55 protein-coding genes and 1 tRNA gene (1 of these 56 only partly in view) are annotated in these 54717 nt (G+C 66.5%); 26 read left to right on the top strand and 30 right to left on the bottom strand.

Annotated elements, in window-relative coordinates; genetic code table 11:
- The 10 genes from ACE3P6_RS15900 to ACE3P6_RS15855 form a co-directional block, all read right to left on the bottom strand.
- On the bottom strand, window positions 1-471 hold the 5' portion of the coding sequence (locus ACE3P6_RS15900) for a type II secretion system F family protein (RefSeq protein ID WP_374396904.1). 513 nt of this gene lie to the left of the window's left edge; 471 of the gene's 984 nt are visible here — the first part of the coding sequence; it begins with the start codon at window positions 469-471; its stop codon lies off the left edge, out of view.
- An 8-nt stretch (window positions 472-479) separates the two neighbouring features.
- A complete protein-coding gene (locus ACE3P6_RS15895) occupies window positions 480-1448 on the bottom strand; it encodes a type II secretion system F family protein (protein WP_374396902.1) in 969 nt (322 codons plus the stop codon).
- A 5-nt stretch (window positions 1449-1453) separates the two neighbouring features.
- On the bottom strand, window positions 1454-2893 hold the full coding sequence (locus ACE3P6_RS15890) for a CpaF family protein (protein WP_374396899.1): 1440 nt from the start codon (window positions 2891-2893) through the stop codon (window positions 1454-1456).
- A 16-nt stretch (window positions 2894-2909) separates the two neighbouring features.
- Entirely contained in the window at window positions 2910-4169 is a 1260-nt protein-coding gene (locus ACE3P6_RS15885; protein ID WP_374396897.1) for a CpaE family protein, read from the bottom strand.
- 243 nt (window positions 4170-4412) lie between these two features.
- Window positions 4413-5060: an OmpA family protein gene (locus tag ACE3P6_RS15880; RefSeq protein WP_374396894.1), complete on the bottom strand. Its 648-nt coding sequence runs from the start codon at window positions 5058-5060 to the stop codon at window positions 4413-4415.
- Window positions 5061-5064: 4 nt separating this feature from the next.
- A complete protein-coding gene (locus tag ACE3P6_RS15875) occupies window positions 5065-6462 on the bottom strand; it encodes a type II and III secretion system protein family protein (RefSeq protein WP_374396892.1) in 1398 nt (465 codons plus the stop codon).
- Between the two features lie 209 nt (window positions 6463-6671).
- Window positions 6672-7532 carry a Flp pilus assembly protein CpaB gene (gene cpaB, locus ACE3P6_RS15870; RefSeq protein WP_374396889.1) on the bottom strand — a complete coding sequence of 287 codons (861 nt, stop codon included), beginning with the start codon at window positions 7530-7532 and terminating at the stop codon, window positions 6672-6674.
- 129 nt (window positions 7533-7661) lie between these two features.
- Window positions 7662-7850, bottom strand: coding sequence for a hypothetical protein (locus ACE3P6_RS15865; protein WP_374396887.1), 189 nt, complete (start codon window positions 7848-7850; stop codon window positions 7662-7664).
- Between the two features lie 198 nt (window positions 7851-8048).
- The gene (locus ACE3P6_RS15860; protein ID WP_374396884.1) at window positions 8049-8249 is read right to left on the bottom strand and encodes a hypothetical protein; all 201 of its coding nucleotides are present in this window, start codon (window positions 8247-8249) and stop codon (window positions 8049-8051) included.
- Between the two features lie 455 nt (window positions 8250-8704).
- Window positions 8705-8905: a hypothetical protein gene (locus tag ACE3P6_RS15855; RefSeq protein WP_374396882.1), complete on the bottom strand. Its 201-nt coding sequence runs from the start codon at window positions 8903-8905 to the stop codon at window positions 8705-8707.
- Window positions 8906-9253: 348 nt separating this feature from the next.
- Here ACE3P6_RS15855 and ACE3P6_RS15850 point away from each other — a divergent pair, with 348 nt between their 5' ends.
- On the top strand, window positions 9254-10108 hold the full coding sequence (locus ACE3P6_RS15850; protein WP_374396879.1) for a lytic transglycosylase domain-containing protein: 855 nt from the start codon (window positions 9254-9256) through the stop codon (window positions 10106-10108).
- Here the strand turns inward: ACE3P6_RS15850 and ACE3P6_RS15845 are convergent.
- Genes ACE3P6_RS15845 through ACE3P6_RS15835 form a run of 3 tightly spaced genes read right to left on the bottom strand, consistent with a single transcriptional unit; the run spans window position 10105 to window position 11730 of the window.
- A complete protein-coding gene (locus tag ACE3P6_RS15845) occupies window positions 10105-10392 on the bottom strand; it encodes a GNAT family N-acetyltransferase (RefSeq protein WP_374396877.1) in 288 nt (95 codons plus the stop codon). The two genes, ACE3P6_RS15850 and ACE3P6_RS15845, sit on opposite strands and share 4 nt — an antisense overlap.
- Window positions 10385-11026, bottom strand: a complete 642-nt coding sequence (locus ACE3P6_RS15840) for a 3-oxoacid CoA-transferase subunit B (protein ID WP_374396939.1) — start codon at window positions 11024-11026, stop codon at window positions 10385-10387. The genes ACE3P6_RS15845 and ACE3P6_RS15840 overlap by 8 nt, the downstream gene beginning before the upstream one ends.
- The gene (locus tag ACE3P6_RS15835; protein ID WP_374396874.1) at window positions 11026-11730 is read right to left on the bottom strand and encodes a CoA transferase subunit A; all 705 of its coding nucleotides are present in this window, start codon (window positions 11728-11730) and stop codon (window positions 11026-11028) included. Before ACE3P6_RS15835 ends, ACE3P6_RS15840 begins: the two co-directional genes overlap by 1 nt.
- A 118-nt stretch (window positions 11731-11848) precedes the next feature.
- Here ACE3P6_RS15835 and ACE3P6_RS15830 point away from each other — a divergent pair, with 118 nt between their 5' ends.
- Window positions 11849-12394, top strand: coding sequence for a LuxR C-terminal-related transcriptional regulator (locus tag ACE3P6_RS15830; RefSeq protein ID WP_374396871.1), 546 nt, complete (start codon window positions 11849-11851; stop codon window positions 12392-12394).
- 12 nt (window positions 12395-12406) lie between these two features.
- Here ACE3P6_RS15830 and ACE3P6_RS15825 read toward each other — a convergent pair whose 3' ends face one another.
- On the bottom strand, window positions 12407-13444 hold the full coding sequence (locus ACE3P6_RS15825; protein ID WP_374396870.1) for a hypothetical protein: 1038 nt from the start codon (window positions 13442-13444) through the stop codon (window positions 12407-12409).
- Between the two features lie 121 nt (window positions 13445-13565).
- On the opposite strand from ACE3P6_RS15825, the gene ACE3P6_RS15820 reads away from it, so the two are divergent.
- Window positions 13566-13651: transfer RNA gene (locus ACE3P6_RS15820), tRNA-Leu, on the top strand.
- Between the two features lie 39 nt (window positions 13652-13690).
- Here ACE3P6_RS15820 and ACE3P6_RS15815 read toward each other — a convergent pair.
- Both ACE3P6_RS15815 and menC read right to left on the bottom strand, forming a co-directional pair.
- A complete protein-coding gene (locus ACE3P6_RS15815; RefSeq protein ID WP_374396868.1) occupies window positions 13691-14401 on the bottom strand; it encodes a GNAT family N-acetyltransferase in 711 nt (236 codons plus the stop codon).
- Window positions 14398-15531: an o-succinylbenzoate synthase gene (menC, locus tag ACE3P6_RS15810; protein WP_374396865.1), complete on the bottom strand. Its 1134-nt coding sequence runs from the start codon at window positions 15529-15531 to the stop codon at window positions 14398-14400. Before menC ends, ACE3P6_RS15815 begins: the two co-directional genes overlap by 4 nt.
- A 98-nt stretch (window positions 15532-15629) precedes the next feature.
- Here menC and ACE3P6_RS15805 point away from each other — a divergent pair, with 98 nt between their 5' ends.
- From ACE3P6_RS15805 to ACE3P6_RS15775, 7 genes are read left to right on the top strand one after another with little or no spacing between them, the layout of a single operon-like run.
- Window positions 15630-16556 carry a MurR/RpiR family transcriptional regulator gene (locus tag ACE3P6_RS15805; RefSeq protein ID WP_374396863.1) on the top strand — a complete coding sequence of 309 codons (927 nt, stop codon included), beginning with the start codon at window positions 15630-15632 and terminating at the stop codon, window positions 16554-16556.
- A gap of 24 nt (window positions 16557-16580) precedes the next feature.
- Window positions 16581-18161: an ABC transporter substrate-binding protein gene (locus ACE3P6_RS15800; RefSeq protein WP_374396860.1), complete on the top strand. Its 1581-nt coding sequence runs from the start codon at window positions 16581-16583 to the stop codon at window positions 18159-18161.
- 27 nt (window positions 18162-18188) lie between these two features.
- Window positions 18189-19115, top strand: a complete 927-nt coding sequence (locus ACE3P6_RS15795; protein ID WP_374396858.1) for an ABC transporter permease — start codon at window positions 18189-18191, stop codon at window positions 19113-19115.
- Window positions 19112-19951 (top strand): ABC transporter permease, encoded by an 840-nt coding sequence (locus ACE3P6_RS15790; protein WP_374396856.1) that lies wholly within the window; start codon window positions 19112-19114, stop codon window positions 19949-19951. Before ACE3P6_RS15795 ends, ACE3P6_RS15790 begins: the two co-directional genes overlap by 4 nt.
- Window positions 19948-20907: an ABC transporter ATP-binding protein gene (locus tag ACE3P6_RS15785; protein ID WP_374396855.1), complete on the top strand. Its 960-nt coding sequence runs from the start codon at window positions 19948-19950 to the stop codon at window positions 20905-20907. Before ACE3P6_RS15790 ends, ACE3P6_RS15785 begins: the two co-directional genes overlap by 4 nt.
- Window positions 20904-21851 (top strand): ABC transporter ATP-binding protein, encoded by a 948-nt coding sequence (locus ACE3P6_RS15780; RefSeq protein ID WP_374396853.1) that lies wholly within the window; start codon window positions 20904-20906, stop codon window positions 21849-21851. Before ACE3P6_RS15785 ends, ACE3P6_RS15780 begins: the two co-directional genes overlap by 4 nt.
- A gap of 12 nt (window positions 21852-21863) precedes the next feature.
- Window positions 21864-23363 (top strand): M81 family metallopeptidase, encoded by a 1500-nt coding sequence (locus ACE3P6_RS15775; protein WP_374396851.1) that lies wholly within the window; start codon window positions 21864-21866, stop codon window positions 23361-23363.
- A gap of 3 nt (window positions 23364-23366) precedes the next feature.
- On the opposite strand, the gene ACE3P6_RS15770 is transcribed toward ACE3P6_RS15775, so the two are convergent.
- Genes ACE3P6_RS15770 through ACE3P6_RS15755 form a run of 4 tightly spaced genes read right to left on the bottom strand, consistent with a single transcriptional unit; the run spans window position 23367 to window position 27025 of the window.
- Entirely contained in the window at window positions 23367-24515 is a 1149-nt protein-coding gene (locus tag ACE3P6_RS15770) for an ABC transporter permease (RefSeq protein WP_374396849.1), read from the bottom strand.
- Window positions 24512-25432, bottom strand: coding sequence for an ATP-binding cassette domain-containing protein (locus ACE3P6_RS15765; protein WP_374396846.1), 921 nt, complete (start codon window positions 25430-25432; stop codon window positions 24512-24514). The genes ACE3P6_RS15770 and ACE3P6_RS15765 overlap by 4 nt, the downstream gene beginning before the upstream one ends.
- Window positions 25429-26319, bottom strand: a complete 891-nt coding sequence (locus ACE3P6_RS15760; RefSeq protein ID WP_374396843.1) for an HlyD family secretion protein — start codon at window positions 26317-26319, stop codon at window positions 25429-25431. The genes ACE3P6_RS15765 and ACE3P6_RS15760 overlap by 4 nt, the downstream gene beginning before the upstream one ends.
- Before the next feature lie 58 nt (window positions 26320-26377).
- Complete coding sequence (locus tag ACE3P6_RS15755) at window positions 26378-27025, bottom strand: CerR family C-terminal domain-containing protein (protein WP_374396841.1); 648 nt, start codon at window positions 27023-27025, stop codon at window positions 26378-26380.
- 144 nt (window positions 27026-27169) lie between these two features.
- On the opposite strand from ACE3P6_RS15755, the gene ACE3P6_RS15750 reads away from it, so the two are divergent.
- From ACE3P6_RS15750 to ACE3P6_RS15710, 9 genes are all read left to right on the top strand, one after another.
- Window positions 27170-29605, top strand: coding sequence for a heavy metal translocating P-type ATPase (locus tag ACE3P6_RS15750; protein ID WP_374396838.1), 2436 nt, complete (start codon window positions 27170-27172; stop codon window positions 29603-29605).
- Window positions 29602-30027 carry a Cu(I)-responsive transcriptional regulator gene (gene cueR / locus ACE3P6_RS15745; RefSeq protein ID WP_374396835.1) on the top strand — a complete coding sequence of 142 codons (426 nt, stop codon included), beginning with the start codon at window positions 29602-29604 and terminating at the stop codon, window positions 30025-30027. The genes ACE3P6_RS15750 and cueR overlap by 4 nt, the downstream gene beginning before the upstream one ends.
- Before the next feature lie 109 nt (window positions 30028-30136).
- Window positions 30137-31186 (top strand): peptidase M29, encoded by a 1050-nt coding sequence (locus ACE3P6_RS15740; protein WP_374396833.1) that lies wholly within the window; start codon window positions 30137-30139, stop codon window positions 31184-31186.
- Complete coding sequence (locus ACE3P6_RS15735; RefSeq protein WP_374396831.1) at window positions 31186-32529, top strand: acyl-CoA dehydrogenase family protein; 1344 nt, start codon at window positions 31186-31188, stop codon at window positions 32527-32529. The genes ACE3P6_RS15740 and ACE3P6_RS15735 overlap by 1 nt, the downstream gene beginning before the upstream one ends.
- On the top strand, window positions 32529-33980 hold the full coding sequence (locus ACE3P6_RS15730) for an alpha/beta fold hydrolase (protein ID WP_374396829.1): 1452 nt from the start codon (window positions 32529-32531) through the stop codon (window positions 33978-33980). Before ACE3P6_RS15735 ends, ACE3P6_RS15730 begins: the two co-directional genes overlap by 1 nt.
- Window positions 33977-34642 (top strand): TetR/AcrR family transcriptional regulator, encoded by a 666-nt coding sequence (locus ACE3P6_RS15725; protein WP_374396826.1) that lies wholly within the window; start codon window positions 33977-33979, stop codon window positions 34640-34642. The genes ACE3P6_RS15730 and ACE3P6_RS15725 overlap by 4 nt, the downstream gene beginning before the upstream one ends.
- Before the next feature lie 4 nt (window positions 34643-34646).
- Window positions 34647-35990, top strand: a complete 1344-nt coding sequence (locus ACE3P6_RS15720) for a glutamine synthetase family protein (protein WP_374396824.1) — start codon at window positions 34647-34649, stop codon at window positions 35988-35990.
- 4 nt (window positions 35991-35994) lie between these two features.
- Entirely contained in the window at window positions 35995-36513 is a 519-nt protein-coding gene (locus ACE3P6_RS15715) for a flavin reductase family protein (RefSeq protein WP_374396822.1), read from the top strand.
- Between the two features lie 83 nt (window positions 36514-36596).
- A complete protein-coding gene (locus ACE3P6_RS15710) occupies window positions 36597-38045 on the top strand; it encodes an APC family permease (RefSeq protein ID WP_374396820.1) in 1449 nt (482 codons plus the stop codon).
- Between the two features lie 53 nt (window positions 38046-38098).
- Here the strand turns inward: ACE3P6_RS15710 and ACE3P6_RS15705 are convergent, their stop codons facing one another.
- Window positions 38099-38695, bottom strand: coding sequence for a GNAT family N-acetyltransferase (locus ACE3P6_RS15705; RefSeq protein WP_374396818.1), 597 nt, complete (start codon window positions 38693-38695; stop codon window positions 38099-38101).
- The gene (locus tag ACE3P6_RS15700; RefSeq protein ID WP_374396815.1) at window positions 38692-39102 is read right to left on the bottom strand and encodes a ketosteroid isomerase-related protein; all 411 of its coding nucleotides are present in this window, start codon (window positions 39100-39102) and stop codon (window positions 38692-38694) included. Before ACE3P6_RS15700 ends, ACE3P6_RS15705 begins: the two co-directional genes overlap by 4 nt.
- Window positions 39103-39326: 224 nt before the next feature.
- On the opposite strand from ACE3P6_RS15700, the gene ACE3P6_RS15695 reads away from it, so the two are divergent.
- The gene (locus ACE3P6_RS15695) at window positions 39327-39734 is read left to right on the top strand and encodes a hypothetical protein (protein ID WP_374396813.1); all 408 of its coding nucleotides are present in this window, start codon (window positions 39327-39329) and stop codon (window positions 39732-39734) included.
- Between the two features lie 167 nt (window positions 39735-39901).
- Here the strand turns inward: ACE3P6_RS15695 and ACE3P6_RS15690 are convergent, their stop codons facing one another.
- From ACE3P6_RS15690 to ACE3P6_RS15675, 4 genes are all read right to left on the bottom strand, one after another.
- Window positions 39902-40237 (bottom strand): hypothetical protein, encoded by a 336-nt coding sequence (locus tag ACE3P6_RS15690; protein WP_374396810.1) that lies wholly within the window; start codon window positions 40235-40237, stop codon window positions 39902-39904.
- Window positions 40238-40239: 2 nt separating this feature from the next.
- Entirely contained in the window at window positions 40240-41166 is a 927-nt protein-coding gene (locus ACE3P6_RS15685; protein ID WP_374396807.1) for a DnaJ C-terminal domain-containing protein, read from the bottom strand.
- Window positions 41167-41264: 98 nt separating this feature from the next.
- Entirely contained in the window at window positions 41265-44594 is a 3330-nt protein-coding gene (carB, locus tag ACE3P6_RS15680) for a carbamoyl-phosphate synthase large subunit (RefSeq protein ID WP_374396804.1), read from the bottom strand.
- A gap of 139 nt (window positions 44595-44733) precedes the next feature.
- Window positions 44734-46296: an amino acid permease gene (locus ACE3P6_RS15675; protein WP_374396801.1), complete on the bottom strand. Its 1563-nt coding sequence runs from the start codon at window positions 46294-46296 to the stop codon at window positions 44734-44736.
- Between the two features lie 257 nt (window positions 46297-46553).
- Here ACE3P6_RS15675 and ACE3P6_RS15670 point away from each other — a divergent pair, with 257 nt between their 5' ends.
- The 4 genes from ACE3P6_RS15670 (at window position 46554) to ACE3P6_RS15655 (ending at window position 50674) form a co-directional block, all read left to right on the top strand.
- Window positions 46554-47693, top strand: coding sequence for an aminodeoxychorismate synthase component I (locus tag ACE3P6_RS15670; protein ID WP_374396798.1), 1140 nt, complete (start codon window positions 46554-46556; stop codon window positions 47691-47693).
- Window positions 47651-48262 (top strand): aminotransferase class IV family protein, encoded by a 612-nt coding sequence (locus ACE3P6_RS15665; RefSeq protein WP_374396795.1) that lies wholly within the window; start codon window positions 47651-47653, stop codon window positions 48260-48262. Before ACE3P6_RS15670 ends, ACE3P6_RS15665 begins: the two co-directional genes overlap by 43 nt.
- Before the next feature lie 148 nt (window positions 48263-48410).
- Window positions 48411-50207: an aspartate--tRNA ligase gene (gene aspS / locus ACE3P6_RS15660; protein ID WP_374396936.1), complete on the top strand. Its 1797-nt coding sequence runs from the start codon at window positions 48411-48413 to the stop codon at window positions 50205-50207.
- Window positions 50207-50674, top strand: a complete 468-nt coding sequence (locus ACE3P6_RS15655; RefSeq protein WP_374396792.1) for a DUF1993 family protein — start codon at window positions 50207-50209, stop codon at window positions 50672-50674. Before aspS ends, ACE3P6_RS15655 begins: the two co-directional genes overlap by 1 nt.
- A 12-nt stretch (window positions 50675-50686) precedes the next feature.
- Here the strand turns inward: ACE3P6_RS15655 and ACE3P6_RS15650 are convergent, their stop codons facing one another.
- Window positions 50687-51367 (bottom strand): response regulator, encoded by a 681-nt coding sequence (locus ACE3P6_RS15650; RefSeq protein ID WP_374396790.1) that lies wholly within the window; start codon window positions 51365-51367, stop codon window positions 50687-50689.
- Window positions 51368-51503: 136 nt separating this feature from the next.
- Here ACE3P6_RS15650 and mce point away from each other — a divergent pair, with 136 nt between their 5' ends.
- Both mce and ACE3P6_RS15640 read left to right on the top strand, forming a co-directional pair.
- A complete protein-coding gene (mce, locus tag ACE3P6_RS15645) occupies window positions 51504-51908 on the top strand; it encodes a methylmalonyl-CoA epimerase (RefSeq protein WP_374396788.1) in 405 nt (134 codons plus the stop codon).
- A complete protein-coding gene (locus ACE3P6_RS15640) occupies window positions 51905-52174 on the top strand; it encodes a DUF1467 family protein (protein ID WP_374396786.1) in 270 nt (89 codons plus the stop codon). Before mce ends, ACE3P6_RS15640 begins: the two co-directional genes overlap by 4 nt.
- Before the next feature lie 8 nt (window positions 52175-52182).
- Here ACE3P6_RS15640 and ACE3P6_RS15635 read toward each other — a convergent pair whose 3' ends face one another.
- The 3 genes from ACE3P6_RS15635 to ACE3P6_RS15625 form a co-directional block, all read right to left on the bottom strand.
- A complete protein-coding gene (locus tag ACE3P6_RS15635; RefSeq protein WP_374396932.1) occupies window positions 52183-52875 on the bottom strand; it encodes an EI24 domain-containing protein in 693 nt (230 codons plus the stop codon).
- Entirely contained in the window at window positions 52875-53453 is a 579-nt protein-coding gene (locus ACE3P6_RS15630) for a nitroreductase family protein (RefSeq protein WP_374396785.1), read from the bottom strand. Before ACE3P6_RS15630 ends, ACE3P6_RS15635 begins: the two co-directional genes overlap by 1 nt.
- Window positions 53454-53535: 82 nt before the next feature.
- Window positions 53536-54639, bottom strand: a complete 1104-nt coding sequence (locus ACE3P6_RS15625; protein WP_374396783.1) for a class II histone deacetylase — start codon at window positions 54637-54639, stop codon at window positions 53536-53538.
- Between the last annotated feature and the right edge of the window lie 78 nt (window positions 54640-54717).

The raw sequence follows: 54717 nt of genomic DNA, 5'->3' as shown, positions 1-54717 counted from the left end.
AATGTAGTAGCCGATGGCGCAGGGCAGCAGGCTGTGCAGGAGAAGCGAGGTCATCGTCATCTCTTGCGAGAAGGACTTGACCAGCGCGATGATCAGCCCGCCGATGAGGAACAGGATCGCCAGCAGGAACTGGATGGCGTGGAACATCCTGACCGAGTTCTTGCCGCTGTAGCCGGCCCGCAGCATCTGCAGCTTGGCGGCCGAAAGCTCTTCCTTCTTCTGGGGCTCTAGGAAGTGGGCGAACTTTTCAAGCTTGTCGACCTTTTCGGTCTTGCGCAGCGCCCGCTTCTTTTCCTGGCTGGTCTTCGGAACCTGGTCCTTCAGCTCGCGGAAGCGGTCGCGCTGGCGCTTCATCACCACCGGCAGCGCCAGGAGGATCAGCAGCATCCCGAGGAGGCCGATGCCGAGGAGGGGGGCCATCGGACCGAAACGTTCGGTCATGCCGTTGAGAAAATCGGAGAGAAAGCTCATGGATCGACCTACACTTTTATGTTGGTCATCACCTTCATGTAGATGATGTTGATGATCAGGAAGGTGACGACGAAAAGCGCCGCCGGGACATAGGCTGCGGTTTCCTTGACCTCGTCATAGTAGTCGGGCTTGATCACGTTGATCAGGACCAGCGCAAGGATCGGGAAGCCCGAGAGGAACATGCCCGACCACTTGGCTTCCGCGGTGATGGCGCGGACGCGGCGGAAGAGCTTGAAGCGGGCCCGCACGACCTTGGACAGGCCCTCAAGGATCTCGGCGAGGTTGCCGCCGGACTGCTGCTGGATCGAGACGGCGACGGCAAGGAAGCGAAGGTCCTGGCTGTCCATCCGTTCGGCGAAGGCCTTGAGCGATTCCGCCACGTCGCGGCCATAGGCGGCCTCGTCGGCGATCACGCCGAATTCCGATCCCAGCGGATCGGGGATTTCCTTGGCAACGATGCCGATCGCGGTCGAGAACGGGTGGCCGACGCGCAGCGAGCGGACCATCAGTTCGATGGAATCGGGGAGCTGCTCTTCCAAGAGGCTCATCCGCTGCTTGGCAGTGCGGTTCACCCAAACGAAGACCCCGCCGACGCCCATGAGAATACCGAGGATCGCCCGCAGGCCCAGCTCGGCCGAGGTGAAGACCGACAGCATCAGGAAGGCGAAGACCGACAGAAGTGCCATGATCCCGATCAGGGCCTGGGGCGAGAAGGCGATGTTCGCCCGCTGCGCCTTCTTGGCCAGCATCGAATAGAGCGGGATGTTCTTCGCGTTCAGGTGCTGGTTCATCTCCTTGCGGAGTTGTTCCAGCACCTGTTCGCGGTTGGCGTTCTTTTCCAACAGCGTCAGCCGACGGCTGACCTTCGAGTTCAGGCTGATGGATTTTCCGAAGACGATCAGATAGATGCCGTTGACGATCACGACGACCGCAACGAAGATCATGAGGTAGATGAGGGGGGCGGTGCTGATCTGCATGGCGGTCAGATGATCGGTTCGTAGATCGAGGCGGGGAGGTCGAAGCCCCACTGGCGGAAGCGGTCGGAGTAGGCGGAGCGGATGCCCGTCGCGTTGAAGCGACCGATGATCTTGCCCGAAGGCTCGACCCCCATGCGTTCGAAGCGGAAGACCTCCTGCATCGAGATGACCTCGCCCTCCATGCCGGTGATTTCGGTCACGCTGGTCATGCGGCGGGTCCCGTCCTGCAGGCGGCTGGCCTGGACCATCAGGTTCACGGCCGAAGCGATCTGGCTGCGGACGGCCTTCAAGGGCATCTCGATCCCGGCCATCGCGACCATGTTTTCCAGACGGCTGATCGCATCGCGCGGGTTGTTGGCGTGGATCGTGGTCATCGAGCCGTCGTGGCCGGTATTCATGGCCTGCAGCATGTCGATGACTTCCTCACCCCGGGTTTCCCCCACGATGATGCGGTCAGGGCGCATACGAAGCGCGTTGCGCAAGCAGTCGCGTTGCGTCACGGCGCCTTTGCCCTCGACGTTCGCAGGGCGGCTTTCCATCCGGCCGACGTGGACCTGCTGGAGCTGAAGTTCGGCGGTGTCTTCGATGGTCAGCACGCGCTCGTGGTTGTCGATGAAGGACGACAGGGCGTTGAGCGTGGTCGTCTTGCCCGAGCCGGTACCGCCGGACACGATGATGTTCAGGCGGCAGCTAACGGCGGCCTGGAGATAGGCGGCCATTTCCTCGGTGAAGGCGCCGAAGCGGACGAGGTCTTCGATCCTGAGCTTGTCCTTCTTGAATTTCCGGATCGAGACGAGCGAGCCATCCACCGCGATCGGCGGGATCATGCAGTTGAAACGGCTGCCGTCCTGCAGGCGGGCGTCGCAGTAGGGGTTGGATTCATCGACGCGACGGCCCACGGCGGAGACGATCTTGTCGATGATGCGCAACAGGTGGCGTTCATCGCGGAAGGTCACGTCGGAGAGTTCCAGCTTGCCCGCGCGTTCGATGAAGATGCGCTTCGGGCCGTTGACCAGGATGTCGTTGATCGTCTCGTCCTTCAGAAGCGGCTCCAGCGGACCAAGGCCCATGACCTCGTCATAAAGCTCCTGGGTCAGCGCGAGGCGGTCTTCCTTGTTCAGCGCGACGGACATTTCGTCCAGCGCCTCGGTCGCGAGGGCGGCGATTTCGCCGCGCAGGGACTGCTCGGTGGCGGATTCGATGGCCGACAGGTTCAGGTCTTCGAGAAGGCGCTTGTGGATCTCGACCTTGAGTTCGGTCAGCCGTTCCTTGCGCTTCTTTTCCTTGTCGGCGGCAATCGCCTCGGCGGCGGCGCGCTGCGGGACGGCGGCCTGGGCCTGGGCGCGGGCGGCAAAGGCCGCCTTGTCGGCCGGAGCCGCGGCAGGCGCGGGAGCGCCGGGTGCGGGGCGGGCGCCGGGAGTGTCTTTCTTGAATCGGCTAAACACTGGTCATTCCCCTTGTTCAGGCTTTGGCGGATTCCGCCGACTTGTTGATTTCATACAATGACTTGGCGAGTTTCTGCAGTTCCTTGCGCAGCGGGTTCTTGCCCGCGCTTTCCGCGATGGGCAGCCCGTGGTCGTTGGCTTGCGTCACCTGTTCGCCGCCATCGGGCAGCTGAACCTCGATGTCGATGTCCAGGCTTTCCGCCATGCGCTTGACCCGGGCCTTGGCCGAGAGGTCGGTGAACTTGGGCGCGCGGTTCAGAACATAGCGCACCTTGTCATGCGGCAGTGCCTCGGCCTTCAACGCGCGGACGAAGCGCAGGATGTTCTGGGCCGAGCGCAGGTCAAGCTCGAGCAGGGCGAAATAGACATGGGCGCGGGTCAGGACGGCCTCGGTCCAGGCGACGACTGTTGACGGCATGTCGACGATCACGAAGTCGAAGTTCGCCTGGGCGGTATCGAGGATGCGACCGACATCCTCGGGCGAGACCATTTCCAGCGGCAGCATGTCGGCCGGAGCGGTGAAGACATGCAGCTTGTCGTTGAAGGTCAGCATCGACTTGATCAGCGAATCCGCGTCGATCGAGGCGGTGTCGGTCAGAATTTCCAGCACCGCTTCCTTGCGCGGCAGGTCGAGGTAGGTGGCGATCGAGCCGAATTGCAGGTCGAGGTCGATCACGCAGACGCGCATCCCGTCGGTATCCGGCGTCAGCGCCAGTTCCCAGGCGAGGTTGGCGGCGAAGGTGGTGGCGCCGACGCCGCCCGCCATGCCGTGCACGGGAAGGATGACGCCGTTGCGGTCACCCTTCGGCTTGAAGACCGGATTGAAGGCGCCGGTTTCCGGGTCGTAGCCTTCCGGCATGACCGGCGCGGGCTTGCGCAGACGCTCGATCGCGTCATGCAGCGCGCCTTCGGGCAGCGGGTAGGGGACGAAATCGTCGGCTCCGAGCTTCAGCATCTGGTGCAGGACCGAGGGGCTGACCTGGTTGGCGATGAGCAGGACCTTGATCTTCTTGGCTTTCGCCGCCTTGATCACGTCGTTCATCTTCGACAGTTCGGATTCATCCTCGCTGTCGACGGCGATGGCGACGAACTGCATCCCGGTGCTGTCAGGCTGCTTGAGGAAGACGAGCGCGTCTTCGAAGTTGAGATCGCCCCAGGCTTCACCCAGCTCCTGCTCCATGTCGTCGATGAGCAGGTCGAATCGCTGCACGTCACGGGAAATGGTGCAGGCGAGGATCGGTGCCGGATCGCTCTGAACTGTGGCTTTGCTCGTCATCTCGCGTCGCGTCCTTTCGGTACGGGGTCGTTATCTTCTGGTCTTCCAATGGGTTACCGCGCCAATCCAGGTGGCGGCCTTACCCAGGGACCGCAGACCCCTGAACTTACCCTACAGGTCGGACCTTGTTCAAAAATGGTGGCGATAATTGGGCTAAAAATGCCTGTTTCTGGGATTATCACGAATATGGAAACGAAGAGGCCGGGCACTGGGCCCGGCCTCTGATCTGGCATGGGATCGGGATCAGCCGCCGCTGGCGTCTGCGGCGATGCCCTGGTGCGGGCGGACGGCGCTGTCGACATAATCGCGCCAGATGATCGCGGCATACTTGCCGTTCAGCACCAGCGGATGCGACTTCACGAAGCCCGACACCTCGGTCACGGTGCGGCGGTTACGCACTTCGGCCTGGTTCGTGGCGATGATCGGCCGCGTTTCACCGTAGGATACCACCGCCTCCAGCCGCGAGCGGCTGATGCCGAGCGAGGTCAGATAGGCAACGGCCGCCTGGGCCCGGCGCAGGCCGAGGCGCTGGTTGTAGCCGTTCGAGCCGACCTTGTCGGTATGGCCGAAGACGCGGAAGCGAACCTCGGGGAACTGGCGGATGAAGTTCGCCTGTTTCTGCAGGATCGCGCGCGCCTCGTCCGACAGGTCGGCGCTGTTGAAGGCGAAGTTGATCGTGTCGGGAACCTCGGCCGCGAAGCGTTCGGCCAGCGCCACGGTGTAGGACATCTCACCCGTCTGGATGAGCGTGTTGTTCATCGTGGCGTTGCCGAACTGGCCCTTGTCGACTTCGGAACCAAGCTCGCGGTCCCAGCTTGTCGAGGTTTCTCCGCAGGCGGTCAGCGCGAGGAGGGCGGAGGCTGCAAGCAGCTTGGGAAGCATGCGGGTCATCTCCTTACTCCATCACATAGCCGTAGGACGAGCTGAAGTCCTGCCGCGCCACTTCGGCCGCAGCACCCTTCTTCGGGCTAGTGGCCACGTCGCCGAACAGGAACAGTTCGCGTTCGGTCGGGATGCGGACCCGGTCGGTCGGCAGCGCCAGAGCCTCGCCCGCGACGGGCGTGACCAGGTGCGGCGTCACGATGACGACCAGTTCGGATTGCGAGCGCTGGTATTCCGAGCTGCGGAACAGCGCGCCGAGGATCGGGATGTCGCCGACCCAGGGAAGCTGCGAGTTCACGTCCCGGAAATCGTCCTGGAGAAGGCCCGCGATGGCGAAGCTCTCCCCGTCGCGCATCTCCACCGTGGTCGAAGTCTCACGCCGCTTGAAGGCGGCGATGGTGAACTCGCCCGAGGTGAAGCCGTTCGCGGGGTCGATCGAGGAGACGGCCGCGTCGATGGTCAGGTTGATGATGTCCTGGTCGACGACCACCGGGGTGAAGTTCAACTCCACGCCGAAGGGCTTGAATTCGACCGTGACGGTGTTGTTGTCCTGCGCGATCGGCACCGGATATTCGCCGCCGGCGAGGAACTTCGCCTCTTGCCCGGAAAGGGCGGTCAGGTTCGGTTCGGCAAGGGTGCGGACCATGCCCTTGGATTCCAGGGCTTCCAGCAGCACGTCGAACTCCAGTCCGCCGATCGAGCCGCCAAGGCCCACGGCGCCGGTGACGTTGGCGCGATAGGGCACGTTCTCACCCGCCGCGATCAAGGCACCCGCGCCGAGCAGGGTGCCGGTTTCGCCGCCGAGCTGGCCGCCGTCGCCGAATTTCAGCGAGGAGGAGAAGTTCTTGGTGATCGAACGGTTCATTTCCGCGAAGCGCACCTTGAGCATGACCTGCTGCGTGCCGCCCACGACCATCAGGTTCGATACCCGGTCGGGCGCGTAGCGGCTGGCAAGGTCAAGCGCGCGGTCAAGCTTGGCGGTCGAGGAGACCTGGCCCGAAAGCACGATGCCGTCGTTGGCGGTGCGAACCTCGATGTTCTCGCCCGGGAGGATCTGCTGCAGACGCTCCTTGAACTCGGCGATGTCGGGCGTGACGTGCACGTCGACGTTCGAGATCAGCGTGCCTTCGGGCGAGAGCAGCGTGAGCGTCGTCCGCCCCGGCGCCTTGCCCAGCACATAGATGGATTTGTCCGACAGCGTCGAGATATCGGCGATGCCCGGGTTCGCGATCGAAAGCTCGGCAAACGGGACGTCGCTTTCAACGACAACGGCCCGGTTCATCGGAACGTTGAGTGCTTCACTGGCCTGGCCCTGCATGACGCGCAGGACTTCGGCGGAGACCGGCGTCAGCGCCGTCGATGCGAGAATCGCACCAAGATAGCCTGCTACCAGGAGTCGTTTCATGTTCATGTGATCTGCCCTTTCGACCACGCCTCGTTTGGGTCTTGAACGCCCTTGTGGATCGCAGAATGAACCAGCCCCGGTTTTTTTGCAAGAATCAATGCTTTGGGGGGAATAGTTGATGTGGGTAAACTGCAACAGGTCGCAAAGGGTTGAAAAATGGAAAGGGCGCGGCCCCAGATAATGTGGCCGCGCCCCAGGGTTGTGCAGAGGGAAGGTCAGTTCTTGCAGGGGATCTCGACGTTGGTGTCGACCAGCACGCCGCCGCTGCGCTGCTTGGCGTAGCACTTCTTCACTTCCGGCACGACAACCTCGGGGGCAACCTCTTCCTTCTGGATGCCAAGCATGTCGTTGGTGTTGGTTTCGACCGTGCCCTCGACGACTTCGGTTGCGTCGCGGGCGAGCGAGAGCGTGAGCTGCCCGGTCGCCTGCGCCTGGGCCAGACGCGCGACCTGTTCCGGTGTAGCGGCAACGGTCACGGTCTGAGCCTTGGAATCACCCTCGACCTGACCTTCGTTGATGACGTTGTCGACCGCGATCACCAGAATCGCGCTTTCGATCTGCCGAGTGATGCCGCCCTCGACGCCGGAGACGTTGCCGGTCCAGAGGATGTCGATGTAGTCGTCGGGCTTGACGAAGTTCGAGATGCCGGAATCCCGGCCAACCCGGATCGCGAAGGCGCGTTTGCCCTTTTCCAGTTTCGAGATCAGGCTGGAGAGTTGCCCCGGTTCGGTGACGCGGCTGGCAAGGACCGGCTCGTAAGCCTCGGTCGTGCGCATGATGTAGCGCGGGCCGGTGGCATTTTCGGGGAAGAGTGCGGCCTTGTCGCGGAAGATGGTCGCCGGCAGAGATTTTTCCGGCCAGTAGATCAGCTTGACGTCATCTTCCGCCAGGGCATCGCCGTATTTCTTGGGCTTGGCGAAGACATAGACCTCGACCAGCTTGCCGGCCTTGGCGTTGAACGCCTTTTCCTGTTGCAGCGCGGTCTCGAGGTCGGCCATGTAGCCCTGGATCATGTAGACGGCCATGCCGGCCAGAGCCATGCCGACAAGAAGGACCAATGCGAATACTGCTCTCATCTCTATCCTCTGAATGCTGGGGGCGGAGAGTGGATATGCCGCTGCCGCCCCGGCGCTTGTTCTAATGTGACAAGGGCGCCCCATCAAGACAATGGAAGGGCGCCCTTGTGGTCATGTTGTGAACGGACCTTAGTTGGTCGGGTCCAGATCGTTATACTCGCTGATCGAAATGCCGATAGCCTCGGCCAGGTTCGAGATCGGGGATGACAGCATGGGCGCGATGACCATCGCGATGGCCACCACGCCGGAGCACAGAACGACGAAGTCGACGGTGACGGCACCCTCTTCGCTTCGCAGGAAATCCAGCAGGTGTTTCATCGAGAGCCTCCCGTCACGGACCAGTCGTTCACGTTGAAGTATCCTTGCAGTTGATTAAGGCGAAACTGCAGCGGATGTCTGGCGTTTGAGGGAACACGGCGGCGAATCTGTCTGATTTCGTCGGGGCAGAACAGCCAAAACATGAAGGGCCGCCCTCCCGTTGAAGCGCAGCCCCGTGGTCGAATGATCGTGGTTGGATCAGCAGGTCTTGCCGTCCGAGGTCATGCAGGTCTTGGCGCTTTCCAATTCGGTGCCGATCTGCTCGGCCAAGTTCGAAACGGCCGGGCGGACGAAGTTGAAGATCAGGAGGCCGAGGCCCACGACGGCGGCGGTCAGAACCACCCAGTCAACGGTCACGGCGCCGGTTTCGTCTTTCAGGAAAGCGGAGAGCCTGGTCATGGTCATTTCCCTTTCAAAGGTGTTCAGGTGCCTCGAAACCGCGTCGAACTGGCGAAGTGTCGCGCCACTGTCGCTCGGTATGGACATATATAGCCAGCGAATCGTGGCAGGATTTTGGACTGGGCTGGAAAAATCCAACATGGCTGCTGACGGTCGGGATTCGATCTATCAAAATGATTATAAAGAAAAATTTACGTCACGCTGCCGCTGGCGGGGTCGGATTGTGGCGAGCGCCTGACATAATCTGGGGCGTTTTCGCCCATTGAACCCGGAAACTGCGGGAAAGCGAGGGGTACCGATTCGGAGAGGCGGTGACCACATGCCGCGTGCGCTCAGGCCTGGTTGCGGGCCGGGCCGTCGGTCTCGCCGGAGACAGCGGCCAGCCTGGCCCGGATATGCAACTGGCCACGCTTCTTGCGAAGCGTGGCCAGTCGTTCGTCAGACGGATCGTCAGATCAGCAGGTCTTGCCGTCCGAGGTCATGCAGGTCTTGGCGCTTTCCAGTTCGGTGGCGATCGCCCCGGCCAGGTTCGAGACGGCCGGGCGGACGAACGTGAAGATCAGGAGGCCGAGGCCCACGACGGCGGCGGTCAGAACCACCCAGTCAACGGTCACGGCGCCGGCTTCGTCTTTCAGGAAAGCGGAGAATTTGGTCATGGTCTTGTCCCTTTCTGAGGAGCATCAAACTGTGGGTCAACCGCTTCGATCTGGCCTTTCGATCCTGCCGTTCTCGTTCGGTATGACCTTATATGGCCCCCCAAACGTGGCATCAGTTTGGACAATGGCCGATATTTTCAGGACAAGGCCGAAGGGTGCGATGGAAATGGCTAAGGTACAGAAAACAAAGAAAAGAAATCTTAGGACCCTGTTCATCTTTAGGTGATAGTACGTGGTTTTTCGGTCAATTCGGGCAGAATTGCCATGATTGGGGTGCAAAACTGCTGGCCGACGGTGGGGGAAGCTGCGATTCTTCCGGCAAAACGACAAGGCGAGCAGGCCACCAAAATGCAAAAGATCTCGTGGATCGCAGCGATTCTCTGCGTCTCCGCCCCGCTGGCGGCAGGTGCGGACGACTTCACCTTCAAGCGGATCAAGGTCGGTGGCCTGCCCGGCAAGCGGATCACGGTGCAAATCGACCCCGAAGAACAGGCGCGCTACCTGGCGGCCCTGCCGAAGGTGGACCCGAGCCCGGTGCATGACCACGAGGATCAGAAGGCTGCGGACGAGGCGACCGGAAAGCCGGGGCCGGCTGTCGCCCCGGCGTCGTCCTATGCCTGGTACTGGGACAAGGTGCCGACCGACATCGGGGCGAAGGCTGACCGCTTCGACCTGGCGCTGGCCTCGCTGTCGGACGGGCCGGACGGCACGGTGGTGGGTGCGCCGCGCCTGCAGCACATGCAGGAAGTGGCGGACGAATATGGCAAGGACATCCTGCGTGCGACGCTGGACACCAATGTCTCGCCCGCGCTGGTGCTGGCGGTGATCGGGATCGAGAGCGCGGGCCGGTCGGACGCGGTCAGCTCGGCGGGCGCGGTGGGGTTGATGCAGCTGATCCCGGCGACCGCAGAGCGGTTCGGGGTGAAGGATGCGACCGACCCGGTGCAGAACATCCAGGGCGGCGTGGCCTATCTGGACTGGCTGTTGAAGGAGTTCGACAACGATCCGGTGATGGTGCTGGCGGCCTACAACGCGGGCGAAGGGGCGGTGCGCGCCAATTCCGGCGTGCCGCCCTATGCCGAGACGCGGGACTATGTGCCGAAGGTGCTGGCCGCCTGGCAGGTGGCGCAGGGGCTTTGCGTCAGCCAGCCGATGCTGGTGACGGACCCCTGCATCTTCCGCACCGACATTGCCGGGCTTTAGACGAAGACGTCAGCCCATTCGGGGTGTTTCTTCCGCGTGGCGTTCACGAAGGGGCAGAGGGGGACGACCTTGAAGCCGTCCTTCCGGGCCGCCGCCACGAGCGCTTCCACCAATGCAAGACCCGCGCCGGTGCCCCGGAAACTGTCCGGGACGCCGGTGTGGTCAGCAATGATCAGCGTGGGCGTGGTGACCGAATAGGTCAGTTCCGCCTCGTCCCCATCCTTGCGGATGACGAAGCGGCCCTTGGTTTCCCCATGTTCGCGGGTGACGATGTGGTCAGACAATTGTCGCCTCCGTTGCTGCGCGCACCTCGGCTGCGGTGACACCGGGGGCGCATTCGACCAGCTTCAGGCCGCCCGGGACGACATCGAGGACGCAAAGGTTGGTGATGATCCGGTTGACCACCGCCTTGCCGGTGAGTGGCAGGGTGCAAGCCTTCAGCACTTTCGACTCACCGTGCTTCGAGGTGTGGTCCATCACCACGACCACGCGACCGACGCCCGCGACGAGGTCCATCGCGCCGCCCATGCCCTTCACAAGCTTGCCGGGGATCATCCAGTTCGCGAGGTCGCCGTTCTCGGCCACTTCCATCGCGCCCAGGATCGCCATTGCAATCTTGCCGCCGCGGATCATCGCGAAGGACTGCGCAGAGTCGAAATAGGCGGTCTGCGGCAGTTCGGTGATGGTCTGCTTGCCGGCGTTGATCAGGTCGGCATCCTCCTCACCCTCGAAAGGAAAGGGTCCCATGCCGAGCATCCCGTTCTCGGATTGCAGGGTGACGCTGACACCCTTGGGGATGTAGTTCGACACCAGCGTCGGGATGCCGATGCCAAGGTTCACATAGGTGCCGTCGCGAAGTTCCTGCGCGGCGCGGGCGGCCATGCCGTTGCGGTCCCAGCCTTTGGTTTCCTCGGCCATCATGCGTTCTCCCGCTTGCGGGTGGTGCGGTTCTCGATCCGCTTTTCGTGTTTGCCGGTGATGATGCGGTGGACGTAGATCCCCGGCAGGTGGATGGTGTCAGGGTCAAGCGAGCCCAGCGGCACGATTTCCTCGACCTCGACCACACAGGTCTTGCCGCAGGTGGCGGCGGGGACGTTGAAGTTGCGCGCGGTCTTGCGGAAGACGAGGTTGCCCGAGGGGTCCGCCTTCCAGGCCTTGACGATGGCAAGGTCGGCGACGATGCCGCGTTCGAGGATATAGGTCTTGCCGTCGAAGTCGTGGTGTTCCTTGCCCTCGGCGATCACGGTGCCGACGCCGGTCGCGGTGTAGAAGCCGGGGATGCCTGCACCACCCGCCCGCATCCGTTCGGCAAGCGTGCCCTGCGGGTTGAATTCCAGCTCCAGCTCTCCCGACAGATACTGGCGCATGAATTCGGCGTTCTCGCCCACATAGGACGAGATCATCTTCCTGACCTGCCGGGTTTCCAGGAGTTGCCCGAGGCCGAAGCCATCGACGCCCGCATTGTTCGAGGCGACGGTGAGGCCCTTGGTGCCCGCGTCGCGGATGGCGGCGATCAGAAGCTCGGGGATGCCGCAGAGGCCGAAGCCACCGGAGGCGATGAGCATGCCGTCGTGCAGAAGCCCGTCGAGGGCCGCGGCGGCGCTGGGGTAGATCTTGTCCATGATGTTCTCCTCCCGCGGTCCCGGCTGTTGCGGGACCATCGGCCTGCGCTGATCCTGAAAGATTGCGCCGGGGGCTGCCATCCGTAAGAATACTTATATGGCTAAGTAGAGGGCAGGAATGCGCGACATTGAACGGCTGGCCTTCCAGCACGCGCCGGATGCGACGCTGATCCTGTCCGAGCGGGTGATCCTGCGGGCCTCGTTGCGGGTGGAGGCGGTGTTCGGCTGGCCCCCGCGCGAGCTGGAGGGGCAGTCGATCCGGCTGCTTTATCCGGGCCAGACGGACTATGAGCTGATCGGCGAGCGGGCACGGAAGGCGATGGGGGCGGTGCCGGTCTACCGCGATGAGCGCTTCATGCGGCGGAAGGACGGGCAGGTGGTGTGGATGGAGGGCCACGGCACGGCGCTGGACCGCGACGATCCACAGCGGCTGGCGATCTGGACCTATCGGCCACTGGAGACGGGCGGGACGGGGGCGGGGCCGCTGACGGCGACGGAAAAGCGGATCGCGCGCTATCTGGTGAACGGCTTCACCTCGAAGGAGATCGCGCTGGCGATGGGGTCTTCGCCGCGCACCGTGGAGGTCCACCGGGCGAACATGATCCGCAAGATGGGGGTCAGGAACAGCTTCGAACTGGTCAGCCGGTTGCTGGCGGCGGGGTAGCGTTCGCCGGTTTCAGGCTTCCAGCTGGGCCCAGTGCAGGAAGGCGGTGGCGTTGTGCTGGATGTAGTCGATCTGCACCTTGCGCGCGTCGTCGCCCTGCTGGAACTGACCGTCCCTGTACCAGTCGAGCTGCAGGGCGAGGTTTTCCGCCGCATGGGCGCGAACCCTGGCCAGAAGGTCGGCCGACAGAAGGCCGGGCAAGCGACGGGCCAGCAGCAGGACGCGGGTCAAAGCCTCGGTGCGGCAGGCGATGGGGGTGGACTGGCGGCGGGACCGATAGAGCGCATCGCCGAGGATCGCCTCCATCAGCCCGGTCAGGTAGGTCGCGCCAAGCGTCTTCGGGACGATCTCGCGTTCCACTGCCTCGCAGGCGGCATAGGCCATCCAGTGACTTTGCTGCGCCCAGCCGTAGCCGCGCCGCATCAGCGCGGTGGTGACGCGCGTCAGTTCGGTATCGGCGGGGCCGCTCACCAGCAGGCCGAAGATTGCTTCGCCGGTATAGTAGTCGGACCGGAAGGGGGTGACTTCCCCGGTGGCGAGGATGCGCTTGTGGCGGAAGTCGTCGCCGTCGATCTCGTCCAGCGCGTAGCGGCGCATCCGGGTTGCGGTTTCGTCCAGGCCAAGGGGCAGGTCCGTCAGCTTGCCGTCAAGCGCTGTGATCCGGCCTGCTTCCGACAGGGCCAGAAGGCCGAGGCCCAGCCCACCAAGCTTGACCATGCCCTTGCCGACCAGGGCGAGGCTGGGTTGGTCCGGCCGGGCCCAGGGCGCGGGTTCCAGCTTGCGACCGAGGAAGCCGGTGGCGCGCCGGATGGCTTCCAGCGTGGCGTCGGTCTGCTCCCGGTCAGTCTCGTTTGCGGCGCGGGCCATGAACCAGAGCGTCCCGCAGTGCCGCAGAAGATTGTAGCCGTCGTGACGTTGGTCGGTGTCGCCCATCTCGTGCGCATAGATGAAGCGGCCGCCGGGCAGGGTGATCCGCACGAGATGGTCCAGCGAGGCTGCGACGATGTCGCGCGACAGGGTCGATGTGACGGCATGGGGGGCTGCGGGCATGGGGCTCCGACGGGCAGGGATGGTGGGCCGGGATGGTGGGCCGCAAGCTAGTCGGTATCGACGGAGAAAGGCAAGCTGCGGGCTTTTCCCGGCTTGGGCAGAAGCTAAGGTCGCAGCCGCTGCCCGCGTGGTGAAATGGTAGACACAGGGGACTTAAAATCCCTCGGCTGCAAGGCCTTGCCGGTTCAAGTCCGGCCGCGGGCACCATCGTTGTCAGGCCTTCCTGTGCGGATGGTGACCGGTCGTTCAGCGCGACAGGAGGTAGCGGCGGGTCTCGCGGTCGAAGCCGGTGATGCGCTGCCCTGCGGCGAAGGCTTCCTGCAGGCGGCGGCGCAGGTCGTGGCGGAGGGCTTCGAGCCGGGCGGGATCGGTGCGGGCCAGGGCCTCGACATCATCGGGAAGGGACAGCGGCAGGGGGGTGCCGTCCGCCTCGGGCGGCGGTTTGCGCGCGGTCAGGGCAGCGACCTTGGCCGAGGCGAGGTCCCAGTCGACCAGGAGCCGGTCCGACCCGAGGCCCGCGTTGATCCCGGCCATCTCGCCGTAATAGTCGGGCAGGTAGGTATCGGATTCGGCGCCGAGGCTGTGGATGTTCAGGCTGGCGTTCACCGCGCGCAGCGGGTCGAAGGTCCAATGCACGCGGGCGATGCCGTGGTTCAGGCACCAGTCGCGCTGGTAGGCCTTGAGCCGGAGGCCGAGGCCGAGGCCGCGCGCTTGCGGCAGGACGGCAAGCCGGTGCGAATGCTGGACCTGCGGGTCGCGGGTGGGGAAGCCGAAGACATAGCCGAGGAGCCGCCCCTCGGCCCAGGCCCCGCCGACAAGGCCGCCTTCGGCCTGGATGACGAACATCAGGTCTGCGGGATCGGGCTGGTCGCCCTCGCCCCAGACCTGGCGCTGAAGCTCTTCGGCGGCGCGGAACTCGGCCATGTCGCGCAGGTCGCGGAAAGTGACGTCAGTCATGGGCGGAATTCTCGTGTCGAAAGCGTGGCGGTGGCGAGGTAGTCGAGGTCAAGCGTGACGCCGATGCCGGGGCCTTTCGGGACGGGCATCCGGCCTTCGACGCATTCCAGCTTTTCCTCGACGATGTCACGGGTGAAGTAGCGGCTGGCCGAGGAGGTGTCGCCCGGCTTGGTGAAGTTCGGCAGGGTCGAGAGGTGGATGTTGTGCGCCCGACCGATGCCGGATTCCAGCATCCCGCCGCACCAGACCGGCACTTGCCAGGCCTGGCAGAGGTCATGGATCTGCCGCGCCGCCGTATGCCCGCCGGACCGGCCGACCTTGATGTTGATCACCCGCGCCGCATCGGTCTGCAGCGCCTTGCGGGCATGCTCCACCGTGCGGATGCATTCGTCGAGGCAGAGCGGCGTGCGGATGCGCTGTTGCAGGGTGGCGTGGTCGTGGATGTCGTCCCAGGCCAGCGGCTGCTCGATATAGTCCAGCGCGAAATCGTCCATCCGGCGGATCAGGTCGCTGTCGGCCAGCGTGTAGCAGCAGTTGGCATCGACGGTCAGATGCGCATCGGGGAAGTCGCGCCGCACGGCCTGCAGGAGCGCGATGTCATGGCCCGGCTTCACCTTCAGCTTGATGCGTTTGTAGCCCTGCGCCAGATGCGCGGCCACCCGGTCCAGCGTGCCCGCGACCGGGCCGATCCCCAGCGACACGCCCACGTCGACGGCATCGCCCTCGCCGCCCAGCACGGTCTGCAGCGGCAGGCCCAGAGACTTGGCCCATAGGTCCCAGAACGCCATCTCGACCGTCGCCCGCGCCATGAAATTCGCCCGCCAGGGGGTGAAAAGCCGCGCAAGCGATTCGGGGTGGGCGAAGCTTTTCCCCAGCACCTGCGGGATCAGCGCCGTCGCCAACAGGTCCATCGCCCCCGCCACCGTTTCCTCCAGGTAGTCGGGCAGCGGGTCCATCACCCCCTCGGCATGGCCCTCCAGCCCGTCGGCCCGCAAGGTCAACAGGGGAAACACCTTTTCCGTCAGCGTGCCGGTGGCGATGGTGAAGGGCGTGACCAGCGGCAGCCGCACCAGACGCAACGTGGCGCCGTCGATCCGCAGGGGCGCGCGGGGTGCTGTCGGGTCGGGCATCGCGGTCCTCCGCTGTGGGGCATTCATTTCAGCTTACTTGCATCGTTGACCGAATGAAAGATTCCTGACACGCTTCCCTTCAAGCGGGGGGAGAGCCGATGGACCAGGTCGAGCTTCGGGGGGTGGAGGATACGGGCGATGCCCCGTCCGGCGACCTGCGGCAAAGACTGGGCCAGGCGACGGAAACCGGCACCCCGGCCGAGCGGACCCTGGCGCATTACCTGCTGGCGAACCTGCCTTCGCTGCCGTTCGAGACGGCGGCGACGGTCGCGACCAAGGTCGGCGTCTCGGAAGCCTCGGTCGGGCGGTTCTGCCGGTCGATCGGCTATCGGCATCTGAAGGACCTGAAATCCAGCCTGCAGGTCGATCTGGGCGAAAAGGCCTGGCTGATCGGCGACCGGCTGAAGGATTTCCACCGCCGCAGCCAGCAGGGCAACGCCGAACTTGCCCGCGCGCTGGAGCAGGAGATCGCGACGCTGGTGACGGTCTACGAGCTTGCCGCGACGCCCGCCTTCGCCACCGCCGTGCAGCGGCTGGCCCGGCGGCGGTCGGTCTGGGTGGCCGGCTTCCAGACCGAACGCGGCCACGCGGCGGAACTGGTGCACAACCTGCAATACCTGCGGGCGGGCGTGCATCTGGCTGATGTTTCGGGCGGGCATTTCGCCGAAGTGCTGCTGTCCGACCCTGCCGACACCACGCTGGTCCTGATCGACGGCCGCCGCTATTCGCGGCTGACCCGCGACCTGGCGCTGGCCGCGCGCGACGAGGGCAGTCCGGTGACGCTGATCACCGACCCCTACTGCGACTGGGCGCCCGGCCTTGTCACCGATCTGTTCGCGGTGCCGACCGACCTCAACCATTTCTGGGACACCACCAGCGCGATGTCCTCGCTCATCGGCCTGCTGGTGAACGGGGTCTTCCGCGAGCTTGGCGCCGGGGTGGAGGAGCGGATGGCCCGCGTCTCGGCGCTCTACGGCGATTTCATCGGACATACCGTTCCGGGGCGAAACCCGGGCAAGACCTGACATATCCAACAGAAAGGACCCACCATGACCTTCCCCTTCCGCAAGACCCTGCTGTCCGCAACCGTCAGCCTTGCCGCGCTTCTGGCGGGCAATGCCGCGCTGGCACAGGAGGCGGTGATCGTCCTGAATACCAACGAGGTGGGAGCCCCCACCTACAACCCGATCAAGGCCTCGATGCTGAACACGGCGACGGGCCTGATCTTCGACCGCCTGGTGGCGCAGGCGGCGGACCTGTCCTTTCAGCCCTGGCTGGCCGAAAGCTGGGAGGAAGCGCCCGACGGCATGTCCTGGACCTTCCACCTGAAACAGGGCGTCAAGTTCCACAACGGCGAGCCCTTCACCGCCGACACGATCAAGCAGTGGATCGACATCTTCAAGGCCGGCAGCGAGAACGCCTACATGGCCGAAGCGGTCGCCTCGGTCGAGGTGGTGGATGACCACACCGTCAAGTTCGTCATGTCGCGGCCCGAGCCGAACCTGCTCTACAACCTGTCCTCGACCTTCATGAACGTGATCGAGCCGAAGTCCTATGCCGAGCTTGGCGACAACTACGGCGTGACCGAGGTCTACGGCACCGGCCCCTACAAGCTGGAAAGCTTCACCATCGGCCAGGAAACCGTCCTGGTCCGCAACGACGACTACGCCTGGGGGCCGTCGGTCGCGCAGAACAAGGGCCCGGCCAAGATCGCCAAGCTGACCTTCCGCGAAATCGCCGAGGATTCGACGGCGTTCCTGGAGCTGAAGACCGGCGGGGTCGACCTGCTTCTGGGCGTACCGGCCGACCTTCTGGGCGAGGTGAAGAAAGAGGCCAACCTGGCGATCCTGACCAAGCCGGGGGCGGACGTCTACTACATGCCGATCAACGTCACCAAGCCGCCGTTCGACGACATCCGCGTGCGCGAGGCGGCGGCGAAGGCGATCAACCAGAAGGAAATCCTCGCCTCCGTCTTCGGCGGCGTCGGGTCGATTGCCGACACCTTCCTGATCTCGGCCCTGCCGGAAAGCCATGTCTCGGACAGCGCCAAGATCCACTACGACCCGGCCCGGTCCAACGCGCTGCTGGACGAGGCGGGCTGGGTGATGGGGGCGGACGGGGTGCGCGCCAAGGACGGCCAGCCGCTGAAGGTCAGCCTCTGGACCCAAAGCGACAGCATTTTCCGCCGCCTGACCGAAGTGGTGCAGGCCGAGCTGAAGGCCGTCGGGATCGAGGCCGAGATCACCACTTTCGACAGTTCGATGATCCGCGACCAGTACAAGACCGGCGAGCAGCAGCTGGCGGTGCGGTCCTACACCTGGGACAATGCCGATATCGTCGACTGGTTCTTCGGCGGCGACCGGCTGGGCTATCCGAACGTGTCGATGTTCAACGATCCCAAGGCGGAAGAGCTGCGCGCGACGGCGATGACCGGATCGAAGAACATGGAGGAGCGGGTGGCGAATTTCACCGCCTATCATGAATACGTCCTGACCCAGTTCCCGATGGCGCCGATCTACCAGCCGGTGACGAACGTCGCCTACAACGCCGACCGGATCGTCATGCCCGACCCGCTGAACGCGCCGGACGTGGGCGTGGCGGCCTTCATGGACATGGAGGTGAAGGAGTAAGCGAAAGCGAGAAGGGGGAACACCGGCATGCTGTCCTGGCTGATCCGACGGGTCCTGATGCTGATCCCGGTGTTCCTTGCCGTTTCGGTGGTGATCTTCTCGATCCTCCACTTCATCCCCGGCGACCCGATCGACAACCTGTTGAAACCCGGCTCCTCCCCCACCGCCCGGGCCGAGATGGAGGCGCGCTATGGCCTCGACCGCCCGCTGCCGGTCCAATACGGCATCTGGCTGTCCAAGGTCGTGCAGGGCGACCTCGGCACTGCCATTGTCGCGCGGCGGCCGGTGGCAGACCTGATCGCCCAGGCCCTGCCGCATTCGCTGCGGCTTGGCGGCTATGCGCTGCTTTTCTCTACCCTCGTCGGCGTCGGGCTGGGGGTGATCGCCGCGCTGAACCGCGACCGCTGGCTCGACCGCACGATCATGGGCGGCGTCCTCGTCGGGTCGACCATGCCAAGCTTCTGGCTCGGGCTGATCCTGATGCTGGTCTTCTCGGTCCAGCTCGGCTGGTTCCCCGTCTCGGGCGCGCGGGGCTGGCAGTCGCTGGTCCTGCCGGTCCTGACCATCGGCCTTGGCGGCACCGCATTGGTCGCGCGCATCACCCGCGTCGCGATGATCGAGGCCTCGGGGCGCGACTTCGTGATGCTCCTGCACGCCAAGGGCCTGTCGCCGCTGCGCATCCAGCTGCGCCACGTCCTGCGCCATGCGCTGATCCCGGTGGTGACGATCCTGGCCCTGCGGATCGGCTGGGTCCTCGGCGGGGCCGTCACGGTGGAGGTGGTCTTCGCCCGCCCCGGGCTGGGGACACTGCTGATCAAGTCGCTCAGCCAGCACGACTATCCGGTGGTGCAGGCCTGCCTCCTGATGCTGGCGATGGCGGTGATGCTGGGCACGCTTCTGGGTGACATCCTGCAGGCCGCGATGGACCCGCGGGTGCGGGCGGCCCTGACATGATCGCGCCCCTCCGCGCCCTGCAGAAGCCACAGGGCGGGCTGGCCGGGTCGTGGCTGCTCCTCGTCATCGCTGCCGCCCTTCTTGCCCCAGTCCTGTCGCCCTACGCCTTCGACGTGCAGGACCTGCCCAATGCCTACCGCCCGGCCTCGCCCGCGCATTGGCTCGGGACCGACGAATTCGGGCGCGACCTCCTCACCCGCCTCGTCTGGGGCGCGCGGACCTCGCTGTCGGTCGCCGCGACCGCCATCGCGATTTCGGTCTTCTGCGGCATGGTGCTGGGAGCGGCGGCGGCCTGGTTCGGCGGCTGGCTCGACCGCGCGGTCACCGTGGTGGTCGACCTGACCTGGTCCTTCCCGGAAATCCTGATCGCGCTGATCCTGGTCGCCATCATCGGCCCCGGCACGCTTGGCACGATGATCGCCATCTCGGTCGCCTACCTGGCGCAGTTCACTCGGCTGACCCGCGCCCAGATCCTGACCCTGAAGGGCGAGACCTTCATCGAGGCCGCCCGCTCGCTTGGCGCCTCGAACGCCCATATCCTCTTCCGCCATCTCCTGCCGAATGCGCTGGCCCCCGTCCTCGTCTCGGCCATGCTGGCAACCGGCGACGCCATCATCCTGGAGGCGACGCTCGGCTTCTTCGGCCTTGGGGCGCAGCCGCCGGTGCCCAGCTGGGGCGGCATGATGTCGGCGGGCTCGGCCCTGGTGTTCAAGGCACCCTGGATCATCATCTACCCCGGCCTTGCCGTCGCGATCACCGTCGTTGCCATCAACCTCTACGGCGACGCGCTGATCGCCGCGCTGGATATCCGCCAGAAACTGCGGAGCGCGCCATGACCGCGCTCCTGGACCTTTCCGGGGTGAGCGTCGCCATCGGCTCGGCGGCGCTGCTGGACGGCATCTCGCTGAAGGTCGACCGCGGGCAGATCGTGGGACTGGTCGGCGAAAGCGGCTCGGGCAAGTCGCTGACGGCGATGGCGGCGATGGGCCTCCTGCCGCTGATCAGCGGGCGCGTCACCGGCGGCACCGTGCGCTTCGACGGGCAGGACATGGCCGCGATGACCGACGGCCAGCGCCGGGCCCTGCGCGGACGGCGAATCGGCTTCGTCACCCAGAACCCGATGACCGCGCTCGACCCGGTGCAGCGGATCGGCGAACAGGTCGACGTGGTCTCGCGCCTGCATCTGGGGCTGACCCGGGTAGAGGCGCGCACCCGCACGCTGGAGCTGCTGACCCAGCTGCGCATCCCCGATGCGCCTTCGGTCGCCGAGGCCTTCCCGCACCAGCTTTCCGGCGGGATGAAGCAGCGCATCGTCATCGCGATGGCCTTGGCGGGCGAACCCGACCTGATCATCGCGGACGAGCCCACCACCGCGCTGGACGTGACGGTGCAGGCGCAGATCATCCAGATCCTCGGCGCGCTGGTGCGCGACCGGGGCGTGGCGCTCTTGCTGATCACGCATGACATGGGGGTGGTGGCGCAGGTCTGCGACCGGGTGGCGGTGCTCTACGCCGGGCGGCTGGCCGAGGAAGGCCCGGTCGACGGCATCTTCGCCGCCCCCGCCCATCCCTACACCGCCGCGCTGATCGGCTGCATCCCGCAGGAGGGGATGGCGAAGGGCAGCCTGCGCGGCATCCCCGGTGCCGTGCCCTCGGCCCTTGCGATGCCCGCCGGTTGCCGCTTCCATCCCCGCTGCCCCCGCGCCAGCGACCTGTGCCGAAGCACGGTGCCCCGCGCCGAACCCCACGGGCAAGGCACTGTCGCCTGCCACCATGCGGGGGTCCCGGCATGACCGCACCCCTGATCCGCATCGAGCACCTGTCGAAGGAGTTCCAGTCCGGCGGCGGCTTCCTGTCCCGCCCGCGCAGCATGCAGGCCGTGCGCGATGTCTCGCTTGCCATCGCCAAGGGCGAGGCCCTGGGCGTCGTCGGCGAAAGCGGCTGCGGCAAGTCCACGCTGGCCCGGCTGGTCCTGCGGCTGATCGAGCCGACCTCGGGGCGCATCACCTTCGACGGCACCGACCTTACCGCCCTGCCGCCGGCCGAGCTGCGCCGGATGCGGCGGCGGATGGCGATGGTGTTCCAGGACCCCTATTCCAGCCTCGACCCCCGCTTCACCCTGGCCCGCGTGCTGGAAGAGCCGTTCCGCGTGCAGGGCGAGGCGCTTGCCCCCGACCGGCTGGCCGGAATGCTGGCAGCGGTGGGATTGCCCGGTTCGATGGCGGAAAGCCACCCGCATCAGTTGTCGGGCGGACAGCGCCAGCGCGTCGGCATCGCCCGCGCCCTTGCGCTTCAGCCCGATTTCGTGGTGCTGGACGAGCCCACCGCGAGCCTGGACGTGTCGATCCAGGCGCAGATCGTAGCACTTCTGGCCGAGCTGCGCGACCGGCTGGGGCTGACCTACCTGTTCATCAGCCACGACCTTGGTCTTGTGCGCTATTTCTGCGACCGGATCGTGGTGATGTATCTGGGCGCCGTGGTCGAGGTGCTGCCCGATCCCGCCGCCCGTCCGCGCCATCCCTATACCCGCGCGCTGATGGAGGCACGCTTCGCCCCCGACCCCGCGCAGCGCAAGCGCCTTGCGCCGCTGACCGGCGAAATCCCCAGCCCCTTCGCCCTGCCTCCCGGCTGCGCCTTCGCCACCCGCTGCCCCCGCGCGACCGATCTCTGCCGTCGCGAAACCCCCGCCCTTTCCGCCGATCCCGACCACCCCGTCGCCTGTTTCCACCCGCTCTGAAAGGCCCCTCCGATGCCCTTCCACGTCCTCACCGGCTCGTTCGTCCATGAAAGCAACACCTTCAAGAAGGGCGAGACCGGGTTGCAGGACTTCCGCGACGAGGTTCTGGACGAAGGGCAGGTGGCAATCGACCGCTTCGGCGACGTGAACGACGAGCTTGCGGGCTTTCTGGATGTGGGGCGCGCGGCGGGCTGGCGGATCACGCATAGCGTTTCCGCGCACGCCAACCCCGGTGCGCGCGTCTCGCGCGAGGCGTTCGATCATCTGGCGGGGATCATCGTTGAGGCGGCGCGCGCGCATCGGGCGACGCTGGACGGCATCCTTCTGTCGCTGCACGGGTCGATGGTGCCCAGCTTCTGCGAGGATGGCGAGGGCGAACTGCTGCGGCGGCTGCGAGAGGTGGTGGGGCCGGGCCTGCCGATCGCCGTGACGCTGGACCTGCATGCGATGGTGACACAGGCGATGGTCGATCAGGCGCAGATCCTGGTCAGCTACAAGACCTATCCGCATGTCGACATGCGCGTCACCGGACGCCATGCCGCGCGGCTGCTGGATGCGACGATGCGGGAGGAAATCCGGCCCCGGACCCTGCGCCTGGGCCTGCCGATGCTGGACGAGGCCAATGCCGGGCGCACCGACGTTCCCGAGACGGCTGCGCTGTATCACCGGGCTGCCGCGCATGAGGCCGAGCCGGGTATCCTGGCCGTGTCGATCAATGCAGGATTTTCGGAGGCGGATATCCGCGAAATGGGCCCGACGGTGCTGGTCACGCATGACGAGGGCAGGGCGGCGCGGGCGGGCGAGATCGCAAGGGGGCTGGCGCAGGTGATCTGGGACCAGCGCGGCGCGGTCTCGAACGATTTCCTGACCCCGGAGGCGGCGGCGGTCGAGGCGGTTGGTCTTGCTGCGGGCGGGGGGACGCTGGTGATCGCCGACTATGCCGACAACCCCGGCGCGGGGGCCTATGGCGATGCGACGGCGCTGCTGGCGGCGCTGCTGGAGGCGGGGGCGACGGGCGGCGCCTTTGCCCCGATGATCGACCCCGAGGCGGCGGCTGAACTGCATCGGCATCGGGTGGGCGAGACCGTCACGCTCGATCTTGGCGGCAAGTGCGACCCGGCCTTTGGCGGCGGGCCGCTGCGGCTGACGGGCGAAATCCTTCACCTGTCGGACGGCACCTATACCGGCGACGGGCCGATCCTGGGCGGCATCACCCACAGTTTCGGCCCGACCGCCGTCCTCCGGGTGCAGGGAATCGACATCCTTGTCGTCACGCTGAACGAACAGATGCTCGATCTTCAGCAGGTTCGCGCCTTCGGGATCGAGCCCACGCGGCTGCGGTTCCTGGTGGTCAAGTCGATGCAGCATTTCCGCGCCGCTTTCGAACCCATCGCGGGCAAGGTCATCGTCTGCGATTCCGGTGCCCTGGCGACCCCGCAGGCGTATTTGCGGCCCTATGTCCGGGTCCGCCGCCCGGTCTGGCCACTGGACCCGGAAACGACTTGGCCCTGAGTGTCAGTCCAAGGTGCGCCGGAACCGGCTGAGGGCAAGCACCGCGAAGATCAGGACGAAAAGCGCCAGCACCGCCAGGTGTTGCGTCACCGCCGACAGGTCTGCCCCCTTCAGCATGATGGCGCGGATGAAGCGCAGGAAATGCGTGAGCGGCAGGATCTCGCCCAGGGTCTGTGCCCAGCCGGGCATTCCCCGGAAGGGAAACATGAAGCCCGACAGCAGGAGCGAGGGCAGGAAGTAGAAGAAGGTCAGTTGCATGGCCTGCATCTGCGTCCGCGCGACGGTGGAGATCAGGTAGCCCAGGATCACCAGCGCCATGACGAAAAGCCCGACACCTGCCAAGAGAAGCGGAAGCGAGCCGAGGAAGGGAACGTGAAAGACCAGCCGGGCAACCCCCAGGACGACCAGCACCTGAACCGCGCCCACGCCGAAATAGGGCAGGACCTTGCCCAACATCACTTCGGCCGGGGTGACGGGCATCGCCAGCAGGTTTTCCATCGTGCCGCGTTCGATTTCGCGGGTCAGGGCCATTGCCGTCATCATCACCATCGTCATCTGCAGGATGACGCCCAGAAGGCCCGGGACGATGTTGTACTGGGTGATACCTTCGGGGTTGTAGCGGCGGTGGACCACGACCGAAAGCTGGGCGGCGGCGCGGGCGCGGGCCTCGGCCTCGCCCCCGGTTTCGCGCAGAAGCGCGTCGGCGGCCACGGTGCCCAGCGTCGAGATCGCGCCCGAGGCCACCGAGGGATCGGTCGCATCGGCCTCGATCAGGATCTGCGGATGGTCGCCACGCAGGACCCGGTGGCCGAAGTCGGAGGGCACGGTGACGACAAAGCTGACATCCCCCCGCGAGATCAGGAACTCGGCCTCGGCCGCAGTCAGCCCGACATGGGTGAAGCGGTAGTAGCCGGTTGTTTCCAGCGCGCTGACCATCGCGCGGGTAAAGCGGTCCTGGGTGGGGGCGACAAGTGCTGCGGGCAGCCCCTTCGGATCGCTGTTGATGGCAAAGCCGAAGAGCATCAGCTGCATCAGCGGCACGCCGATCATCATCGCGAAGGTGATCCGGTCGCGGCGCATCTGGATCACCTCCTTGGTGATCAGCGTGCGCAGCCTGCGCAGCGAGAACAGCCGCTGGAACGACAGGCTCATGCCGCGTTGTCCTGTGCAGCGCCCATCAACTGGATGAACACGTCTTCCAGGCTCGGCGCGGCCTCGGTCATCACCGTGCCGGTCCGGGTCGCAACCTCGCGTGCCGCATGGATCAGGGCAGGGCCGTCGCGGCCGATGACATGGAGGGTGTTGCCGTAAGCCGCCACCTGGTCGACGCCGGGCATTTGCCGCAACTGGCGCGATGCCTCGGCGACGCCGGGGCCTTCCAGGATGACGGTCGTCAGACCCGCATCCCGCACCATTTCAGCCACGGTGCCGCGAGCTATCAGCCTGCCATAGGCGATGTAGTTGATCCGGTTGCATCTTTCCGCTTCGTCCATGTAATGCGTCGAGACAAGGACGGTCAGGCCCCCGGCGGCAAGCTGGTGGATTTCATCCCAGAATTCACGCCGGGCCTTGGGGTCGACCCCGGCGGTGGGTTCGTCCAGCATCAGAAGGCGCGGGCGGTGCATGATGCAGGCGGCCAGCGCCAGCCGCTGTTTCCAGCCGCCGGAGAGCGACCCCGCCAGTTGCCGCTTGCGCGACGTCAGGCCCAGGTCGGCCAGCGTGTCGGCGACCGCCTGCCGCGCAGGGTCGAGCGCATAGAGCCCGGCGACGAAGTTCAGGTTCTCCTCGATGGTCAGGTCCTCGTAGAACGAGAAGCGCTGGGTCATGTAGCCGACCTCGCGCTTGATCGCGGCCTGGTCGCGCCGGATGTCGTAGCCAAGCACCTGACCTTCGCCTGCATCGGGGGTCAGAAGGCCGCACATCAGGCGGATCGTCGTCGTCTTGCCCGACCCGTTCGGCCCGAGGAAGCCCGCGATCTCGCCGGTCTCGACCGTCATCGAGACGTTGTCGACCACCGTGCGGTCGCCGAAGCGCTTGACCAGCCCGCGGACGTCGATGGCGGCGGTCATGGCGCAGGTTCCGGCAGGTCGACGTCGACGATCTGGCCAGGCTTGAGGCTTGAGCCGTTGGCGGGCGTTGCCTCGACGAGGTAGACAAGCTTCTGGCGGCTGTCGACCGAGTAGATCACCGGCGGGGTGAATTCGGGTCCGTCGGCGATATAGCTGATGGTGGCGACAAGGTCGGGCGGGCAGCCGTCGCAATGGACCGACAGTTGGCTGCCCGGTGCGATGCGGGCGATGGCGGCTTCGGGAACATAGAGCCGCAGGCGGACCGCGCCGTCCGGCAGCAGCGACAGGACCGGCTGGCCCGCCACCGCGATCTCGCCGGGGCGGCGGATGACATCGGTGATCACTCCGTCGGCAGGCGCGGTCAGGTCGCGTTTGTCCAGTTGCCAGCGCGCATGGTCGCGCGCGGCAGTGGCCTCGCGCAGCGCGGCTTCGGAGGCTGCAATCTCGTCCGGCCGGGCCGGGAGTTGCGCGACCGCAAGGTTGGCCTCGATCTCGGTGACCCGGGCTTCGGCCACCTCGGCCGCAGTCGAGGCGTCGTCGCGCTGGGTCTCGGTCGCAACACCCCGCGCTGCAAGGTCGAGCAGACGGTCGGCGGTACGGCGCGCTTCTCCGGCCTGGGCGCGGGCCGAGGCGAGCGAGGCCTCGATCACCCGGATCTCCTCGGGCCGCTTGCCCTGGCGCAGATTGGCCAGCTGGCTGTCCGCCCGCGACAGCGCGGCTTCGGCCTGCGCCAGCGCGATTTCCGCATCGCGCTTTTCCAGGGCGACAAGCGGCTGGCCGCTGGCCACCCGATCACCGGAGGTGACGGTCAGGGCCAGGATCTGCGCGGTCGCGACCGGGGCGATCTGGACGTAGTTGCCTTCGACATAACCCGTGGCAAACGGCATCGGCGGTTCGCAACTGGCAAACAGCCACGAGACAAGCGGAACTGCGCAAAGGAACACGTCAGGGCCCTCCGTCGGTGTCGAGCATGGCGTCGAGATTGCGGGTGATCCGGTCGGCGATCTGGGCGATCCCGGCGGCGTCCACGGTGGCCCAGCCCATGCGGCGGGCAACGATATCGCGACCGATGCGGAAATACATGAGCTGGCCGATCAGCGTGAAGACGGCAAGGCGCGTGGCGTCGGCTTCGGGATCGGTGCCGGTGGCCAGCCCCCAAAGCGCGCAGAGCCTGCGGTGGGTCGGTTCGGCAAAGCCGGTATAGACCGCGTCGATGCCCGGTCCGCCCTCGGCCAGTTCGCGCAGCATGAAGGGGACGATCTCGCTGGCGCCACTGCTGCCCAGAAGGAATGCCATCATTCCCCGGACCAGCCGTTTCAATTCCGCGCGTGCTTCCGTGGCCGTGCCGACAGTCGCGCCCGAAGCCGCAAGCATGGCCGCAGCCATACGCCGCCCGAATTCCTCGGCGCAGGCGAGGCGCAGCCCGTCCTTGTTGCCGAAGTGATAGGCGATGGCGGCGATGTTCGCCCCGGCCTCGGTTGCAAGCTGGCGCACCGGGGTGGCAGCGAAACCCTGTTGCCCGAACAGTCGCAGCCCCGCGTCGATCAGCGCGCGGCGGGTGCCCTCGGGGGGCGGGAGAGGGGATTCGGTCATCGGGGAATGATAATCAAACGTTTGATTGAATGCAAGGCTGAGGATGCTCATGCGTCAAGCCAGAAATGTGTGTCCGGGGTCTTGACCTTCCCATCATGGGAACCCTCATATGCGGAAGGTCCCGACCAGAAGGAGGACCGGACCATGATCGCTTCCCGCATCGAAACCACGGTTGCCCTGCCCGTCACCGGCATGACCTGCGCCTCTTGCGCGGGGCGGGTCGAACGGGCGCTGAAGGCCGTGCCGGGGGTCACTTCGGCCGCCGTCAACCTGGCGACCGAGACTGCCGAGATCACCGGCCTTGCCCCGCCCGAGGCGCTGATCGGCGCGGTGGAGAAGGCGGGCTACCACGTTCCGGCCCGCGTCGAGGAGCTGTCGATCGAGGGGATGACCTGCGCCTCTTGCGTCGCGCGGGTCGAGCGCGCGCTGCAGGCGGTGCCGGGCGTCAGCACGGCCACGGTGAACCTTGCCACCGAAAGCGCCCGGGTGGAGGGGGTGGTTGATCCTGCGGCACTGATCCAGGCGGTGAAGGCCGTGGGCTACGCGGCGCGCATCGCCTCGGCCAGCGTCGAGACGGTCACCGAACGCCGCGAGCGCGAGGCCGAGGGGCTGAGCCGCGACCTGATCCTTGCGGCGGTGCTGACCCTGCCGGTCTTCGTGCTGGAGATGGGGTCGCACATGATCCCGGCCTTCCACCATTGGGTGCTGATGACCATCGGCCAGGGGACGAGCTGGCTGATCCAGTTCGTGCTGACCACGCTGGTGCTGGCGGGGCCGGGGCGGCGGTTCTTCGTGAAGGGCATCCCGGCGCTGCTGAAGGGCGCGCCCGACATGTCGTCGCTGGTGGCGGTGGGGTCGGGCGCGGCCTGGGCCTATTCGACGCTGGCGACCTTTGTGCCGGAGCTGCTGCCCCCCGGCTCGGTCGCGGTCTATTTCGAGGCGGCGGCGATGATCGTGACGCTGATCCTGTTGGGGCGGCTTCTGGAGGCGCGGGCGAAGGGGCGGTCCTCGCGCGCCATCGAGCGGCTGGTGGGGTTGCAACCCTCGGTCGCGCATCTGCGGCGGGACGGGCAGGTGCGGGACGTCCCGGTGGCCGAGGTGCGACCGGGTGACTTGCTGGAACTGCGGCCCGGCGAGCGGGTGCCGGTGGATGGCCGGGTGGCCGAAGGGGCCAGCTGGATCGACGAGTCGATGGTCACGGGCGAGCCCTTGCCGGTGGGAAAGCACACGGGCGACCGGGTGATCGGCGGCACGGTGAACCAGACCGGGGCGCTGGTGCTGGAGGCGGTCGCGGTGGGCGCCGACACCATGCTGGCGCGGATCATCCGCATGGTCGAGGCGGCGCAGGGTGGCAAGCTGCCGATCCAGGCGCTGGTCGACAAGGTCACGCTCTGGTTCGTGCCGACGGTCATGGCGGTTGCGGCGCTGACTTTCCTTGTCTGGCTGGCCTTCGGACCTGCACCGTCGCTGCCGATGGCGCTGGTCAACGGGGTGGCGGTGCTGATCATCGCCTGCCCCTGCGCGATGGGCCTGGCGACCCCGGTGTCGATCCTTGTGGGGACGGGGCGGGGGGCAGAGCTGGGGGTCCTCTTCCGCAAGGGCGAGGCGTTGCAGGCGCTGCAAGGGGTTGAGGTGGTGGCTTTCGACAAGACCGGCACCCTGACCGAGGGCAAGCCGGTGCTGACCAGCTTCCAGCCCGCCGAGGGCGAGACGAAAGAGGCGCTGCTGCCGGTGCTGGCGGCGGTCGAGGCGCAGTCGGAACATCCCGTCGCCCGTGCCATCGTGGCGGCGGCGGAAGGGCTGACGCTCCCGGCGGTCGAGGGCTTCCTCGCCAAGCCCGGCCACGGCGTCTCGGCGCGGGTCGGGGGCGCGGAGATTGCGCTTGGCTCGGCGCGCGAGATGGGCAAGCGGGGTGTGGACATCGCGGGGTTCGCGGCAGAGGCCGAGCGGCTGGCCGACCGGGGCGAGAGCCCGATCTATGCCGCGCGGGACGGCAGGGCTGTGGCGCTTTTGGCGGTGGCCGATACGGTGAAACCCACGACCCCGCAGGCGATTGCCGCGCTGAAAACGCTGGGGCTGAAGCTGGCGATGATCTCCGGCGATAATGCCCGGACGGCACGGGCTATCGCGCGGGACCTTGGCATCGACGAAGTGGTGGCCGAGGTCACGCCGGAAGGCAAGGTCGAGGCGCTGCACAAGCTGAAGGCGCAGGGGTCGCTGGCCTTTGCCGGCGACGGGATCAACGACGCCCCGGCGCTGGCCGAGGCGGATGTGGGTATCGCGATGGGCACCGGCACCGACATCGCCATCGAGGCGGCGGATGTGGTGCTGGTCTCGGGCCGCCTGCCCGCGCTGGCCGATGCCATCGGGCTTTCCCGCGCCACGATGCGGAACATCCGGCAGAACCTGTTCTGGGCCTTCGCCTACAACGCCGCGCTGATCCCGGTGGCGGCGGGGGTGCTGTATCCGGCCTTCGGTATCCTGCTGTCCCCGGTGCTGGCGGCGGGGGCGATGGCGATGTCGTCGGTCTTCGTCCTGACCAATGCCCTGCGGCTGAAACGCTATGGAGTGCGCGCATGATGAACATCGGGGAAGCCGCCCGCGAAAGCGGCGTGTCGGCGAAGATGATCCGCTACTACGAAGAGACCGGCCTGATCCCGCCCGCCGGGCGCACCGGGTCGGGCTACCGGACCTATGGCCCGAAGGAGGTGCAGATCCTGCGCTTCGTTCGCCGGGCCCGCGACCTGGGATTCCCGATGGAGAAGGTGGCCGACCTCCTCGCCCTTTGGCGCGACCGCGAGAGGGCGAGCGCCGACGTGAAACAGCTTGCCGAGGCGCAGGTCGAGGCTCTCGAATCACGCATCCGCGAGATGCAGGAAATGAAGGCGGTGCTGCAAACCCTGGTCCGTGCCTGCGCCGGAAACGACCGGCCGGACTGCCCGATTCTGGATGACCTTGGGGGAAGGCCTTCCGCAACCCATTGTGCGGAAACGGCAAACTGACCCGCCAACGAAAACCGTTGACAGATCGCTTCTCCGCGAAAAACTATACTGACCAGTAAAGCATTTTGTCAGGTGGACGAATCGTCGCACCTGGGGTCGGGAGGGGCGGATGCTGCAGGAACGGATCGAGGGGAAGTGGCTTGCCGCCTTCCGCCGGGTCTTCAAGCTGAACGGGATCGGGCAGGGCACCAAGATCGCCATCCTGTCGGAAACCCAGTCGCGGCCCGTGCTGGTGCACCTGTGCGAGCTGGCGGGTTACGACCTTGGGGCGGAGAGCTTCCACATCCAGATGCCGACTCCCGCGCAGTCGGCTCCGGTCCCGGTGAAGTCGACCGGCACTTCCTGGGCCATCGCCGGGAACCGCGCGGTGGTGGAGGCGCTGAAGCTGGTCGAGGTGATCGTCGACTGCACGGTCGAGGGGATCATCCATGCCCCGGAATGGCCCGAGATCGAGGAGGCCGGGCGCACCCGCCTGCTGGTGATCACCAACGAACACCCGGAAATCCTGGAGCGGACCGAGCCGAAGGCCGAGGATGACGTCAAGCTGCAGATCGGCATCCAGATGCTGCGCGAGGCGTCGGAGATGCGGGTCACTTCGGCCATCGGCACCGACCTGACGGTCGACCTGCGCGGCGCGCCCTGCGGCGGCACCGCGGGGTTCGGGACGAAACCGGGCGCGGTGGCGCATTGGCCTGCGGGGCTGTGCCTCGCCTTCCCCGGCAAGGACGCGGTGAACGGGCGCGTGGTGATGGACGTGGGCGACATGAACCTGACGTTCAAGACCTTCCTGACCAGCCGCATCGACTTCACCGTCGAGAACGACTTCGTCACCGCCATCAAGGGCGACGGGATCGACGCGCTGCACCTGCGCGAATACATGGCCGAGTGGGGCGACCGCAACGCCTATGGGCTCAGCCATGTCGGCTGGGGCATGAACCACGGCGCGAAATGGGTCAGCGCCGCCATGTACGACAAGCGCGACATGCAGGCGGTGGAGTTCCGGGCGATTGCCGGATCCTTCCTCTGGTCCACCGGGGCCAACCAGTATGCCGGGCGCTACACGCTTGGCCATTTCGACCTTCCGATGCGCAACTGCACCATCGCCCTCGACGGGCGCGTCGTCGTGAAAGACGGCGTTCTGCAAGGAGAGCTTGCCTGATGACCGACCAGTCCCCGATCCCCGCCGCCCTGCCGATGAGCGCGCCCGCCGACTATTACGACATGACCCGCGTCCGCCCCGAGGTGGCCGAGGCGATGCGCAAGATCAACGAGCTGGGGCCGCGCTTTGCCGCCCGCGCCAAGGGGGTGGACGACGACGCCTCCTTCCCGGTGGAGAATTACAAGGACCTTGCCGACAATGGGTTCCTGGGCCTGTCGATCCCGGTGGAATTCGGCGGCTGGGGCTTCTCGATGGGCGAATATGCCATCGTGGGGGCCGAGATCGGCAAGTATTGCGGGGCGACGGCGCTCACGTTCAACATGCACAACTCGTCGATGGCCTGGTCGCGGTTCATGTATGACATGCCGAACCTTTCGGCGGAGGAGAAGGCCGCCTTTGCCCCCCTCCGGGCCAAGCAGTTCACCCGGGCGATGACCGAACGCGCGATCTATTCGCAGCCGATCTCGGAAGGCGGGCAGAACTGGACCTCGAAGCCGAACCAGACCCAGGCCCGTCCGGTGGAAGGTGGCTGGAAGATCAGCGGGTTCAAGAAGTTCGCCTCGCTGGCAGGGTATTGCGACTACTACACCATCGTCTGCACCGAGGTCTTCGAGGGGCAGGAGCCGCGTCACGAGGACACGATGCTGTTCGTCGTCCACAAGGACGCGCCGGGCCTGACGGTGAAGGGCGACTGGGACCCCTTGGGGATGCGGGGGACGAATAGCCGCGACCTGATTTTGAAAGACGTTTTCGTCACCGAGGACGACCTCCTGATGCCGAAGGGCATCTTCGGCAAGACCCTGCCGAACTGGCCGCACATGATGGCGACCCTCTCGCCCACCTATATGGGCGTGGCGCAGGGGGCCTATGACTTCACGCTTGCCTATCTGCAGGGCCGCGTTCCCGGCCAGCCGCCGATCGACCGGCGGATGTATGCGACCAAGCGGGTGGCGGTGTCGAAGATGTATGCGCGCCTCGCGAACATGCGGGCGCTCTGGTGGCAGGCCTTCTCGGAAGCCAAGGGGATGCCGTCCAAGGCCGAGGTGATGCGGATGTATGCCGCCCAGTACAACGTGATGGAGGGGGTGCAGGAAATCACCGCGCTCGCCATCCGCACCTGCGGCGGGCAGTCGATGCTGAAGTCGCTGCCGCTGGAACGGATGTACCGCGACAGCCGTTGCGGGGCGCTGATGCTGCCCTATACCTCCGAGATCATGGAGGACTACATCGGTGTCCTCGCGCTCTACGAGATGAACGAGCTGGACGGCGCGCCGGGCGATGAAGGCGGGGCACGCAATTCGCTCTGGCGCGGGGACTCGGGCACGCTGCGGATGCTGCGCTGATGCCGAGAGAGGTGGTGCAGGTTCGGGGTCTTGTGCCGCTTGCACCAGAGACGGTCTGGGCCGTCGTCCGCGACTTCTGCGGCGCCTGGCATCCGTGGGTCGAGACGATCCATCAGGAGCAGGGGCCGCAGGGGGCGCTGGTGCGGGCCTTCACTGTGAGCGGCGAGGATACGGTCTACCGCGAGCAGCTGACCTATGTCTCCGACAGCGACCGGGTGCTGGGCTACACCCATCTTGAAGGGATCCGCGACTGCGAGGCCTATGACGCCCGGCTGACCGTGACCGAGGCCGAGGCTGGCGGGTCGGTGGTCGGCTGGACGGCGACCGTGCGCGCCCCGGCGGCACGGCTGGGGGCGATCTGCGAGGGGACGAAAGCGGTTTTCGAGGCCGGGATTGGCGCTTTGGCGGTGACGGGGGCACCTCCCCAGCTTCGGCACGCGGAGGGGGAGGTTCCCGGCTCCGACGCTGCGGGACCTCTGGAGACGCTGGTCTTCGACGATCTTCCCCGGCTTGCTCTGACGATCACCGCCCCCCCACCCCAGCCCTCCCCCACGCGGGGGGAGGGAGGCGCCCGGGTTTCCGGCGCGGGCTCGGGGATGGCAGGCGGTTCGGCATCGGAGACTGACGCCTCCGCCCCTCGGCCCCCCTTCCCCTCGTGGGGAGGGGATGGGGGTGGGGGACACGCGACCAGCAACACGCTCTGCGTCTTCCTCCACGGCATCGGCGGGGGGCGGACGAACTGGTTGCCGCAGCTGGAAGCCGTGGGCCAGATCATGCCCGCCGCCGCCCTCGACCTGCGCGGCTATGGCGACAGCACCCTTGGCCCCCGGCAGTCCACCGTGGACGACTACTGCGCCGACATCCTGCGGGTCGCGGAGAAGCTTGGTGCAAAGCGGCTGGTGCTGGTCGGCCTCTCCTACGGCTCTTGGATCGCCACCTCCTTCGCCATGCGCCATCCCGAGATGCTGGCGGGCCTTGTCCTCTCCGGCGGTTGCACCGGCATGTCCGAGGCCGGGCCGGACGAGCGCGAGGCGTTCCGGGTCAGCCGCGAAGTGCCGCTGAACGCGGGCCAGGTCCCCGCCGATTTCGCGCCTGCGGTCGTCAAGGTTCTGGCCGGGCCCGATGCCAGCGAGACCACCCGCAAGACGCTGTTCGACAGCATGGCCGCGATCCCCGCCGCGACCTACCGCGATGCGCTCAACTGCTTCACCAACCCGCTGGAACGCTTCGACTTCGCGCGGCTGACGATGCCCGTCCTGATGATGACCGGCGAGCATGACCGCCTCGCGCCCCCCTCCGAAATCCGCGCCGTGGCAGGCCGGATCTGGGACGCGGCCCCGCGCCCTGACGTCCGCTTCGAAGTGATCGAGGGCGCGGGCCATGTCTGCAACGTCGAACGGCCCGACCTCTACAATCGCCACCTCCTCACCTTCCTCGGCAGGCTGCCGTGACCGCGCTGCCCCGCCGCCAGCAGAACCGCCTGAACCGCGAGCGCCAGATCCTTGACGCGGCGCTGAAGGTCTTTGCGGGGCAGGGCTATTCCGGCACCACGATGGATGCAGTGGCGGCAGAGGCCGGGGTCACGAAGCCCACGCTCTATTCCTACTTCCCGTCGAAGGAGTCGCTCTTCCAGGCGATGATGCTGGGCAAGCGCGACCTGATGCTCGACGTCTTCGAACATCCCGGGCGCAAGGGCATGGTCGCCGATCTTTTGACCTTCGCCTGGGCCTATGCCGATACCGTCATGCGGCCCGACATGCTGTCGCTGGCCCGGCTGATCATCGGCGAGGTCGGCCGCTTTCCCGAGATCGGTCGCGCCTATCAGGCCAGCGGACCCGACCACCTCTTGCGCGGGATCATGCGCTATCTGGAAGACCAGCGCGATGCCGGGCGGCTGGTCTTCGAGGATGCCGAGCTTGCCGCGCAGGATCTTTGGGGCCTGATCCTTTCCGCCCCCCGGACCCAGGCGCTGTACATGCCCGACGCCGCCCCCGACCGGCAGACGCTGACCCGCTACATCACCAATGGCCTTCGGGTGTTCCTGAAGGCCTATTCCACCCACCCCGCGCAGGACCTGGACCAACTGGCCGCGCTTCTGACCCCCGACAGGTGAACCGATGACGATGCTTGACGACTTTCTCGCCGACCCCGCCAGCCGCTTCGCCACGGTGGCGATGGCCGATACCAACGGGCTTCTGCGCGGCCAGATGGTGTCCTCCTCCAGCCTGAAGGGCATCGCGAAGAACGGTATGGGCATGGCCCCGGCGCAGCTTGCCCTTGACCCGACGGATGTTCACCTGAACCTGCCCGGCGTGAATGACGAGGCGGGCGACTTCCACGACGACCCGCTGCGGATCGACCCTGCCAGTGCCCGCCGCCTGCCCTGGTCGAAACCCGGCCATGACCTCTTGGTCCTGTCCAACTTCACCGGCGCCTCTGCCGAGCTTTGCCCGCGCTCGATCCTGACCCGCGTCCTGGCCCGCGCCGCCGAAGCGGGTTTCGTCCCGAAATACGGGATGGAACTGGAATACACGCTGTTCGACGAAACCCCCGAAAGCGCCCGTGCCAAGGGCTACCGCAATCTCCAGACCGCGACACCCCATGCCAGCCATGACCTGATCATCTACCAGGCCCTGCAGACGGAGTGGTACGAGGCGCTTTCCGCCATCTGCGAACCGCTGCGGATCGACCTGGCCAAGATGCACGAGGAGATCGGCGGCGGCTTCATGGAATGCTGCATCGCCGCCGGTGAAGGGCTGGAACCCGCCGACCAGCTGGTGATTCTGAAGAACTTCCTGCGGGCGCTGGCCTTGCGGCAGGGCAAGTCCGTCACCTTCATGCCAAGGTGGAGCGAACAGGCCGACAGCCAGTCGATCCACCTGCACATCAGCCTGAAGGACAAGGCGGGCAAGCCGCTTTTCTGGGACGCAGGTCAGAAGAACGGTGTCAGCCAGACCTTCCGCCATTTTCTGGGCGGGTTGCAGGCGTACATTGGCGATATGACCCTGATCTTCCAGCCGACGGTGAACAGCTACCGCCGCTTCGCCCCCGGCACCTTCGCGCCTCCCGGCCTGACCTGGGGTTACGAGAACCGCACCACCTGCTTCCGGCTGGTCGGCCATGATGCCGGGTCGCTGCGGGTCGAAAACCGCCTGCCCGGCGCCGATACCAACCCTTACCTCACCACCGCCGCTACCCTTGCCGCCGGGATCGCGGGCATACTGAACAAGATCGAGCCGGAGCCCGAGGTGGTCGGCTCGGGCTACAGCCAGAAGCCTGCCCGAGACTTCGCCCGGTCGATGCCCGAGGCGATCAAGCGCCTGCGCGGGTCGGATTTCGCGCGCGACTGGCTGGGGCCGCGCTTTGTCGATGGCTTCACGTCCACGCGTGAGTCACAACATGACGAGTTCCGCCGGAAAGTCCCGGACGTGGAACTGCAACGCTTCTTCGATCTGGGATGACCACATGACAAGTGCCGCCGACCTTCGCACCGCCTTCATGGAAGGGATGAGCCGCGCGGCCACCTTCGTCGCCGTCGCCACCACCGATGGCGAGGGCGGGCGCGCGGGCGTGACGGTGTCGTCGCTGACCTCGGTCTCGGCGGATGGCGAGCAGCCCTCGCTGCTTCTCTGCATCCACCACCAGTCGCCCGCCGCCGCTGCAATCCTGAAGAACCGCGCCTTCTGCGCCAACCTTCTGGCCGAGCATCAGCAGGACACGGCGAACCTCTTCGCGGGCCGCAGCACCACCGACCGCGCCGAGCGCTTCGACCGCGTCGCCTGGGAGCCGGGCGAGATCGGCCAGCCCTTCCTGACGGGCGCGACGGCGGTGTTCGAATGCCGCCTTGCCACCGCGCTGCTGTGGGAAACCCACCACATCATCGTCGGTCGGGTCGCGGCCGTGCGGCTGTCGGACAACGCCTCGGCGCTGCTTTACGGCCAGAGGGCCTACAGAAAGGCTATACATCTCGCCGGAGATAGTTAAACTGTTAAGTAATTTGCGGGCATCCGCAGCACCCGCCGACCCAGGGCAGCAAGACCCGGGCGGCGCGCAACATGGGAGGGAACATGTCTGAATTCACCGAAATCGGGCCGAACCGGCTGCGACGCAATTCGCTGGGGCTGGTCGCCGTCACCTTCATGGTGATCTCGGCCGCCGCACCGCTGACCGGGGTGGCCGGGGCCATGCCGCTGGCCTTCCTTCTGGGGAACGGCACCGGCATCCCGCTGACCTTCATCCTGCTCACGCTGATCATGCTGGCCTTCGCGGCAGGCTATGTCGCGATGAGCCGCCACGTCATCAACGCGGGCGCCTTCTACGCCTATGCCGCGCGCGGCCTGGGCGGCAGCTGGGGCGGCGCGGTGTCGATCATCGCGCTTGTCGCCTACAACACCATGCAGTTCGGCCTGATCGGCCTTCTGGGCGGCGTTTCCGCCGGGGTGTTCGGCGGTTTCGGCATTACCCTGCCCTGGTGGGTCTACAGCCTGATCGCCATCGTGCTGGTCGGGGTGCTTGGCTACCGGCAGGTCGACCTGTCCGCGAAGGTGATGGTCGTGCTGGTGGGCCTGGAATATCTGATCGTGCTGATCGTCGACTTCGCCATCCTCGGCGCGGGCGGGGCGGAAGGGAAGGGCCTGGCGGTCAACATCCTCGACTTCTCGGCGCTGACCTCGGGCTCGCTGACCGCGGCGATCCTCTTCTGCCTCGGCTCCTTCATCGGGATCGAGGCGACCACGATCTATGGCGAAGAGGCGAAGGACCCGGAGAAGACCATCCCGCGCGCGACGTATCTCTCGATCCTGATGATCGGCATCTTCTTCGTCTTCACCACCTGGCTGATGATCGCCGGAACCGGGGCGGACAAGCTCTTGGAAACCATCGGCGGATTGCCGGACCCGACGGCGCACTTCTTCATCCTGGCCGAAACCTATACCAACCCGACGATCTCGATGATCGCGGGGCTGCTCCTCGTCTCCAGCCTCTTTGCCGCGCTGTCGGCCTTCCACAACTACATCGCCAGGTATTCCTATGTTGCCGGACGGGACGGCCTTCTGCCCGCCGCCTTCGGCCGCACCCATGACGCACACCAGAGCCCGCATATCGGCTCGGTCGTGCAGACCATCGGCGCGCTGATCGTGCTGGCGATCTTCGCCGGGCTGGGGCTGGACCCGATCCTGAACATGTTCACCTGGATCAGCCAGATCGGCACCCTGGGCGTGATCGGGATGATGGGCATCACCTCGCTGTCGGTGATCGCCTTCTTCGCGAAACAGGGCGGGGGATCCCCCCTGTCGACCAAGATCCTGCCCGCCATCGCCGGGCTGATCATGGCGGCCTTGTTCGTCTACATCTTCATCACCTATGGCGACCTGACCGGAACCACCGGCGGCAGCCTCAGCTGGCTTCTGCCCTCGCTGATCCCGGCGGCTGGCGTGGTCGGCTTCCTGTTGGCACAGCGGCTGAAAGCCTCGGACCCGGCGCGGTTCGCGAAGATGGGGACGAACCTGGCCGACTGACCGGAGCTGCTGGAAAAGGGCCGGTCCGGGGTCTCCGGGCCGGCCTTTCCCATTCAAAGCTCGCGCATCCAGAATTGCAGCGGCTTTTCGGTTTCCACCGTGTCGCCCAGGTCCTTCCAGCTGAACCGGGCCACCACACCCGGCAGGGTCCGGTAACCCCGCCCGCGCCAGAAAGCATCGTTGGTGCGGGCGATGGCGGGCCGGGCCGGGTGGTCGTTGCCCCGGATCACCGAACAGAAGGCGACATGGGTCCGCCCCAGCGCGCGGGCATGGGCCTCGCGCAGGTCGATGAAACGGTGGCCGAGGCCGATGCCGCGATAGGGCCGCAGAAGCACGGATTCCGCTCCGTAGAGGATCTTCTCCGGCGGGATGCCGAGGTCGCGGAAGGGGGCGGCGAATTCGGGGGCGTGATCCTCCATCGGGGTGGAGGTCGAGGCACCGATCAGCTGGCCGTCGTGAAAGGCCCCCACAAGGAGGGCACCGAGGTTGTCGCGGTAACTGGCGAGGTATTCGCGTTCGTATTCCAGCGAGCCGTCGTAGAGGTAGGGCCAGTCCCGGAAGACGGTGATCCGCAACTGGGCGACGCCGTCGAGGGCGGCCTCCAGGTCCGGCCCGCGGAGGGCGCGGACGTCGATGTCGTCGATGTTCACGCGCTCACCTGCGCGACCCAGTCGTTCAGGTTGTAGAAGGTGGTGATGCGGCTGATGAGTCCGCCCTTGATCTCGAAGAAGCCCCCGGCGGGGAGGATGTAGGTCTGGCCCTTCGCTTCCGGCAGACCGGGGTCGGTCTTCAGATACTCCCCGTGGACCACGAACTCCGCCGCCCCCCGGGTGCCGTCATCGGTGGCGAAGATCGTCAGGTCCTTCAACTGCTCCCGGTAGCTGACCCCCATATGGCCGCAGAAGTCTCGGAACCTGGCCTTTCCGATCCGGTGCCCGCCCTCGTTCACCCGGTGCTCGACGTCCTCGGTCAGGCAGGCGAGCATCCCCTCGGGGTCGCCCGCATTGAAGGCGTCGTAGTAGCGTCGGATCAGGGCGAGGGTCTCGGAGCGGGGCATGGAGGTCTCCTTCTTGGGCCGCAAGAGTAGCGGGCCGGACAGGGGTTTCCAAGCCAGTGGGGACGGGTTGGAGCTGGAAAGCGACCTTCGGCGGAGGGGTGTCCACGGTGGACAAAAAACGGGGCGTTTGAATTCAAGAGGTTGGGCGTGGACGTTAAGGGTTTGTTAGGATTCCACCGAATATGCTTCCTGCCTTGGAAGTAAGGACATGGAAGGGTTTGTTCGTGCGGAGTTTGATTGCTGTCACCTCATTGCTGATCGTCGCGGGTTGCGTCGAAACCAGTGTGCAACCCCTTACCCAGTCTTCGTTCAAGATCTCGACCGAGGCCGAAGATATGTGCGGGGCAAAGGGCACCCGACAGATCGCGTTTCGGGAAGCGGCAATCGAAGTCATCAAGCGGGGCGCGGATCGCTTCATCGTGGTGGGGGACCAATCCCGATCCGCCATTACCGGCGGGATGTTCACGACCTACGGCGGCTTTGACACTTACGGAACCAACACGCAGGACATGGTCATCCAGATCATCACCAAGGGCGACCCGAGGTTCGGTGACGCCTTGTCCGCGCGGCAGACGCTCGGGCCCGACTGGCAGGCGATCGTGGCAAAGGGTCCGTCCGCATCCTGCCTTTGAGGGACGCTGCATCCAAAGCCGCAGGGAATGTTCAGGCGTGCAACTGCCGGGGCCCAATCGGCCTTCGTCGCCCCGTGGCGCTGGACCTGAAGAACGGGCGTGCGACTGCAGGGCGCCTGAACCACTTCTGCCCGGAGCGGATCGCAGGGCCTGCCCTTGCCGTTCGCCTACCCCCGCGACACGCGGATGCTGTGGTGGATGCGGGCACGCACCTCGTCCGGTTCGGCGGCCACGGCGCGCATCAGGGCGCGCATGTCGCCCCGCATCGAGTTCAGTTGGTCGATCAACCCCATCACCATCTTCAGCGACTCCTCGGGCAGGCCATAGCTGTCGTCCAGATCGCAGAGAAGCTGAAGGCGCGCGACATCGGTTTCGCGGAAGCCGGGTCCGCCGGGCGTTGTCACCGGCTCGACGATGCTGGCGCGGAGGTAGGCGGTCAGGCGCGGTTCGGTCAGGTCGTCGATCAGGGCCACCACTTCGGTCGAACTGTAGTAGCGGGTCATCTTCAGCTCCCGTATTTCAGGCCGGCGCGCGGGTCGTAGTCATGCGACTTGCGCCAGCTTTCCATGAAGGCTTCAAGCTCGGGGTCCACCTTGGGCGGCATCATCACCTTCAGCTCGACCTGCTGGTCGCCGCCGTCGATGCCGCGCCCGCGCAGGCGCAGCTTCTGGCCGGTGGTTGCGCCCTTCGGGATGGTCAGGTTGACCGTGCCGTCGATGGTGGGGGTGGCGACCTTGCCACCCAGAATTGCCTCGGACAGCGAGATTGGCAGGGTCAGGAAGATATCGTTGCCCTCGCGGCGGAACATCGGGTCCGGCGCGACGGTCAGGGTGAGATAGGCGTCGCCCGGCCCGCCCTTGCCGAAGCCGGGACCGCCCTTATCCTTCAGCCGGATGGTCTGCCCGTCCTGCGCGCCCTTCGGGATCGTCACCTCCAGGTCGTTGCCGTCGGGCAGGGTGATCCGGGTCTTGCCACCCCTGGCGGCGGTCATGAAATCCACCTGCAGGGTGAAGCGGTGATCCTGCCCGCGCATGTGGAAGTCGCGCGGCTGGCCGCCTTGCCGGAAGCCTTCCTGCCCGGCGCCGCGGCGGCCGAACAGGTCGGAGAAGACGTCGCCCATGTCGGCATCTTGGTCGAAGCCGTAGCTGCGGGCATAGGGGTTGTCGGCGGCCTCGGCGTGGTCGCGGTAGTAGCGGCGCTGCGGGCGTTCCTGGCCCTGTTCGTCGATCTCGCCCGCGTCGAAGCGGCGGCGCTGGACGGGATCCTTGAGCAGATCATAGGCGGCAGCGGCAGCCTTGAAGCGTTCGGCCGCCCTCGGGTCGGGATTGAGATCGGGGTGATCGGCCTTGGCGATCTTGCGATAGGCGGCTTTCAACTCGGCCTCGGTGGCCGTCTTCGCCACCCCGAGCGCGGCATAGGGATCGCCCGCCATTCACACACTCCGCCCGTTCAACGTCATCCGCCGATGAAGATAGCCGACAAAGTGGCGTTCACAAGGGGCCGGGACCGGGAATGGGGGCAGGGCCGGGGTCAGCCCTGCAGGGTGCGCACCCCGTAGCCTTCACCCCGGGCCTTCATCGCGGCAACGGCGGCGACGCTGGCTGCGGCGGTGGTGAAATACGGGATCTTGTCCATCAGCGCGACGCGGCGGATGTCGCGGCTGTCGCTGACGGCCTGGGTGCCCTCCGTCGTGTTCATCACGATGGCGATCTCGTCGTTCTTCAGCCGGTCGACGATGTTCGGACGACCTTCGTAGACCTTGGCGACGGGTTCGGCTTTCACGTCGTTCTGGGCGAGCCACTGGGCCGTGCCCTTGGTGGCGACGATGGTGAAGCCCATCGCCAGCAGGTCCTTCGCGGCGGCGGCGAGGGTTTCGGTCTTGTCCATGTCCTTGACCGACAGGAAGACGCGGCCCTCGGTCGGGAGGATCGTCCCGGCGCCCATCTGGGCTTTGAGGAAGGCGAGCGCGAAAGTGCGGTCCCAGCCCATCACTTCGCCGGTGGAGCGCATTTCGGGGCCGAGCATCGGGTCGACGCCGGGGAAGCGGGCGAAGGGGAGGACGGCCTCCTTGACGCTGAACCAGGGGGTGTTCGGGTCGGCCAGCGTCAGCGGGTCGGCGAGGGGCAGGGGGCTGTCGGGGCCGACGCCCTCGGGGTAGGGCGCGCGCATCGGGAAGGTGGAGAGCGGTTCACCCGCCATCAGCCGGGCGGCGATGGAGGCGATGGCCGAGTCGGTGGCCTTGGCGACGAAAGGCACGGTCCGGCTGGCGCGCGGGTTCACTTCCAGAACGTAGATCGTGCCGTCCTTGATCGCGAATTGCACGTTCATCAGGCCGACGACGTTCAGCGCCTTGGCCATCACGACGGTCTGGCGCTTCAGTTCTTCCACCGTTTCCGGGGAGAGCTGGTGCGGCGGCAGGCAGCAGGCCGAATCGCCGGAATGGACGCCCGCTTCCTCGATATGTTCCATGATTCCAGCGACATGCACGGATTTACCGTCGCTTAACGCATCGACGTCAACCTCGACGGCGCCGGAGAGGTAGGAGTCGAGAAGGACGGGCGAGTCGCCGGAGACCTGGACGGCGGTGGAGATGTAGCGGTCAAGCTGGTCGTCGGAGCGGACGATTTCCATCGCGCGGCCGCCAAGGACGAAGGAGGGGCGGATGACCAGCGGATAGCCGACATCTTTCGCAACGGCGAAGGCTTCGTCGCGGCTACGGGCGGTGCCGTTGTGCGGCTGTTTCAGGCCAAGGTCTTGCAGCAGGCGCTGGAAGCGTTCGCGGTCTTCGGCGAGGTCGATGGCGTCGGGCGTGGTGCCGAGGATCGGGATGCCTTCCTCGTGCAGGGCGTTCGCCAGCTTCAAGGGCGTCTGGCCGCCGAACTGGACGATGACGCCGTGCAGCGTGCCGTTTTCCTGCTCTACCCGCAGGATTTCCAGGACATGTTCCAGGGTCAGCGGTTCGAAGTAGAGGCGGTCGGAGGTGTCGTAGTCGGTGCTGACCGTCTCCGGGTTGCAGTTGACCATGATGGTCTCATAGCCCGCGGCGGTCAGGGCGTAGCAGGCGTGGACGCAGCAATAGTCGAACTCGATGCCCTGGCCGATCCGGTTCGGGCCGCCGCCGAGGATGACGACTTTCTTGGCGCCGGTCGGGCGGGATTCGCATTCCACGTCGCCCATCGCGGGGGCTTCGTAGGTGGAATACATGTAGGGGGTCTGGGCCTCGAACTCTGCCGCGCAGGTGTCGATCCGCTTGAAGACGGCGGTGACGCCGAGCCGGGTGCGGGCGCGTCTCACTTGCGCTTCATCGCGGCCGGTGAGTTTGGCCAGGCGGGCGTCGGTGAAGCCCATCATCTTCAGCTTGCGCAGGGCTTCGGGGTTGGTGGGGAGGCCGTCCTTGCGGATCTGCGCCTCGGTGTCGATGATCTCGCGGATGCGGGACAGGAACCAGGGGTCGAAGGCGGTGATGTGCTGGATGTCGTCGTTCGAGAAGCCCTCGCGCATGGCCTGGGCGATGACGCGCAGACGGTCGGGTGTGACTTCGGAGAGCTTCTTCGACACGGCGGCGCGGTCGGGCGCGCCGGGGATGGCGATCTCGTCAAAGCCGGTGAGGCCGGTCTCAAGTGAGGCCAGCGCCTTTTGCAGCGATTCATGGATGGTGCGGCCGATGGCCATCGCCTCGCCGACCGATTTCATCGCGGTGGTGAGGTTCGGCTCGGAGCCGGGGAATTTCTCGAAGGCGAAGCGGGGGATCTTGGTGACGACATAGTCGATCGAGGGCTCGAACGAGGCGGGGGTGACCCGGGTGATGTCATTGTCCAGCTCGTCCAGCGTGTAGCCGATGGCAAGTTTCGCGGCGATCTTGGCGATGGGGAAGCCGGTGGCCTTGGACGCCAGCGCGGAGGAGCGCGAGACGCGGGGGTTCATCTCGATCACGACCATGCGGCCGTCGGCGGGGTTGATCGCCCATTGCACGTTGGACCCGCCGGTCTCGACCCCGATCTCGCGCAGGACGGCGATGCTGCCGTTGCGCATGATCTGGTATTCCTTGTCGGTCAGGGTCAGCGCCGGCGCCACGGTGATGGAATCGCCGGTGTGGACGCCCATCGGGTCGACGTTTTCGATGGAGCAGACGATGATGGCGTTGTCGGCGCGGTCGCGCACCACCTCCATCTCGTATTCCTTCCAGCCCAGCAGCGACTCGTCGACCAGCACCTGCGCGACGGGCGAGGCCTCAAGCCCGGACTTGATGATCGCCTCATAGTCGTCGCGGTTGTAGGCCACGCCGCCGCCGGTGCCGCCGAGGGTGAAGGCGGGGCGGATGATTGCGGGGAGGCCGACATATTCCAGTGCCTCCATCGCCTGCCTGACCCCGGCGGCGATGTCATACTTGCCGGTGGCGAGCTTCGGGGCCGCGACGATGGTGGCCTTGGGGTTTTCCAGCCCGATCCGGTCCATCGCCTCGCGGAACAACTTGCGATCTTCTGCCATTTCGATGGCGTCGCGCTTGGCGCCGATCAGCTCGACCTTGAACTTGTCCAACACGCCCATGTCGGCCAGCGCCAGTGCAGTGTTCAGGCCGGTCTGACCGCCCATCGTCGGCAAGAGCGCGTCGGGGCGTTCCTTCTCGATGATCTTGGCGACGACTTCGGGGGTGATCGGCTCGATGTAGGTCGCGTCGGCAAGACCGGGGTCGGTCATGATCGTCGCGGGGTTCGAGTTCACCAGGATGACCCGGTAGCCTTCCTCGCGCAGGGCCTTGCAGGCCTGGGCGCCGGAGTAGTCGAATTCGCAGGCCTGACCGATGACGATGGGGCCCGCGCCGATGATCATGATCGACTTGATATCGGTCCGCTTCGGCATGTCAGCCCCCATCCTTTGCGCAAATTGTCGGGCGTTATAGACAGAAGCCGGGGGCGCGCAAGCGGATTCCGGGGGGGGGTCCGGCAAGGGAAAAGGCCGGGGGTGACCCCCGGCCTTTCACGTTTTCAGGCGGGCTGGATCAGCCTTTTTCGCCCACGGCGGCCTCGGCAGCGGCGATGGCGGCCTTGCGGGCCTCGATCTCGTCGCCGATGGGCGGGCCCTTGAAGCGGCGGTTCTCGATCAGGACCCAGATGATCAGCGCGAGGATGATGAAGCCCACGGTGATCTCCAGCGCCCAGTCGTTCGGCGGCTGGATGCCGAGGAAGAAGAGCAGCCCCATCGACAGGATCGAAAGGACGGCCACCAGCTTGTAGTTGCCGGCGCCCATGTTCCACGGGCCCATCGCCGGCCATTTCGGACCGCCGATGGTGAAGAGCCCCAGCGCGATCGGGACGGTGAAGGACAGGAACAGGAAGATCACGGTGCAGGAGACGACGATGGAATAGGCGGGCGTCCCGGCGATGGTGATCGCCGAGGTCAGCCAGACGAACAGCGTCGCAAGGATCGAACCGGCCCAGATCGCGGCAACCGGCGTGCGGTACTTGGGCGACACGGTGGCCAGCATCTTCGAGCCGACGGGCATGCCGTCATCCCGGCTGAAGGCGAAGAGCATGCGGCTGACCGAAGTGACGGTCGCCAGGCCGCACAGGAACTGCGAGATGAAGATGAGGATGTAGAGGATCTGCTTCATCGTCGGGTTCACCTGGGCGTCCATCGCCCAGAAGAACACGTTCCAGCCCTGCTTGGCCGCATCGTCCATGTTCGGGATCATCAACACGAAGGCACAGAGCATGATCCAGCCGAAGATGCCGGACCAGACGACCGAATGCACCATGCCCGAGGGCACGGAATGGGCGGCCTTGATGGTTTCCTCGGAGGTATGGGCCGAGGCGTCGTAGCCGGTGATCGTGTAGACCGGCAGCAGAAGGCCGAGCACGAAGGCCATGCCGCCGCCGACGGCGACCGGCCAGACCGCGGATGCCCCCTCGGTCCCGGTGTAGTTGGCGAAGGTCCAGAGCCGCGACACGTCGAACGAGGTGGCCGAGGCGAGGCAGACGATGGTCAACAGGATCGCGGTGGCGAAGATGAGGTAGCCGGAAAAGTCGGTCAGCTTGGCCGTCAGCTTGATCCCCATGTGGTTGATCAGGGCCTGCAGGCCGGTGATGACCGCCATGAACAGGACGCGGTGGGTCAGCGTGTCCTCGACCCCGAACATCGGACCGAAGGAGCCGAAGAAGAAGTAGAAGGTGCCGACGTTGATCGCGCCCAGCACGGTGACGAGGCCAAGCAGGTTCAGCCAGGCCGAAAGCCAGCCGGTGAAGCGGTTCCCCAGGATCGAGCCCCAGTGATAAAGCCCGCCTGCGGTCGGATAGGCCGACGAGATCTGCGCCAGGGCAAGGGCGAAGACGCCCGAGACCATCACGCCGATCGGCCAGCCAATGCCGATGGCCGCACCGCCAGCCCCGGATGTGGCCTGGCCAAGCGAGTTGATCCCACCCGAGAGGATGCAGATGATCGAGAAGGAGATCGCGAAGTTCGAGAATTTCGACATGGAGCGCTGCAATTCCTGCGCATAGCCCATGCCGTGCAGGACTTTCAGGTCCTCGTGTTTTTCGTGGTCTGAGTAGTCGTCGGAAGACATGGAATGTTCCCTTCGTACCGGTGTTGGACGCGTTTTTGTTATTTGTTCGGCCCAGCCTACATCATCTGGTGGCTGGCGTGGCGACAGGGAAGCGCGATTTTGATCATCAGGCAAGCTTTGAATGCGTTCTTTGACCTTTCGATCAGGGTTTTTGCAGTGCGGCGTCGCTTTCCACGAGCCGGGTGGCGCGGATTCGTCTGGCGGCAGGGTCAGGATGGGCCTATCTCGGGGCGCGGACAGGGTAGCGGGAGCGGCGGGTGATCCTCATCGAACATGGACCGGACGGGGAGCCTGCGCTCTTCGACCGCCCGCGCGAGGTCATCCTGGCCTGGCGACCCGGCGAGGTTGCGTCGGCGCTGGCTCGGGCCGAGGCCGCACGGGCGGCAGGGGCCTGGCTGGCGGGCTATGTCGCCTATGAGGCGGGCTATGCGCTGGAGCCGAAGCTGCGCCGGTCGATGCCGCGCAGGCGTCCGGGGCCGCTGGTGGCGCTGGGGGTGTTCGAGGGGCCGCTCGACGCCGGGGCCATGCTGGAGCGGGCGGCGGCGGAGGGACGGTCGACGCTCATGACTGCGCCGGAGCCGATGGTCGGGCGGCGGGCCTATGGCACTGCCGCGCGCAAGGTCTTCGACTACATCGCGGCGGGCGACTGCTATCAGGTGAACCTGACCTTTCCGATGGCGGCCACGCTGGTTTCGGGGTCGGCCCTTGGGCTTTACGGGGCGTTCCGGCGTACCGGGGCGGTGGGGCATGGGGCTTTCGTCGACCTTGGCGTCGGGCCGGTGGTGGTGTCGCGCTCGCCCGAGCTGTTCTTCCGGCTGGACCGGGGCGGGCGGATCACCGCGCGACCGATGAAGGGCACCGCCCCGCGCGATGCCGATCCGGCCAAGGACGCGGCGATTGCGGCGGCGCTGCAGGCCTCGGTCAAGGACCGGGCGGAGAACCTGATGATCGTCGATCTTCTGCGCAATGACATCAGTCGGCTGGCGAAGGTCGGCAGCGTCCGGGTGCCGACGCTTTTCGCGGTCGAGCGCTATGCGACGGTGCACCAGATGACCTCCACGGTCGAGGGCGAGCTGGCGGAGCCGCCGACCCTGCCGGGACTGATGGCGGCGTTGTTCCCTTGCGGCAGCGTGACGGGGGCGCCGAAGATCCGGGCGATGGAGATCATCCGCGAGGTGGAGCCCTTTGCGCGCGGGGTCTATTGCGGGGCGGTGGGCTGGATGTCGCCGGAGGGCCAGGCGGATTTCTCGGTGGCGATCCGCACCTTGTCGGTGACCGGGCAGGATATCGTGATGAATGTGGGCGGCGGGCTGACGCATGGCTCGACCGTTGCGGGCGAATGGGAGGAGGCGCTGTGGAAGGCGCGCTTCGTGAAGGCGGCGGTGAGCCGGGACTGAGGCTGATCGAGACGGTGCTGTGGGACGGGGCGGGCGCTCCGCGCTGGGCGCTGCACCGCGAGCGGCTGCGGCGATCGGCGCGGATGCTGGGCTGGTCCTGTCCCGAAGTCGCACCCGCCGGCCCCGGCCACCCGGCGCGGCTGCGGCTGACGCTGGACCGTGAGGGGGTGGTGGATTGGACGGTCGCCGCGCTGCCCCCGGCCAAGGCGGAGTGGCGGGTGGGGCTGGCTTCGGAGCGGCTGGCTTCGGGCGATCCCTGGCTGCGGGTGAAATCGACGCGGCGCGAGGCCTATGACCGGGCGCGGGCGAAGCTGCCTGAGGGGCTGGACGAGGTAATCTTCCTGAACGAACGCGGCGAGGTCTGCGAGGGCACGATCACCTCGGTCTTCTTCGACCGGGGGCAGGGCCTGCGGACGCCGCCTTTGGCTTGCGGGTTGCTGCCGGGGGTGCTGCGGGCGGAACTGGGCTGCGCGGAGGAGGTCCTGCTGGCCGAGGACCTGCCGAAGGCGCGGCTCTGGGTCGGCAATGCGCTGCGCGGGTTGATCCCGGCGGTTTTCATACTGGGCTAAGTATCCCCGCCGGAGGCTCCTGCGGCTGGGGTCGAATGCCTCCGGCGGGGATATTTGCGCCAGTATGAAAGGGGGCGGGCTTGACTTCGGGCAGGGGGCAAGGTGTATCGGCCCGGATGACCTTGAGGCCCTGGAAAGGGGAACGATGATGCACGCCTATCGCAGCCATACCTGTGCCGCGCTGAACAAGTCCAACGTGGGCGAAAGCGTCCGCCTGTCCGGCTGGGTCCATCGGGTGCGGGATCATGGCGGGGTGCTCTTCATCGACCTGCGCGACCATTACGGGATCACCCAGGTGCTGTGCGATGGCGACTCGGCGGCGTTCAAGGCGCTGGAAGCCGTGCGGGCGGAATGGGTGGTCCGGATCGACGGGCGGGTGAAGGCGCGCGATGCCGCGCTGGTGAATGCCAAGATCCCGACCGGAGAGATCGAGGTCTATGTCACCGAGGTCGAGGTGCTGGGCGCGGCGGAGGAGCTGCCGCTGCCGGTCTTCGGCGATGCGGAATACCCCGAGGAGACGCGGTTGACCTACCGCTTCCTCGACCTGCGCCGCGACACGATGCACCAGAACATGATGCTGCGGTCGAACGTGGTGCGCTGGCTGCGCAATGCGATGTGGGACCAGGGCTTCACCGAGTTCCAGACGCCGATCATCACCGCGTCCTCGCCGGAAGGCGCGCGCGACTTTCTGGTGCCGTCGCGGCTGCATCCCGGCAAGTTCTACGCCCTGCCGCAGGCGCCGCAGCAGTTCAAGCAGCTGATCCAGGTGGCGGGCTTCGACCGCTATTTCCAGATCGCGCCCTGCTTCCGCGATGAGGACCCGCGCGCGGACCGGTCTCCGACCGACTTCTACCAGCTGGATGTCGAGATGAGCTTCGTGACGCAGGACGACGTCTTCGCCGCCGTCCAGCCGGTGTTGCAGGGGCTGTTCGAGGCCTTTGGCAAGGGCCGGAAGGTACATGCCGACTGGCCGCGCATCGCCTATCGCGACAGCCTGAAGTGGTATGGCTCGGACAAGCCCGACCTGCGCAACCCGATCCGGATGCAGGAGGTGTCGGAGCATTTCCGGGGGTCCGGCTTCGCGATCTTCGCCAAGTTGCTGGAGACCGAGGGCAACGAGGTCCGCGCCATCCCCGCGCCGAAGGGGCCGTCGGGGGAACCCGTGGGCCGCAAGTTCTGCGACCGGATGAATGCCTATGCGCAAAGCCAGGGCCTGCCGGGGATGGGGTATATCTTCTGGCGCGAGGCCGAGGACGGGTCGGGGATGGAGGCGGCGGGACCGCTGGCCAAGAACATCGGGCCGGAGCGGACCGAGGCGATCCGGCTGCAATTGGGCCTCGACAAGGGCGACGCGGCCTTCTTTCTCGGCGGCAAGCCGGAGGCTTTCGAGGGGATCGCGGGCAAGGCGCGGAACGTGATCGGCGAGGAGCTGGGGCTGACCGACAGGGACAGCTTCCGCTTCGCCTGGATCGTCGATTTCCCGATGTACGAGAAGACCGACGAGGGGAAGATCGACTTCAGCCACAACCCGTTCTCGATGCCGCAGGGGGGTCTTGAGGCGCTGAATGGTGACCCGCTGGAGGTTTATGCCTATCAGTATGACCTGGCCTGCAATGGCTATGAGGTGATTTCGGGCGGCATCCGCAACCACAAGCCGGAGATCATGTACAAGGCCTTCGAGCTGGCGGGCTATCCAAATTCGGAAGTCGACAAGCGCTTCGGCGGCATGGTCAAGGCGTTCAAGTATGGCGCCCCCCCGCACGGTGGCTGCGCGGCGGGGATCGACCGGCTGGTGATGCTCTTGGCCGATACGCAGAACATCCGCGAGGTCATCATGTTCCCGATGAACCAGCGCGCCGAGGACCTGTTGATGAACGCGCCTTCGGACCCGACGAATGCGCAGCTGCGCGAGTTGTCCTTGCGCGTGGTGCCGAAGGACAGCTGATGTACCAAGCCTCGGTCCCCGTCTTCCGCCACTATCTGTCGCGTGTCAGCGACATCGTGGCGGTCGCGGGGCCGGATGCGCTGGATGCCCGCATTGCCGACAGCTTCCCGGCCCGCCAGCAGTTTTCCACTGCGGCGGGCTTTGCCTTGCGGGTGGCCTGCCCGCTGGCGGGGCGCGAGGTGCCGGACCTGCCGCAGGGGCTGGGGCCGAGGCTGGCAGTGGCCCGCGCGATGCTGGGGGCGATGACCCCGGCCGAGTTCGAGGGGGCGGAGGCGCGGGTGATCCGGCACCAGGCGGGGTTCGCGGTGCTGGAACAGACGGGGGCGGAGTTCCTGCACCTCTACGGCATCCCCAATTTCTTCTTCCATCTGACGATGGGCTATGCGGCGCTGCGGGCGGCGGGGGTGCCGCTGGGCAAGGCGGATTTCGACGGGTTGCATTCCTATCCGGCCGATTTCCGGTTCTGACTTCGCGGCAGCTCAGGCCATCGTGTCCAGTGAAGCCACCCGATCCTCGATCATCCGGGCGAGTTTGGCGCGGTCGAAGGCGGTGCGGATGTCCTGCGCCGCCGCTTCCAGCGCGGTGTCGCCTGCCGCGCGGGCAAGGGTGCGCAGGAAGGACAGCGCGTAACCGGGATCGCCCGATCCGGTGATCAGCCCGATGGCGCGGACCAGATCGTCGCGCAGCGCGATGGGGTCTGCAGGCGGCGGGGTGGTATCCTGCCCAAGCTCCAGCGGACCGGCGCCGGTGGCAAGCTGGCGAATCAGCCGGACCAGCGCCGCGACCGAGCCGATGGGTTTTTCGAGAAAGCCTGCCGCGCCCGCATCCATCGCGCTTTCGCGGCCCTCGGGGTCGCCGGAGAGGCCCAGCACGGGCAGCCCCTCGGACGCCAGTTCGGCGATCAGGTCCTGGCCGCGCCCGTCAGGCAGACCAAGGTCGACAATGGCAAGGTCGGGGCGGTGGAAGGCCAGGTGAAGCCGTGCGATTTCAAGGCTTTCCGCCCGGCGCAGTTTCGCCCCGGCCCGTTGCAGGATCAGCCGCAGGGCATCGCAGGTGAAGCGGCTGTCATCGACGACGAGGATGGTCAGCCCCTGCAGGGGCAGGCGGCCATGAGCGGTGGGCGGGATTTGCGGCGGGGGCGCGTCGGGGGGAAAGGGCATGGGCGAACCTTCACTGTCTTGGTCGCAAGTTTCGCCACGGCCGGTAAAGTCCGGGTTAACGCCTGCGGCCCTTCTGCGCTTGCAAGGGCCGCAGGCGGGCCGCATAAGCGGGCGCGAGAGCCTGCCGGAGGACCCCATGATCGGACGCCTGAACCATGTCGCCATCGCCGTGCCCGACCTGGAGGCCGCGGCGGCGCAGTATCGGAACACGCTTGGCGCCAGGGTCGGTGCGCCGCAGCCCGAGCCGGATCATGGTGTCACGGTGATCTTCATCGAGCTGCCGAACACCAAGATCGAGCTTCTGCATCCGCTGGGCGAGGGGTCGCCGATCCTGGGGTTCCTGGACAAGAACCCGGCGGGTGGCATCCACCACATCTGCTACGAGGTCGACGATATCCTTGCGGCGCGGGACCACCTGAAAGCCTCGGGCGCACGGGTGCTGGGGTCGGGCGAGCCGAAGATCGGGGCGCATGGCAAGCCGGTCCTGTTCCTGCATCCGAAGGATTTCAACGGCTGTCTGGTGGAGCTGGAACAGGCATGAGCATCACCGGCGCCATCGTCCTTTACGCGATCACCTGGTTCATGACGCTGTTCTGCGTGCTGCCATACCGCACGATTTCGCAGGACGAGGCGAAGGATATCGTGCCGGGCACTCCGCCCGGGGCTCCTGCGGGCGAGGTGATGAAGCGCAAGGCCTGGATCACCACGCTGATCGCGACGCCGATCTGGGTCGTGATCGTCGCGGTGATCATGTCGGGCTGGATCACCATCGAGGACCTGGACTGGTTCGGCCGTATCCGGCACTGACTGTCGGCCTAGCGGCCCGCGCTGGCAAGCTGGTGGTAGAGGTGGGTGAAGGTCGCGACGCCCAGCACCGGGATCACCAGGTTCAGGACCGGCACCGTCAGGGGCGCGGCCATCATCGCCCCGGCGGCCCAGAGCGTCCAGCGGTTGCGGCGGCGCATGGCCTTGACCTCGGACGGCGGCAGGCGACGCAGCGCGACGAGGCTGAAATATTCGCGGCCCAGCAGGAAGCCGTTCACCGCCCAGAACAGGATGGGAATTCCGGGGCCGACGAACGGGTAGAGGAAAAGCGCGCCAAGGTTCACCACGATCACCACGCCCAGGAAATTGACCGACTGGCGCAGGCCTTCGCCCAGCGAGAGCGGCGTCGCGGGGGGAAGCTGCGGGTAGTGCCGGTCCTCGACGGCGTCGGCGACGTCTTCCAGGAAGATCCCGGTGAAGGCCGAGGCGACGGGGACCATCAGGAAGACCGACAGTCCGATCATGAACAGGACCGAGGTCCAGCCCAGGAGCGTGTGCATCCCGGTGACCGGGCCGATGACCGGCAGATTGATCTGGTCGGGCGACAGCCACCAGATCAGTTGCAGGAACAGCGCGTAGACCCCGAAGAGGAGCGCAAGGGCCAGGAGGATGCCCAGGAAGACGACACGGCGGAAGCGGCGGTCGCCAAGCTGGCCGAGCGCCCGGAAGAAGGCGGTGAAGATCACGCTTCGGCCCAGGTGACGATCTTCGCCAGATCGGGGCGCGGGCGGTCGGCGAAGCCTTCCGGTGGGGTGCCGATGTGAACGATGCCGGCCACCCTCTCGCCCTCGGTGCAGCCGAAGGCACGGGCGGTGAAAGCGGCGTCGTGGGCGGGCCAGCCGGTCAGCCAGTTCGCGCCCCAACCCGCCGCCTGCGCCGCGGTCACGATCCCGAAGCACAGGGCGCCGGCCGAGAGCAACTGCTCCACCGGCGGGATTTTCGGCGAAGGTTTGGGCGAGGCGATGACCGCCACGGCCAGCTTGCCAAGGTCATATTGCCCACGGCCCTTGGCGATCTTCTCTTCGTCGCCGCCCAGTTCGCGCGCCCGCGCCTCGGCCAGGTCGGCGATCCGCCGGAACGCCGCGCCCTGCAGGACAACCAGCCGCCAGGGTTCCAACTTGCCGTGATCGGGAACGCGGGTGGCGGCGGTCAGGATCTCGGTCAGCTGCTCGCGGGTCGGCACCGGAAGGGAGAAGAGCTTCGCCGGACGCGAGTAGCGGGATTTCAGGAAGTCCAGGGCGGCATCGTTGCGGGCAGGCATGTCAGGTCCTTGGCGAATGGTGGTGGCGGCATTCCTTAGCCAAGGACGGGCGCATTTGCCAGAACTCGGCCCGCCCTTTCCCTCAGAGGCCGAGCGCTTCCGCCGCGTCGTCGATCCAGCCGCGGACGAAGGTGTCGAAGCGGGCGTCGGGCTGGCGTTTCGCCAGGGTCGCCGCCAAGGGGTCGGGGGCGGCGATGTCCGAGCCGCTCATCTCTTCGAGCACGGCATGGCCGCAGAAGGGGACGTAGACTTCCGAATAGCCGCCTTCATGGACCAGCGTCAGCCTGCCATCGCAGAGGCGCTCGGCGGCCTGCATCGCCATGCGGGTGAGGCAGCGGAAGGTTTCGGCGGTGCAGAGCATCCGGCCGAGCGGGTCGACGGCGGCGGCGTCAAAGCCGCAGGCGACCACGATCGCCTCGGGCTGGAAGCGGTCGAGCGCGGGGAGGACCACCCGTTCCATCGCGTGAAGATAGCCCTGGTGGCCGGTGCCGGGGGGAAGCGGCAGGTTCAGGTTCGCGCCAAGGGCCTTCGGGCCGCCCTGCGCCTCGACCCCGCCGGTGTCGAGCGGATAGTTCCGCTCCTGGTGCAGGCTGATGGTCAGGACATCGGGATCGTCCCAGAAGATCGCCTCGGTCCCGTTGCCGTGGTGGACGTCCCAGTCGATCACCGCCACGCGGCGGAGCAGCCCTTCGGCCTGCGCGGCCCGGACCGCCACCGCGATGTTGTTCAGGAGGCAGAAGCCATTCGGGAAATCCGCCGTGCAATGGTGCCCCGGCGGGCGCGAGAGGGCATAGGCGTTGCGCACTTCGCCGGTCACCACGGCGCGCAGGGCGGCCTTCGCCAGACCCGCCGACAGCGCCGCGATCTCGTAGCCCCCGGCGCCAAAGGGAGTGCGCAAGCCAAGCTCGCCCCCACCCGCGTCGGACGCGGCCTTGAAGGCCGAGAGGTAGCTTTCGGGATGGACGCGGAGGAGGTCTTCCTTCGTGGCGGGCTCGGCTCCGCGCATCGCGAGGTGCCGGGTCAGGCCTGTCACCTCGATCAGATTGCGCAGGCGCCGCTTTGTCTCGGGGTTCTCGGGCAATCCGCCGGGAGTGGGCTGGACGAGGCCCGCAACCGGAAGGGTGAAGGCATAGTTGCCACCACCGTGCCAGAAGCAGAGTTCGTCGGAGAAGAAGGCGGTTGTCATGCGGTGTCTCCCATTTGGGGTGGAGGCTAGGGGCAGCGGTGGGGCGGGTCAAAATCCTTCGAAGGATTTTGCAAATCT

The organism is Tabrizicola sp., assembly GCF_041911175.1.
In the GTDB taxonomy this organism is placed as follows: Bacteria; Pseudomonadota; Alphaproteobacteria; order Rhodobacterales; family Rhodobacteraceae; genus Tabrizicola.
This window is presented reverse-complemented; position numbering and strand designations above follow the sequence as displayed.

What these genes read in the sequence shown, in the direction of transcription:
- ACE3P6_RS15895 (WP_374396902.1), bottom strand. Translation starts at nt 1,448, where the DNA reads ATGCAGATCAGCACCGCCCCCCTCATCTACCTCATGATCTTCGTTGCG.
- ACE3P6_RS15885 (WP_374396897.1), bottom strand. Translation starts at nt 4,169, where the DNA reads ATGACGAGCAAAGCCACAGTTCAGAGCGATCCGGCACCGATCCTCGCC.
- ACE3P6_RS15880 (WP_374396894.1), bottom strand. Translation starts at nt 5,060, where the DNA reads ATGACCCGCATGCTTCCCAAGCTGCTTGCAGCCTCCGCCCTCCTCGCG.
- ACE3P6_RS15875 (WP_374396892.1), bottom strand. Translation starts at nt 6,462, where the DNA reads ATGAACATGAAACGACTCCTGGTAGCAGGCTATCTTGGTGCGATTCTC.
- cpaB (WP_374396889.1), bottom strand. Translation starts at nt 7,532, where the DNA reads ATGAGAGCAGTATTCGCATTGGTCCTTCTTGTCGGCATGGCTCTGGCC.
- ACE3P6_RS15865 (WP_374396887.1), bottom strand. Translation starts at nt 7,850, where the DNA reads ATGAAACACCTGCTGGATTTCCTGCGAAGCGAAGAGGGTGCCGTCACC.
- ACE3P6_RS15860 (WP_374396884.1), bottom strand. Translation starts at nt 8,249, where the DNA reads ATGACCAGGCTCTCCGCTTTCCTGAAAGACGAAACCGGCGCCGTGACC.
- ACE3P6_RS15855 (WP_374396882.1), bottom strand. Translation starts at nt 8,905, where the DNA reads ATGACCAAATTCTCCGCTTTCCTGAAAGACGAAGCCGGCGCCGTGACC.
- ACE3P6_RS15850 (WP_374396879.1), top strand. Translation starts at nt 9,254, where the DNA reads ATGCAAAAGATCTCGTGGATCGCAGCGATTCTCTGCGTCTCCGCCCCG.
- ACE3P6_RS15840 (WP_374396939.1), bottom strand. Translation starts at nt 11,026, where the DNA reads ATGGCCGAGGAAACCAAAGGCTGGGACCGCAACGGCATGGCCGCCCGC.
- ACE3P6_RS15835 (WP_374396874.1), bottom strand. Translation starts at nt 11,730, where the DNA reads ATGGACAAGATCTACCCCAGCGCCGCCGCGGCCCTCGACGGGCTTCTG.
- ACE3P6_RS15830 (WP_374396871.1), top strand. Translation starts at nt 11,849, where the DNA reads ATGCGCGACATTGAACGGCTGGCCTTCCAGCACGCGCCGGATGCGACG.
- ACE3P6_RS15825 (WP_374396870.1), bottom strand. Translation starts at nt 13,444, where the DNA reads ATGCCCGCAGCCCCCCATGCCGTCACATCGACCCTGTCGCGCGACATC.
- ACE3P6_RS15815 (WP_374396868.1), bottom strand. Translation starts at nt 14,401, where the DNA reads ATGACTGACGTCACTTTCCGCGACCTGCGCGACATGGCCGAGTTCCGC.
- menC (WP_374396865.1), bottom strand. Translation starts at nt 15,531, where the DNA reads ATGCCCGACCCGACAGCACCCCGCGCGCCCCTGCGGATCGACGGCGCC.
- ACE3P6_RS15805 (WP_374396863.1), top strand. Translation starts at nt 15,630, where the DNA reads ATGGACCAGGTCGAGCTTCGGGGGGTGGAGGATACGGGCGATGCCCCG.
- ACE3P6_RS15800 (WP_374396860.1), top strand. Translation starts at nt 16,581, where the DNA reads ATGACCTTCCCCTTCCGCAAGACCCTGCTGTCCGCAACCGTCAGCCTT.
- ACE3P6_RS15795 (WP_374396858.1), top strand. Translation starts at nt 18,189, where the DNA reads ATGCTGTCCTGGCTGATCCGACGGGTCCTGATGCTGATCCCGGTGTTC.
- ACE3P6_RS15790 (WP_374396856.1), top strand. Translation starts at nt 19,112, where the DNA reads ATGATCGCGCCCCTCCGCGCCCTGCAGAAGCCACAGGGCGGGCTGGCC.
- ACE3P6_RS15785 (WP_374396855.1), top strand. Translation starts at nt 19,948, where the DNA reads ATGACCGCGCTCCTGGACCTTTCCGGGGTGAGCGTCGCCATCGGCTCG.
- ACE3P6_RS15780 (WP_374396853.1), top strand. Translation starts at nt 20,904, where the DNA reads ATGACCGCACCCCTGATCCGCATCGAGCACCTGTCGAAGGAGTTCCAG.
- ACE3P6_RS15775 (WP_374396851.1), top strand. Translation starts at nt 21,864, where the DNA reads ATGCCCTTCCACGTCCTCACCGGCTCGTTCGTCCATGAAAGCAACACC.
- ACE3P6_RS15770 (WP_374396849.1), bottom strand. Translation starts at nt 24,515, where the DNA reads ATGAGCCTGTCGTTCCAGCGGCTGTTCTCGCTGCGCAGGCTGCGCACG.
- ACE3P6_RS15765 (WP_374396846.1), bottom strand. Translation starts at nt 25,432, where the DNA reads ATGACCGCCGCCATCGACGTCCGCGGGCTGGTCAAGCGCTTCGGCGAC.
- ACE3P6_RS15760 (WP_374396843.1), bottom strand. Translation starts at nt 26,319, where the DNA reads ATGCCGTTTGCCACGGGTTATGTCGAAGGCAACTACGTCCAGATCGCC.
- ACE3P6_RS15755 (WP_374396841.1), bottom strand. Translation starts at nt 27,025, where the DNA reads ATGACCGAATCCCCTCTCCCGCCCCCCGAGGGCACCCGCCGCGCGCTG.
- ACE3P6_RS15750 (WP_374396838.1), top strand. Translation starts at nt 27,170, where the DNA reads ATGATCGCTTCCCGCATCGAAACCACGGTTGCCCTGCCCGTCACCGGC.
- cueR (WP_374396835.1), top strand. Translation starts at nt 29,602, where the DNA reads ATGATGAACATCGGGGAAGCCGCCCGCGAAAGCGGCGTGTCGGCGAAG.
- ACE3P6_RS15740 (WP_374396833.1), top strand. Translation starts at nt 30,137, where the DNA reads ATGCTGCAGGAACGGATCGAGGGGAAGTGGCTTGCCGCCTTCCGCCGG.
- ACE3P6_RS15735 (WP_374396831.1), top strand. Translation starts at nt 31,186, where the DNA reads ATGACCGACCAGTCCCCGATCCCCGCCGCCCTGCCGATGAGCGCGCCC.
- ACE3P6_RS15730 (WP_374396829.1), top strand. Translation starts at nt 32,529, where the DNA reads ATGCCGAGAGAGGTGGTGCAGGTTCGGGGTCTTGTGCCGCTTGCACCA.
- ACE3P6_RS15720 (WP_374396824.1), top strand. Translation starts at nt 34,647, where the DNA reads ATGACGATGCTTGACGACTTTCTCGCCGACCCCGCCAGCCGCTTCGCC.
- ACE3P6_RS15715 (WP_374396822.1), top strand. Translation starts at nt 35,995, where the DNA reads ATGACAAGTGCCGCCGACCTTCGCACCGCCTTCATGGAAGGGATGAGC.
- ACE3P6_RS15710 (WP_374396820.1), top strand. Translation starts at nt 36,597, where the DNA reads ATGTCTGAATTCACCGAAATCGGGCCGAACCGGCTGCGACGCAATTCG.
- ACE3P6_RS15700 (WP_374396815.1), bottom strand. Translation starts at nt 39,102, where the DNA reads ATGCCCCGCTCCGAGACCCTCGCCCTGATCCGACGCTACTACGACGCC.
- ACE3P6_RS15690 (WP_374396810.1), bottom strand. Translation starts at nt 40,237, where the DNA reads ATGACCCGCTACTACAGTTCGACCGAAGTGGTGGCCCTGATCGACGAC.
- ACE3P6_RS15685 (WP_374396807.1), bottom strand. Translation starts at nt 41,166, where the DNA reads ATGGCGGGCGATCCCTATGCCGCGCTCGGGGTGGCGAAGACGGCCACC.
- carB (WP_374396804.1), bottom strand. Translation starts at nt 44,594, where the DNA reads ATGCCGAAGCGGACCGATATCAAGTCGATCATGATCATCGGCGCGGGC.
- ACE3P6_RS15675 (WP_374396801.1), bottom strand. Translation starts at nt 46,296, where the DNA reads ATGTCTTCCGACGACTACTCAGACCACGAAAAACACGAGGACCTGAAA.
- aspS (WP_374396936.1), top strand. Translation starts at nt 48,411, where the DNA reads ATGCACGCCTATCGCAGCCATACCTGTGCCGCGCTGAACAAGTCCAAC.
- ACE3P6_RS15655 (WP_374396792.1), top strand. Translation starts at nt 50,207, where the DNA reads ATGTACCAAGCCTCGGTCCCCGTCTTCCGCCACTATCTGTCGCGTGTC.
- ACE3P6_RS15650 (WP_374396790.1), bottom strand. Translation starts at nt 51,367, where the DNA reads ATGCCCTTTCCCCCCGACGCGCCCCCGCCGCAAATCCCGCCCACCGCT.
- mce (WP_374396788.1), top strand. Translation starts at nt 51,504, where the DNA reads ATGATCGGACGCCTGAACCATGTCGCCATCGCCGTGCCCGACCTGGAG.
- ACE3P6_RS15640 (WP_374396786.1), top strand. Translation starts at nt 51,905, where the DNA reads ATGAGCATCACCGGCGCCATCGTCCTTTACGCGATCACCTGGTTCATG.
- ACE3P6_RS15630 (WP_374396785.1), bottom strand. Translation starts at nt 53,453, where the DNA reads ATGCCTGCCCGCAACGATGCCGCCCTGGACTTCCTGAAATCCCGCTAC.
- ACE3P6_RS15625 (WP_374396783.1), bottom strand. Translation starts at nt 54,639, where the DNA reads ATGACAACCGCCTTCTTCTCCGACGAACTCTGCTTCTGGCACGGTGGT.